This window comes from Pseudomonas sp. AN3A02 (genome assembly GCF_011765255.1).
Classification (GTDB): Bacteria; Pseudomonadota; Gammaproteobacteria; order Pseudomonadales; family Pseudomonadaceae; genus Aquipseudomonas.
The window spans coordinates 114,932-171,681 of sequence record NZ_JAARNI010000005.1; the positions used below are offsets into that span (position 1 = coordinate 114,932).

General features: G+C 59.0%; 55 protein-coding genes and 1 tRNA gene (1 of these 56 cut by a window edge). 16 read left to right on the forward strand and 40 right to left on the reverse strand.

From position 1 onward, the window contains the following. Nucleotides 1-53 precede the first annotated feature (53 nt). The 3 genes from HBJ59_RS19880 to treP form a co-directional block, all read right to left on the reverse strand. Nucleotides 54-1,274 (reverse strand): carbohydrate porin, encoded by a 1,221-nt coding sequence (locus tag HBJ59_RS19880; protein WP_167664519.1) that lies wholly within the window; start codon nt 1,272-1,274, stop codon nt 54-56. Between the two features lie 70 nt (nt 1,275-1,344). Continuing rightward, nucleotides 1,345-2,991, reverse strand: a complete 1,647-nt coding sequence (gene treC / locus HBJ59_RS19885) for an alpha,alpha-phosphotrehalase (RefSeq protein ID WP_167664520.1) — start codon at nt 2,989-2,991, stop codon at nt 1,345-1,347. 118 nt (nt 2,992-3,109) lie between these two features. After that, a complete protein-coding gene (gene treP, locus HBJ59_RS19890; RefSeq protein WP_076017531.1) occupies nt 3,110-4,552 on the reverse strand; it encodes a PTS system trehalose-specific EIIBC component in 1,443 nt (480 codons plus the stop codon). Nucleotides 4,553-4,788: 236 nt separating this feature from the next. Here treP and treR point away from each other — a divergent pair, with 236 nt between their 5' ends. After that, nucleotides 4,789-5,493, forward strand: coding sequence for a trehalose operon repressor (treR, locus tag HBJ59_RS19895; protein ID WP_003209636.1), 705 nt, complete (start codon nt 4,789-4,791; stop codon nt 5,491-5,493). A 43-nt stretch (nt 5,494-5,536) separates the two neighbouring features. Here treR and HBJ59_RS19900 read toward each other — a convergent pair whose 3' ends face one another. Beyond that, nucleotides 5,537-6,772, reverse strand: coding sequence for a type II toxin-antitoxin system HipA family toxin (locus tag HBJ59_RS19900; protein ID WP_167664521.1), 1,236 nt, complete (start codon nt 6,770-6,772; stop codon nt 5,537-5,539). Then, nucleotides 6,765-7,010: a helix-turn-helix transcriptional regulator gene (locus HBJ59_RS19905; protein WP_167664522.1), complete on the reverse strand. Its 246-nt coding sequence runs from the start codon at nt 7,008-7,010 to the stop codon at nt 6,765-6,767. The genes HBJ59_RS19900 and HBJ59_RS19905 overlap by 8 nt, the downstream gene beginning before the upstream one ends. A gap of 715 nt (nt 7,011-7,725) precedes the next feature. On the opposite strand from HBJ59_RS19905, the gene HBJ59_RS19910 reads away from it, so the two are divergent. Continuing rightward, nucleotides 7,726-9,438, forward strand: a complete 1,713-nt coding sequence (locus tag HBJ59_RS19910) for a TerD family protein (protein ID WP_256670853.1) — start codon at nt 7,726-7,728, stop codon at nt 9,436-9,438. A gap of 162 nt (nt 9,439-9,600) precedes the next feature. Here HBJ59_RS19910 and guaA read toward each other — a convergent pair whose 3' ends face one another. The 4 genes from guaA to HBJ59_RS19930 all read right to left on the reverse strand — a co-directional run bounded on the left by guaA (nt 9,601) and on the right by HBJ59_RS19930 (nt 14,458). Next, on the reverse strand, nt 9,601-11,178 hold the full coding sequence (gene guaA, locus HBJ59_RS19915; RefSeq protein ID WP_167664524.1) for a glutamine-hydrolyzing GMP synthase: 1,578 nt from the start codon (nt 11,176-11,178) through the stop codon (nt 9,601-9,603). Between the two features lie 82 nt (nt 11,179-11,260). Further along, a complete protein-coding gene (gene guaB / locus HBJ59_RS19920) occupies nt 11,261-12,730 on the reverse strand; it encodes an IMP dehydrogenase (protein WP_167664525.1) in 1,470 nt (489 codons plus the stop codon). Nucleotides 12,731-12,980: 250 nt separating this feature from the next. Beyond that, entirely contained in the window at nt 12,981-13,529 is a 549-nt protein-coding gene (locus HBJ59_RS19925; protein ID WP_003209647.1) for a hypothetical protein, read from the reverse strand. Nucleotides 13,530-13,690: 161 nt separating this feature from the next. Beyond that, nucleotides 13,691-14,458, reverse strand: coding sequence for a sulfite exporter TauE/SafE family protein (locus tag HBJ59_RS19930; protein WP_076017534.1), 768 nt, complete (start codon nt 14,456-14,458; stop codon nt 13,691-13,693). 99 nt (nt 14,459-14,557) lie between these two features. Between HBJ59_RS19930 and HBJ59_RS19935 the strand changes: the two genes are divergently transcribed. From HBJ59_RS19935 to leuA, 4 genes are all read left to right on the forward strand, one after another. Then, nucleotides 14,558-15,448, forward strand: a complete 891-nt coding sequence (locus HBJ59_RS19935) for a LysR family transcriptional regulator (RefSeq protein ID WP_167664526.1) — start codon at nt 14,558-14,560, stop codon at nt 15,446-15,448. A 10-nt stretch (nt 15,449-15,458) separates the two neighbouring features. Further along, nucleotides 15,459-16,838 (forward strand): exodeoxyribonuclease VII large subunit, encoded by a 1,380-nt coding sequence (xseA, locus tag HBJ59_RS19940; protein ID WP_167664527.1) that lies wholly within the window; start codon nt 15,459-15,461, stop codon nt 16,836-16,838. Between the two features lie 3 nt (nt 16,839-16,841). After that, nucleotides 16,842-17,663 (forward strand): peptidoglycan DD-metalloendopeptidase family protein, encoded by an 822-nt coding sequence (locus HBJ59_RS19945; RefSeq protein ID WP_076017537.1) that lies wholly within the window; start codon nt 16,842-16,844, stop codon nt 17,661-17,663. Between the two features lie 320 nt (nt 17,664-17,983). Beyond that, entirely contained in the window at nt 17,984-19,663 is a 1,680-nt protein-coding gene (leuA, locus tag HBJ59_RS19950; protein WP_076017538.1) for a 2-isopropylmalate synthase, read from the forward strand. A gap of 193 nt (nt 19,664-19,856) precedes the next feature. On the opposite strand, the gene HBJ59_RS19955 is transcribed toward leuA, so the two are convergent. The 21 genes from HBJ59_RS19955 to trmJ all read right to left on the reverse strand — a co-directional run bounded on the left by HBJ59_RS19955 (nt 19,857) and on the right by trmJ (nt 38,732). Beyond that, nucleotides 19,857-20,648 carry an amidohydrolase gene (locus tag HBJ59_RS19955; protein WP_167664528.1) on the reverse strand — a complete coding sequence of 264 codons (792 nt, stop codon included), beginning with the start codon at nt 20,646-20,648 and terminating at the stop codon, nt 19,857-19,859. After that, on the reverse strand, nt 20,636-21,784 hold the full coding sequence (locus tag HBJ59_RS19960; RefSeq protein WP_167664529.1) for a pyridoxal phosphate-dependent aminotransferase: 1,149 nt from the start codon (nt 21,782-21,784) through the stop codon (nt 20,636-20,638). The genes HBJ59_RS19955 and HBJ59_RS19960 overlap by 13 nt, the downstream gene beginning before the upstream one ends. Nucleotides 21,785-21,892: 108 nt before the next feature. Next, nucleotides 21,893-23,362 carry a ribosome biogenesis GTPase Der gene (gene der, locus HBJ59_RS19965; RefSeq protein WP_076017541.1) on the reverse strand — a complete coding sequence of 490 codons (1,470 nt, stop codon included), beginning with the start codon at nt 23,360-23,362 and terminating at the stop codon, nt 21,893-21,895. Between the two features lie 205 nt (nt 23,363-23,567). Beyond that, nucleotides 23,568-24,719: an outer membrane protein assembly factor BamB gene (gene bamB, locus HBJ59_RS19970; protein ID WP_167664530.1), complete on the reverse strand. Its 1,152-nt coding sequence runs from the start codon at nt 24,717-24,719 to the stop codon at nt 23,568-23,570. Continuing rightward, on the reverse strand, nt 24,712-25,353 hold the full coding sequence (locus HBJ59_RS19975; RefSeq protein WP_010176862.1) for a tetratricopeptide repeat protein: 642 nt from the start codon (nt 25,351-25,353) through the stop codon (nt 24,712-24,714). Before HBJ59_RS19975 ends, bamB begins: the two co-directional genes overlap by 8 nt. Before the next feature lie 40 nt (nt 25,354-25,393). Further along, a complete protein-coding gene (hisS, locus tag HBJ59_RS19980; RefSeq protein WP_076017543.1) occupies nt 25,394-26,683 on the reverse strand; it encodes a histidine--tRNA ligase in 1,290 nt (429 codons plus the stop codon). 21 nt (nt 26,684-26,704) lie between these two features. Further along, complete coding sequence (ispG, locus tag HBJ59_RS19985) at nt 26,705-27,814, reverse strand: flavodoxin-dependent (E)-4-hydroxy-3-methylbut-2-enyl-diphosphate synthase (RefSeq protein WP_017478664.1); 1,110 nt, start codon at nt 27,812-27,814, stop codon at nt 26,705-26,707. A 4-nt stretch (nt 27,815-27,818) separates the two neighbouring features. Next, on the reverse strand, nt 27,819-28,802 hold the full coding sequence (locus tag HBJ59_RS19990; protein WP_167664531.1) for a RodZ family helix-turn-helix domain-containing protein: 984 nt from the start codon (nt 28,800-28,802) through the stop codon (nt 27,819-27,821). Further along, nucleotides 28,802-29,560, reverse strand: coding sequence for a type IV pilus biogenesis/stability protein PilW (pilW, locus tag HBJ59_RS19995; protein WP_076017545.1), 759 nt, complete (start codon nt 29,558-29,560; stop codon nt 28,802-28,804). The genes HBJ59_RS19990 and pilW overlap by 1 nt, the downstream gene beginning before the upstream one ends. Nucleotides 29,561-29,572: 12 nt before the next feature. Further along, entirely contained in the window at nt 29,573-30,721 is a 1,149-nt protein-coding gene (gene rlmN / locus HBJ59_RS20000; RefSeq protein ID WP_003209670.1) for a 23S rRNA (adenine(2503)-C(2))-methyltransferase RlmN, read from the reverse strand. A gap of 30 nt (nt 30,722-30,751) precedes the next feature. Further along, nucleotides 30,752-31,177, reverse strand: coding sequence for a nucleoside-diphosphate kinase (ndk, locus tag HBJ59_RS20005; protein ID WP_003175956.1), 426 nt, complete (start codon nt 31,175-31,177; stop codon nt 30,752-30,754). A gap of 91 nt (nt 31,178-31,268) precedes the next feature. Continuing rightward, on the reverse strand, nt 31,269-31,469 hold the full coding sequence (iscX, locus tag HBJ59_RS20010) for a Fe-S cluster assembly protein IscX (RefSeq protein WP_076017546.1): 201 nt from the start codon (nt 31,467-31,469) through the stop codon (nt 31,269-31,271). A gap of 14 nt (nt 31,470-31,483) precedes the next feature. Beyond that, nucleotides 31,484-31,825, reverse strand: coding sequence for an ISC system 2Fe-2S type ferredoxin (gene fdx, locus HBJ59_RS20015; protein ID WP_167664532.1), 342 nt, complete (start codon nt 31,823-31,825; stop codon nt 31,484-31,486). 3 nt (nt 31,826-31,828) lie between these two features. After that, a complete protein-coding gene (hscA, locus tag HBJ59_RS20020; protein WP_167664533.1) occupies nt 31,829-33,691 on the reverse strand; it encodes a Fe-S protein assembly chaperone HscA in 1,863 nt (620 codons plus the stop codon). Between the two features lie 51 nt (nt 33,692-33,742). Continuing rightward, nucleotides 33,743-34,264 (reverse strand): co-chaperone HscB, encoded by a 522-nt coding sequence (hscB, locus tag HBJ59_RS20025; protein WP_008438289.1) that lies wholly within the window; start codon nt 34,262-34,264, stop codon nt 33,743-33,745. An 8-nt stretch (nt 34,265-34,272) separates the two neighbouring features. Continuing rightward, nucleotides 34,273-34,596 (reverse strand): iron-sulfur cluster assembly protein IscA, encoded by a 324-nt coding sequence (gene iscA / locus HBJ59_RS20030; protein WP_003209680.1) that lies wholly within the window; start codon nt 34,594-34,596, stop codon nt 34,273-34,275. Nucleotides 34,597-34,624: 28 nt separating this feature from the next. After that, nucleotides 34,625-35,011 carry a Fe-S cluster assembly scaffold IscU gene (gene iscU, locus HBJ59_RS20035; protein ID WP_003209682.1) on the reverse strand — a complete coding sequence of 129 codons (387 nt, stop codon included), beginning with the start codon at nt 35,009-35,011 and terminating at the stop codon, nt 34,625-34,627. Nucleotides 35,012-35,113: 102 nt separating this feature from the next. Then, nucleotides 35,114-36,328, reverse strand: coding sequence for an IscS subfamily cysteine desulfurase (locus tag HBJ59_RS20040; RefSeq protein WP_076017549.1), 1,215 nt, complete (start codon nt 36,326-36,328; stop codon nt 35,114-35,116). Nucleotides 36,329-36,378: 50 nt separating this feature from the next. Next, nucleotides 36,379-36,870, reverse strand: a complete 492-nt coding sequence (iscR, locus tag HBJ59_RS20045; RefSeq protein WP_003210305.1) for a Fe-S cluster assembly transcriptional regulator IscR — start codon at nt 36,868-36,870, stop codon at nt 36,379-36,381. Nucleotides 36,871-37,173: 303 nt separating this feature from the next. Further along, nucleotides 37,174-37,959, reverse strand: coding sequence for a serine O-acetyltransferase (gene cysE / locus HBJ59_RS20050; RefSeq protein WP_167664534.1), 786 nt, complete (start codon nt 37,957-37,959; stop codon nt 37,174-37,176). 2 nt (nt 37,960-37,961) lie between these two features. After that, a complete protein-coding gene (gene trmJ / locus HBJ59_RS20055; RefSeq protein WP_003210307.1) occupies nt 37,962-38,732 on the reverse strand; it encodes a tRNA (cytosine(32)/uridine(32)-2'-O)-methyltransferase TrmJ in 771 nt (256 codons plus the stop codon). A 145-nt stretch (nt 38,733-38,877) separates the two neighbouring features. On the opposite strand from trmJ, the gene suhB reads away from it, so the two are divergent. Further along, the gene (suhB, locus tag HBJ59_RS20060; protein ID WP_003175971.1) at nt 38,878-39,693 is read left to right on the forward strand and encodes an inositol-phosphate phosphatase; all 816 of its coding nucleotides are present in this window, start codon (nt 38,878-38,880) and stop codon (nt 39,691-39,693) included. 51 nt (nt 39,694-39,744) lie between these two features. Here the strand turns inward: suhB and HBJ59_RS20065 are convergent, their stop codons facing one another. The 6 genes from HBJ59_RS20065 to queA all read right to left on the reverse strand — a co-directional run bounded on the left by HBJ59_RS20065 (nt 39,745) and on the right by queA (nt 45,824). Then, entirely contained in the window at nt 39,745-40,293 is a 549-nt protein-coding gene (locus HBJ59_RS20065; RefSeq protein ID WP_003210309.1) for a glycine zipper 2TM domain-containing protein, read from the reverse strand. 123 nt (nt 40,294-40,416) lie between these two features. Then, a complete protein-coding gene (gene secF, locus HBJ59_RS20070; RefSeq protein ID WP_003210311.1) occupies nt 40,417-41,331 on the reverse strand; it encodes a protein translocase subunit SecF in 915 nt (304 codons plus the stop codon). A 9-nt stretch (nt 41,332-41,340) separates the two neighbouring features. Continuing rightward, nucleotides 41,341-43,209 carry a protein translocase subunit SecD gene (secD, locus tag HBJ59_RS20075; RefSeq protein ID WP_076017552.1) on the reverse strand — a complete coding sequence of 623 codons (1,869 nt, stop codon included), beginning with the start codon at nt 43,207-43,209 and terminating at the stop codon, nt 41,341-41,343. Between the two features lie 62 nt (nt 43,210-43,271). Then, on the reverse strand, nt 43,272-43,610 hold the full coding sequence (gene yajC / locus HBJ59_RS20080) for a preprotein translocase subunit YajC (protein ID WP_076017553.1): 339 nt from the start codon (nt 43,608-43,610) through the stop codon (nt 43,272-43,274). A 43-nt stretch (nt 43,611-43,653) separates the two neighbouring features. Then, nucleotides 43,654-44,769, reverse strand: a complete 1,116-nt coding sequence (gene tgt / locus HBJ59_RS20085) for a tRNA guanosine(34) transglycosylase Tgt (RefSeq protein WP_167664671.1) — start codon at nt 44,767-44,769, stop codon at nt 43,654-43,656. A gap of 5 nt (nt 44,770-44,774) precedes the next feature. After that, nucleotides 44,775-45,824: a tRNA preQ1(34) S-adenosylmethionine ribosyltransferase-isomerase QueA gene (gene queA, locus HBJ59_RS20090; protein WP_167664535.1), complete on the reverse strand. Its 1,050-nt coding sequence runs from the start codon at nt 45,822-45,824 to the stop codon at nt 44,775-44,777. Nucleotides 45,825-45,932: 108 nt separating this feature from the next. Here queA and HBJ59_RS20095 point away from each other — a divergent pair. Then, nucleotides 45,933-46,017 (forward strand) — tRNA-Leu (locus HBJ59_RS20095). Nucleotides 46,018-46,111: 94 nt separating this feature from the next. Then, entirely contained in the window at nt 46,112-46,441 is a 330-nt protein-coding gene (locus HBJ59_RS20100) for a hypothetical protein (RefSeq protein WP_167664536.1), read from the forward strand. Between the two features lie 8 nt (nt 46,442-46,449). Here the strand turns inward: HBJ59_RS20100 and HBJ59_RS20105 are convergent, their stop codons facing one another. After that, the gene (locus tag HBJ59_RS20105) at nt 46,450-47,085 is read right to left on the reverse strand and encodes a LysE family translocator (RefSeq protein WP_167664537.1); all 636 of its coding nucleotides are present in this window, start codon (nt 47,083-47,085) and stop codon (nt 46,450-46,452) included. A 157-nt stretch (nt 47,086-47,242) separates the two neighbouring features. Between HBJ59_RS20105 and HBJ59_RS20110 the strand changes: the two genes are divergently transcribed. Beyond that, nucleotides 47,243-47,611, forward strand: a complete 369-nt coding sequence (locus HBJ59_RS20110) for a PH domain-containing protein (protein WP_003210321.1) — start codon at nt 47,243-47,245, stop codon at nt 47,609-47,611. A 105-nt stretch (nt 47,612-47,716) separates the two neighbouring features. On the opposite strand, the gene HBJ59_RS20115 is transcribed toward HBJ59_RS20110, so the two are convergent. Beyond that, entirely contained in the window at nt 47,717-49,471 is a 1,755-nt protein-coding gene (locus tag HBJ59_RS20115) for a hypothetical protein (RefSeq protein ID WP_167664538.1), read from the reverse strand. A 255-nt stretch (nt 49,472-49,726) separates the two neighbouring features. Here HBJ59_RS20115 and HBJ59_RS20120 point away from each other — a divergent pair, with 255 nt between their 5' ends. The 3 genes from HBJ59_RS20120 to HBJ59_RS20130 are packed head-to-tail and all read left to right on the forward strand — an operon-like array spanning nt 49,727 to nt 51,748. Next, nucleotides 49,727-50,863 (forward strand): colicin E3/pyocin S6 family cytotoxin, encoded by a 1,137-nt coding sequence (locus tag HBJ59_RS20120; RefSeq protein ID WP_167664539.1) that lies wholly within the window; start codon nt 49,727-49,729, stop codon nt 50,861-50,863. After that, nucleotides 50,860-51,084: a hypothetical protein gene (locus HBJ59_RS20125; RefSeq protein ID WP_167664540.1), complete on the forward strand. Its 225-nt coding sequence runs from the start codon at nt 50,860-50,862 to the stop codon at nt 51,082-51,084. Before HBJ59_RS20120 ends, HBJ59_RS20125 begins: the two co-directional genes overlap by 4 nt. 40 nt (nt 51,085-51,124) lie before the next feature. After that, nucleotides 51,125-51,748 carry a DUF3916 domain-containing protein gene (locus tag HBJ59_RS20130; RefSeq protein ID WP_167664541.1) on the forward strand — a complete coding sequence of 208 codons (624 nt, stop codon included), beginning with the start codon at nt 51,125-51,127 and terminating at the stop codon, nt 51,746-51,748. 38 nt (nt 51,749-51,786) lie between these two features. Here the strand turns inward: HBJ59_RS20130 and HBJ59_RS20135 are convergent, their stop codons facing one another. Both HBJ59_RS20135 and HBJ59_RS20140 read right to left on the reverse strand, forming a co-directional pair. After that, the gene (locus tag HBJ59_RS20135) at nt 51,787-53,160 is read right to left on the reverse strand and encodes a sensor histidine kinase (RefSeq protein WP_167664542.1); all 1,374 of its coding nucleotides are present in this window, start codon (nt 53,158-53,160) and stop codon (nt 51,787-51,789) included. Next, the gene (locus HBJ59_RS20140) at nt 53,157-53,819 is read right to left on the reverse strand and encodes a response regulator (RefSeq protein ID WP_167664543.1); all 663 of its coding nucleotides are present in this window, start codon (nt 53,817-53,819) and stop codon (nt 53,157-53,159) included. The genes HBJ59_RS20135 and HBJ59_RS20140 overlap by 4 nt, the downstream gene beginning before the upstream one ends. A gap of 180 nt (nt 53,820-53,999) precedes the next feature. Here HBJ59_RS20140 and HBJ59_RS20145 point away from each other — a divergent pair, with 180 nt between their 5' ends. The 3 genes in view from HBJ59_RS20145 to HBJ59_RS20155 are tightly spaced (each overlapping or abutting the next) and all read left to right on the forward strand, a layout consistent with a single transcriptional unit that may run on beyond the window. After that, nucleotides 54,000-55,268 (forward strand): exo-alpha-sialidase, encoded by a 1,269-nt coding sequence (locus HBJ59_RS20145; RefSeq protein ID WP_076017734.1) that lies wholly within the window; start codon nt 54,000-54,002, stop codon nt 55,266-55,268. After that, nucleotides 55,268-55,867: a hypothetical protein gene (locus HBJ59_RS20150; RefSeq protein WP_076017562.1), complete on the forward strand. Its 600-nt coding sequence runs from the start codon at nt 55,268-55,270 to the stop codon at nt 55,865-55,867. Before HBJ59_RS20145 ends, HBJ59_RS20150 begins: the two co-directional genes overlap by 1 nt. Next, nucleotides 55,867-56,750, forward strand: the beginning of a protein-coding gene (locus HBJ59_RS20155) for an LTA synthase family protein (RefSeq protein ID WP_167664544.1). The gene runs 1,135 nt beyond the window's last position; only the first 884 of its 2,019 coding nucleotides appear in the window; its start codon is at nt 55,867-55,869; its stop codon lies beyond the right edge, outside the window. Before HBJ59_RS20150 ends, HBJ59_RS20155 begins: the two co-directional genes overlap by 1 nt.

Below are 56,750 nucleotides of genomic sequence, written 5' to 3' on the forward strand. Positions count from 1 at the left end.
ACGCGTTATCGTTGACGACCTTCGCGAGCAAGCTCGCTCCTACAGAGAATCTGCTACTTCCACCAATATTCGACTTGCACACCAACGTTGGAACCATGCCGCGCCGTGCCGTAGCTGCCGGTGTCGGACAACGCCGAACCTGCCGCCAGTTCATTGGCCGCACGCTTGGCCGCTTCGTTCCAGGTCGCGTAGGTGTAGTACAACCGCACTTCCGGCCGCGCCCAGAAATCCGGGCCTTTGGGCGACCAGGTCGGGGCGAAGGTAAATTTGCTCAGCTTGCGCGTGCCTCCAGTAGCCTCGACCTGATCATGACCGAGTTCGGTGACCAGCTTGAACTGTTCGGAGATCGCATAGGCCGGGCGCACGCCCAGCGACATCCAGGTCTGGTCCTGGCTGCCCGGGCGAATATCCTTCTGGTAAACGGCCTCGATCTGCCCGCCAAACCGCGGGGTCACTTGCCAGTCGAAGAACTCCACCGCACGGTAGCTCTTGCTGCTTTTATCGAGGAACGTATCGCCGGTGTAGCCGAGGCCGGTGCCGGGACCTTCGCCGTACTGCAAAGCGAACTTGTTGCGCCCGCCAAGGAAGGGTTTCTGCACATGTTGGGCAGTGATGGCCCAGCCGCTGTTGGTGTCGCGGCCACCGGCCTTTTCGATGTAGCTCAAGCCCAGTTCCAGCTCGCCGCCCGGGTTGGTCTTGAAGCCGGCCACGTTGAAGTCGTGACGGGTGGCGTATTCCTTCTGGTACAGGTTGTCCTTGCGGGACAGTGCATAGCTGTACTTCAGGTCGCCGATTTTCACGTCCTCGATACCGCCGCCTGTGGCGCTCTGGTTCCAGTAGTAAAAGTCGGAGATATGGATGTCATTTCGTTTGTAGTAGCGCCGGCCGGCCCACAGCGAACCGCCGTTGAGGCTGGGGATGTTCGACCACTGCGCATACATCTGCGGCATGCGTGCCGAGCCGTTGTCTTCACCCTGGAACTTCAGCGCCCGGTCGTACTTGTTGTACAGCGAGGCCATGGCATCGACGCTGAACACCGAGCCGTCGTCGAGGGTCAGCAGGTCCTGGCGTAACTCGAGTTCGGCGTACTGCTCGCACTCGTTGCCCAGGCGGTATTTGGATTGTGCACCCGGCAACTGGAAGCACTGCTGCTTGCCACTGCCGGTTGAAGTCCCCGCCCCGCTACGCAAGTAGCCGGCAAATTCCAACGCCTGAGCTGCCATCGGCAAGGTCAGGCAGGATGCAACGAGGCCCAGCTTTATTGTTGTTTTCATGAAGCACTCCGATATTTTTATTATGTTTTTTAAAGCACCCCGGCTCTCCCACGCCGGGGTAAAGCGGGTCTCAGTCCTTGAGGTGCAGCACAAACGATTCATACGGGCGTAGCGAGACCTGGCTCGAACGCTGTGGGCAGTCGTTGTAGTTACTGATCAGCAGGCGTTGCTCACTCGCCGCCGTCAGCAAGCCATCGGGCAATTCGATCTGGCACGGCGTGCCATAGAAATTGTTGAGTACCAGCAGGCGTTCGCCGTGGCCTTCGCGCAGGTACGCCCAGACTTGGGTGTGCTGCGGCAGCAGTTGGCGATAAACGCCTTCCTGAATCAGCGGCTCGTGCCGACGCAGTTCGATCAGCGCGCGGTAGTGATGCAGTACCGATTGCGGATCATCCAGCTGGCTTTGCACGTTGATCTGCGCCGCGTTGGCCGGGATACCGATCCACGGTTCGCCACGGCTGAAGCCGGCGTTTTGCTCGGCATTCCATTGCATCGGTGTGCGGCCGTTGTCGCGGGATTTCTGCATGATCGCCGCCATGCTCGACGCCTCGGATTCACCCGCCTCGCGCTTGAGCCGGTAGATGTTCAGGGTCTCGACATCTCGGTATTGGTCGATGGTGTCGAAGCCCGGATTGGTCATCCCCAGCTCTTCGCCCTGGTACACAAAAGGCGTGCCCTGGAGGAAGTGCAATGCAGTGGCGAGCATCTTCGCCGAGACCACGCGGTGTTCGCCGTCATCACCAAAACGCGAGACCACTCGCGGCTGGTCGTGGTTACACCAGAACAGCGCATTCCAGCCGCCACCGGCCTGCATGCCGAGCTGCCAGTCGGACAGAATCTGCTTGAGTTGCAGGAAGTCGAAGTCGGCCGCGACCCACTTTTGCAGGTTCGGATAATCGACTTTCAGGTGGTGAAAGTTGAAGGTCATCGACAGCTCTTTGTACTGCGGATTCGAATAACGAATGCAGTGCTCAAGGCTGGTGGACGACATCTCGCCGACGTTGATCAGGTCATGCCCTTCGAACACTTCGCGGTGCATTTCCTGCAGGTATTCGTGGACGTTCGGGCCGTCGGTGTAGAAGCGTCGACCGTCGCTGTTGTCTTCCGGGAAATCTGCCGGCTTGGAGATCAGGTTGATCACGTCCAGGCGGAAACCGCCGACGCCCTTGTCGCGCCAGAAGCGCATCAACTTGAAGACTTCGGCGCGCACCTTCGGGTTGTCCCAATTCAGGTCGGCCTGGGTGTGGTCGAACAGGTGCAGGAAGTACTGGCCGGTTTGCGCCTCGTATTCCCAGGCCGAGCCGCCGAACTTGGATTCCCAGTTGTTCGGCTGGTCGCGCCAGATGTAGAAGTCGCGGTACGGGTTGTCGAGACTGCTGCGGGCCTGCTGGAACCACTCGTGTTCGATGGAGGTGTGGTTGACCACGATGTCGAGCATCAGCGTGATCCCGCGCTTGGCGGCTTCGCTGATCAGCAGGTCGCAATCGGCCATGGTCCCGTAGCTCGGGTCGATGGCGTAGTAGTCGCTGATGTCGTAGCCGTTGTCGCGCTGGGGCGAGCGCAGGAACGGGGTGATCCACAGGCAGTCGACGCCCAGCCATTTCAGGTAATCGAGCTTGTCCACGATGCCCAGCAGGTCACCGGTGGCGTCACCCGCGTGGCTATGGAAGCTTTTTGGGTAGATCTGGTAGATCACCGAGTGTTGCCAGTTTTGCATGGTGGGTTCCTTCAATAAGTTATGTACTGGCCTTGAGAGCCTCATCGCGGGCAAGCCCGGCTCCCACAGGGGAACGCATTCAAAATGTGGGAGCGGGCTTGCTCGCGAAAGCGGTAGATCAGGCGACGCGGTAGCCAGGGCGCACGATCTTCATGCTCAGCACACAGGTCAAAACAAACGGCACGACAATCGCGACGGCCATGCCGATGACAAAACTTGGGATGTATTGCGGGATGATGGAGATGAACCCGGGCAAGCCACCCACGCCAATGGCCGAGGCCTGGACCTTGTTCAGCGAGAGGAAAATACTGCCCAGCGCCGAGCCGGTCAGGGCGGCGTAGAACGGAAACTTGAAGCGCAGGTTGACCCCGAACATCGCCGGCTCCGTGATACCGAAGTAGGCGGAAATCGCCGAGGTGGAGGCCATGCTTTTGTCCCGCGCATTGCGGCTCATGTAGAACACGCCGAGCGCCGCGCTGCCCTGGGCCAGGTTGGACATGACGATCATCGGCCAGATAAAGGTGCCGCCCTGGGTGGAGATCAGTTGCAGGTCCACGGCGAGGAACATGTGGTGCATGCCGGTGATCACCAGCGGTGCGTACAGCAGGCCGAAAATGGCGCCGCCGACCATGGGCGCCAGGTCAAACAGAGTGACCACGCCTTCGGTGATCAGGATGCCGAGGTGACGGGTCACCGGGCCGATGATCGCCAGCGCCAGCACACCGGTGACAACGATGGTAGTGATCGGTACCACCAGCAATTGGATGGCATTCGGCACCCGTGCCCGCAGCCATTTTTCAATCACGCTCATCACGTAGGCGGCCAGCAGGATCGGCAAGATTTGCCCCTGATAACCGACCTTCTCGATTTTGAACCAGCCGAAAATATCGAAGTACGGCAGGCTCGCGCCATCAAGGCCGGCGACCGCCTTGCCGTAGTTCCAGGCATTGAGCAAATCGGGGTGCACCAGCATCAGGCCGAGGACGATGCCGAGGATTTCACTGCCACCAAAACGCTTGGCCGCCGACCAGCCCACCAGCGCCGGCAGGAACACGAACGAGGTGTTGGCCATCAGGTTGATCAGGCTCCACAGGCCATCCAGGTTCGGATAGGCATCGAGCAGGGTCTTGTCCGCGATGAACATGCCCTTGGCGCCCATCAGGTTGTTCACCCCCATGAGCAAGCCGGCAATGATCAGTGCCGGCAAAATCGGCATGAACACGTCGGAGAACACCCGCACCAGGCGCTGCATCGGGTTTATCTTGTCGGCGCTTTTCTGTTTCACGTCCGCGATGGTCGACGCGGCGAGGCCCGTTTGCTCACGCAGGGCGGCGTAGACCTTTTCCACTTCGCCGGGGCCGATCACGATCTGGAACAGGCCGCCGGTGAAGAACGAACCCTTGACCAGGTCTACCTGGTTCAGAGCGCCGCTGTTCGCCAGGCTCGGGTCCTTGAGGGCCAGGCGCAGGCGGGTCACGCAGTGGGCAGCTTGCTCAAGGTTGTCGCTGCCACCGAGGTTCTTGAGAATCTCGCGGGCAATATTCGGATAGTCGTGGCTCATGCTTGGTATCCACTTTGGTTTTTTTTATTGGGGCGGTCATAGGCAGCACGCCGAAGCCAAAAGTACTCGTCTGTACGAGTTAAAGCAATAACTCGTATGTACGAGTTTGAAAATGATTAATTTTCTGTTTTTTAAGTCAGAAATTTCCGAGTTCTACAATGGGTTGCATGGACAAACCCCATCGCTGCCACTAAGGTTCCTGCCTTGAACGCCAACGCGGCACAGAGCCCTCCCCCATGAGCAAATACAACCAGATCTATACCGATCTGCTTGCCAGCATCACCACCGAACGCCTGCAACGCGGCACGCGCCTGCCCTCCGAAACCGAACTGATGGACGCCTACCAGGCCAGCCGTGGCACGGTGCGCCGGGCGATCGAGCAATTGCAGGAGCGCGGGTTCGCGCAAAAGATCCATGGCAAGGGCACATTCGTACTGTCGCCCAACCCCATCGAATTCCAGCTCGGCGGCATCGTCAGCTTTCGAGAGACCCATGCCGCCCTCGGCGATGACGTCAGCACCGAAGTTGTGGAGTTCAGCCAATTCCCCCTGGAAGGGCCACTGATGCAACACATAGAGGCCGAAGCCGGCAGCCTGATAACCCGGGTCAAACGAGTACGGCGGATCGACGGCAAGCGGGTGATTCTCGACATCAATCACTTCGTCGCCGACCTGATTCCGGGGCTGGACCGGGAGATTGCCGAGCAGTCGATCTATGCGTTTATCGAGCAGACGCTGCAGCTGCAAATCAGCTATGCGCAGCGCACCATCGAAGCGCTGCCGCGGGGGAAGGACGATCAGACACACCTGGACCTCGAAGGTCAGAGCCATGTGATCGTGGTGAGCAACCAGACGTTTTTGCAGGATGGAAGGCAGTTCGAGTACACCGAGTCGCGGCATACGCTGGATAAGTTTTACTTTTCGGATATTGCGCGGCGGTAAACAAAGTAACGAGGTGGCAAGTCTTCAAAGAATCCCGGCAAAATCACTCCGGCACAATGCTCCTGGCCAGCCCGGCAGCCCATGCAGCGGTCATCTTTTCCCCCACCTTGTCGAACGCTGGGTGGGCGCTTCGATACTCGGAAAGCTCCTCCATAGCGCGACTCATTCCCTTATGCACTCTGGCTAGCAATTCGTTGCAGCGAACCTCTGTCAAACCGCATGAGCTACGCCCGAACTGAACCAGCATCTTGCGCTTTGGCCAGGCTTTCGAGCCACCGAGCAACAGCCCCATGATGTCGTTGCCGTTGTACACAGTGGTGGTCACCAGGTCGTAAGCCGGGGCGAGCCACACGTCAGCATCTTCCGCACAGTTTTCATAAAGCAGACCGAAGTTCTTCAGGTGCCCGTCACCATTCTGGATACCAGCAGAGAGCGCCACCATCATGAAGAAATCTTCCAGCGTCCTGGTTATGCGGCTTGGCGTGACAAAAGACCGGATCAGCTTCGCGCATCCCTGATAGCTGCCGTCGTACTTCTTCGCGGTTCCCCAACCCGATAGAACGCACATGTCCTCAAATCCGAGGTAGGCGCTTTCACCGATGTCGAACCGCTTCACCACCAGGAGCGTTCCCTGCTGGCTGAGATGGAATTCAGGTACTTCAAGACCACAATGGAGTGCAGCCCGCATGCAGAAAAACTCATTGGCTGCCAGTTGCGGAAAGTCTGAGTCGTTGAACGCCTTAACCAGATGCGTGGCGCCTCGATGAGTGAAACGCTCAACGTCGGGGGCCATATCGCCTGCGTCGCGCACCAGCACTTTCGGTTGAACGCCCGACACCCCCGAGTAGGCTGCGTAGGTTTTGAGAAGGTCATCAAACAGCTCTTGTGCCCCGTCATAGACCAACAGTTCGGAGAGCTTGACCTCAGGCAACGACTCGCCACCCGCTTCATGGGCAACACTGATACGGCCAAGTTGATGTGGACCGACAATGCCCAGTAAAGCGAAGTCATCAAAGCCGCGCACCGACTTGCTGAAACGTCGCACAAGCTCGTCCTTGAGATGCCCTTCGGGGATGTTCATCTCGAACAACGGGTGGATTCCATACTCCCAGTTGTAGCTTTCCAGGCGCACCGGCATGGTCAAGGAAACGGCGTTCTCATCGGGTATTCCCTCGTTATACGAGAAGACCGAATCGCGCTGATTTTCTTGACGTCGCCCCAACGTTCCGGCAGGTACACCGCCAGCGCCGATATACAGCCGGTCACTTTGACTAGTCATGGACGTTTCCTGATTTCAGTTCATCGAGAGTCTTGCGCCGACGCATGGGGATGGCGGTCAGCTCGTACCCCAAGCCTTCAAGGATGGCTGCGACCTTGCGAATCCCGACTTCAGGGACGGTGTTGTTCTCAATCCCAGAAATGGTTGCGCGACTCATGCCGTGCCGTTGTGCGAGCTGGCTTTGTGAAAGGCCGGCGGCTTTGCGGAGAGTCTTGATCAGCATTCCTAAATCGCCCACTTATCTGCATCCTATACAATGCATAACCAGATAAAACTGCACATATGAACCGTATACGATGCAAACCCTCCTGAATAGTCCTTTATTTGGGTAAACGACCAAGTGCGGCTCTCGCTTAACCGCCCCTATTATTCTGGCGAAGCAGCTTGTTACCGTTGAGAAACGCAGCGACCTGACAAACAGATAAAAGCTTTCGTAGAATGCGTTCGTGGCTATGGAACACCTTCCTTCTAACCTCTGATGACCTAGGGGTTCCGCTCTCCACACCGCGCCTGCTTCTTGCAGGCGTTTTTACATCAGTTGTAGAACGATGCTGCAACTCGTCCACGACGGCGGCCAAGGGAGAAAATCAAGCATGAATCAGGAGTTGTTCCTGCGTCGCCGTAGCAAAGTTCACGTTCCGATCGGCACTGGCGGTGCCACGCGCGCTCAGGTCGCGTCGGCTGTGCGGGAAGTCACGGCGTTCCGATGCGTACTATCAGAGCCTCTGATTGAACAAATCGGCATGTTGTCACCGACAGAACTCAAGTATTGGCTACGCGAAATTGTCGGAGTCCTTCGGCGGGAAACTGGGGCTCATGTACACCACAGGCCATTTTATCCAGACTTTCCAGAGCAGGTTCTTACGGCATCAGAGGCGGAGTTGTACCTTAACGCCGTCATACACTATTTCACTCTTTGGCGTTTACCCCCGACTGAACACCATCGACCTGCAATGCTTGAAGGAAACGTCATATCCCGCGTTATCGAATCGGGAAGCGTCTCTGAGTTCGAGTCACTGCTCGAACCGCTGGTTTCATCGCGCACCTCGCTCTCCGAAGAGGAAACTGCCGATGTCGTCTGGTTTATCCGAGAGTACAAAAGCGATGTGTTCCGACTGCTGCCTGAGGCCGTACCGTTCCGGGAGATCCGTGCACAGGTTGGAGGCGCACTTATCCTGCATGTAGCTGGCGATGCAAGGGTGGACGCATTCCTGGAGCGAAACGTCGAGACGGCGACTGACGTGTTGCGACTCGCGGTCGCGCTGAATGGAGGAGACGTATCACTGACGACAGCTTCGACACGTTTTACAGCGATGAAGCGCTCGATGCGCCGTCTGCTGTTACGCATGCTCGACCACATACCCAACGCTACAGAAGACGTGATGCGACATGCTGAGAGATGGAAACGCCTGGCTGAAGTACTGCATCCTGGCGACTACGCCGATAAGTACCCACGAGCGCTAGCCTCCATCACGGCAGCACGCCGCAACGAAGCGCCAGCCTCATTTGGATCTCGTGTCGAAACATTGCTTGCTCAGCGCCACATCGCCACGCTTACGCCCATACTACAGAGCCATCCTGGTGAGTTCGCACGACGTCTGGACGCGACCCTGCGGCTCGCGACGGAACCAGAGTCGGTTCTCGACGCGTTCGAGGCGGTTGCAATAAAAGTGTCCTCACCTGTCCTGCTGCAGTTGCTGGCCCAGTTACGTGCGCCGCGCCCCCTCCCCCTGCGAGCATTCACACCGAAAGGTTCATTTGCCAAAATCTATGGCATTAAGGACCGACGCGAACCTCTCGCTCCCGACGTGTTGGCTCGTGCAGCCAGAATCTGCGAGGACGCTCTCATAACGCGTTTTGCGTCGCTACCGCCACTAGGCCGCTGTTTCATCGATCCAGCATTGCGCGAATACAGGGTGCCGCTGGCGCAGCGTGCCTCATCGAAGTCGCTACGTACGCTGGTGCGAGGCAGTCGGTTGCCTATGCCTGACACACGTTTCATTCGCCTGTTCCTGTGGTGGAAGAACGGCCGTGCACGCACGGACATCGACTTGTCCGCAGCATTTTTCGATGCCAACTTCGTGTTCAAACAGACGGTCGCGTACTACAACTTGAAGGGCTTCGGCGGCTACCACAGTGGCGATATCGTCGACGCGCCCGAAGGAGCTTCGGAATTCATTGACCTCGACCTCAATGTCCTCGTCGAGAAGGGTATCCGCTATGTCGTCACGTCTATCAACTCATTCACCGAACAGCCGTACTGCGATCTTCCAGAATGTTTCGCTGGCTGGATGGCCCGCACCGACGCGGCGTCTGGTGAAGTATTCGAGCCACGCTCCGTGTTCGACCGTATCGATATCGCATCCGACACAGTGATCTGTCTGCCATTCGTGATGGACTTGCAGGAACGACGCATGATTTGGGCCGATCTAGGGCTCACTTCAGCTCCACGGTGGAACAACGCCCAGAACAACCTCAGTGGGGTATCGTTGATGCTGCGAGCGTTGGTACATACACCAAGGCCGGATTTGGAGACTCTGTTCGATTTACATGTTCGAGCACGGGGCGTACGAGTAGCCTCACCGCAGCAGGCACAGGCGGTGTTTGCGCCTGATCAAGGGATAACACCGTTCGATACGGATTTGATTCGATCACGATTTCTCTAATACCTCCGCCAGCCCAGCCGTACATTGAAAACGACGGCTCTTGCTTCGGAGCTTTCTACCCAAAAACAAAAATGCCAGTCAGCATAACTGACTGGCATTGGCTAACACCCCTAACTGCGCTACGAATCTAGCGCTGCACACTGTTCAGTGCCGGGCGCCCTGTTACTCCCACTCAATCGTCGCCGGCGGCTTGCTCGACACGTCATACGTAACGCGCGAAATACCTTCGATCTCATTGATGATACGACCGCTGACAGTCTCCAGCAGTTCGTACGGCAGGTGTGCCCAACGGGCGGTCATGAAGTCGATGGTTTCCACCGCACGCAGGGCAACAACCCATGCATAACGACGGCCATCACCGACCACGCCAACCGATTTCACCGGCTGGAACACCACGAATGCCTGGCTGACCTTGTGGTACCAGTCGGCCTTGCGCAGTTCTTCGATGAAGATGTGGTCGGCGCGACGCAGCAGGTCGGCGTATTCCTTCTTCACTTCACCCAGGATCCGCACGCCCAGGCCCGGGCCCGGGAAGGGGTGGCGGTAGACCATGTCGTATGGCAGGCCCAGCTCCAGACCCAGACGACGGACTTCGTCCTTGAACAGTTCGCGCAGTGGTTCTACCAGCTTGAGGTTCATTTCCTCAGGCAGGCCGCCCACGTTGTGGTGGGACTTGATCACGTGGGCCTTGCCGCTCTTGGCGCCAGCCGACTCGATCACGTCCGGGTAGATGGTGCCTTGGGCGAGGTACTTGATGTTGTCCAGGCTGTTGGACTGGGCATCGAATACGTCGATGAAGGTGCGACCGATGATCTTGCGCTTCTTCTCCGGGTCGGACTCGCCGGCCAGGTTGTTGAGGAACTGATCTTCAGCGTTGGCACGGATCACCTTGACGCCCATGTTCTCGGCGAACATGGCCATCACTTGCTCACCTTCGTGCAGGCGCAGCAGGCCGTTGTCGACGAAGACGCAGGTCAGTTGGTCGCCGATGGCCTTGTGCAGCAGGGCTGCAACCACGGAGGAGTCAACGCCGCCGGACAGGCCCAGCAGGACGTTGTCGGTGCCGACCTGGGCACGGATGTTGGCGATGGCGTCTTCAGCGATTTTCGACGGGGTCCACAGCGCTTCACAGCCGCAAATGTCGAGGATGAAGCGCGACAGGATGCGGCCGCCTTGCTTGGTGTGGGTCACTTCCGGGTGGAACTGCACGCCGTAGTAGCCGCGCTCGTCGTTGAACATACCGGCGATCGGGCAGCTCGGGGTGCTGGCCAGGATGTGGAAGTCTTGCGGCATCTTGGTGACCTTGTCACCGTGGCTCATCCACACGTCGAGGCCGAACAGGCCGTCGGCGTCGATGTGGTCTTCGATGCCGTCCAGCAGGCGGCTCTTGCCGACCACGTCGACACGGGCGTAACCGAATTCACGCAGCTCGGAACCTTCAACCTTGCCGCCCAGTTGCTCGGCCATGGTCTGCATGCCATAGCAGATACCGAAGACCGGCACGCCCAGGTCAAACACCGCCTGCGGGCAACGCGGGCTGTTGGCTTCGTGCACGGACTCGGGGCCGCCGGCGAGAATGACGCCTTTTGGAGCGAATTCGCGAATCGCTTCGTCGTCCATGTCGAACGGATGCAGTTCGCAGTACACGCCGATTTCACGCACGCGGCGGGCGATCAGCTGGGTGTACTGGGAACCGAAGTCGAGGATCAGGATGCGGTGGGCGTGAATGTCGAGGGCCATGAGATCAGTCTCGTCTAATGAATCAGAAACAACTCGGGGCTGAATAAGACAGCCCCGGTTACTTAACTATTTGCTGGAAGCATCAACCTACGCGGTAGTTTGGCGCTTCCTTGGTGATCTGTACGTCGTGGACGTGGGACTCGGCCATACCGGCACCGGTGATCCGCACGAACTCAGGCTTGGTGCGCATTTCTTCGATGTCGGCGCTGCCGGTGTAGCCCATCGAGGAACGCAGGCCGCCCATCAGTTGATGGATGATGGCGCTCAGGGTGCCCTTGTACGGAACACGCCCTTCAATGCCTTCCGGTACCAGCTTCTCGGCGCCCGCGGAGGAGTCCTGGAAGTAACGGTCGGAAGAGCCTTGAGCCTGGGACATGGCGCCCAGGGAACCCATGCCACGGTAAGCCTTGTACGAACGACCCTGGAACAGTTCGATCTCGCCTGGTGCTTCTTCAGTACCGGCGAACATCGAGCCCATCATCACGCAGGAAGCACCCGCTACGATGGCCTTGGACAGGTCACCGGAGAAACGGATGCCGCCGTCGGCGATCAACGGTACGCCGGTGCCTTCAAGGGCAGCGGCGACGTTGGCGATGGCGCTGATTTGCGGCACGCCTACACCGGCCACGATACGGGTGGTGCAGATCGAACCAGGGCCGATACCGACCTTGACTGCATCAGCACCGGCTTCGGCCAGGGCCTTGGCGGCAGCGCCGGTGGCAATGTTGCCGCCGATCACTTGCACTTCAGGGAAGTTTTGTTTGACCCAGCGAACGCGGTCGATCACGCCTTTGGAGTGACCGTGGGCAGTGTCGACCACCACCACGTCAACACCGGCAGCCACCAGGGCCGCTACACGGTCACCGGTGTCTTTACCGGTACCGACCGCAGCGCCTACGCGCAGACGACCTTGGTCATCCTTGCTGGCCAGCGGGTAAGCCTTGGCTTTTTCGATGTCGTTGACGGTCATCATGCCCTTGAGGGCGAATTTGTCGTCGACGATCAGTACGCGTTCAATGCGGTGCTTGTGCAACAGCTCACGAGCGTCGTCCTTGTCCGCGCCTTCCATGACAGTGACCAGGCGCTCTTTAGGCGTCATCACTTCGCGGACGGTGATTTCAAGACGGTTCTCGAAACGCACGTCACGGGAAGTGACGATGCCGACCAGGTCGCCATCGTGCAGTACCGGAACGCCGGAGATGTTGTGCAGGCGGGTCAGGTCGAACAGGTCACGAACGGTGGCATCGGCCTCGATGGTGATCGGGTCCTTGACCACACCGGCTTCGTAACGCTTGACCTTGCGAACTTCGGCAGCTTGCTGCTCGATGGTCATGTTCTTGTGGATGATGCCGATGCCGCCTTCCTGAGCCATGGCAATTGCCAAACGGGCTTCGGTGACGGTGTCCATGGCAGCGGAAACCAGAGGAATATTCAGCTCGATGCCACGGGTTAGGCGGGTCTTGAGACTGACTTCGTTAGGAAGCACCTCGGAATAACCGGGCACTAGGAGAATGTCGTCGAATGTCAGAGCTTCTTGGCTGATACGCAGCATCGCGGGGGCTCCCGAGCGGGAAAATGGAAGCGCGCCATTATAGTCAGACACCCCCTCGGGTTCAATGTAAAACTCTGACAAACTTGGTAATACTGATAGATGGATGATTTTTTCAACACTGATCGTTCCCACGCTCTGCGTGGGAATGCCGCTTTGGGCGCTCCGCGTCCTGCAGGCGCTGCATGCCAGGGCGACGCGGAGCGTCACGGGAAGCGTTCCCACGCGGGAGCGTGGGAACGATCACATCGGATTAAAGTTCGACTTTGACCCAACTCATCTTCTGGTCCAGCCAGTCGGCAAATTCGTCGATAAAACTCTGCTTGAACCCCGCCTCCGCCCAGTTATTGAAGATAAATCCCAGGTTGGAAAAGCCGCACTCCTGCAGGAACAGGAAGCCATTGATGTCGTCTTCATGCCCACACAGCGGGCAGGTGAAGTTATCGGTGTGGCCGGGCATCCAGTCTTCCAGGCTTTCGAACAGTGCTTCGCCGACTTCCTTGAGGCATTCGGGGCAGCCGGCTTCTTCGAGAAAGCCCTTGGCAGGGGTGTAGATGCAGCGCTTGTAGATGATCTCCAGGCCGTTGATCGGCTCGTTGAACGGCAGTGCGTCGGGATGCAGCACCACGGCGCGGGCACCGTCGGCCAGGGCGTAGCCCATGCGGTTGCCGGTGCGCCCGCAGGTGGTGAGTTCTTCCTTGACGATGTTCTTGCGCACCAGCCAGCGCACAATCGCCCGGGCGCGGGGTTCGTGGACGGGCAAGGTGGAGATCTTGGGGACAAGGATGCTTTGGGAGTTCATGGTGCCTGGGTGTCCTGCGGTGTGGCTTCTGACGCCTTCGCGAGCAAGCCCGCTCCCACATTCGACCGCGTTCCTACAGGATAAATGCAGTCGAATGTGGGAGCGGGCTTGCTCGCGAAGAGGCCCTAAAGCCCGGCAGCTTAATCCCTGACACCCACAGGTCAAGTACTCAAGTAACGGGCAATCAGTGCAATGCCGCTGGCCAGCACCAGCCAGGTCACCAACCGCACGAACGCCTCGCGGGACATGCGCAGGGTCAGCCTCCGGCCCGCCCACAGCCCTAGCGCCATGGCCGGCAACAGGCACACCGCCAACATCAACAAGGGTAGCTCGGCATACACGCCCGCGATCAAAAACAGGCTCAGGCGCACCACCGTGCTGCAACTGATCAAGGCACTCTGGGTCGCCCGCGCGCCATCCTTGGGTAAACGGCTGTTGAGGTAGATCGCATACAGAAAACCGCCACTGCCGAACAATGCCCCGAACAACCCACCGACAACTCCCATGGGAATCGCCCAACCGGCCGCCAGTTGCGTGGGTTTGGCCTTCACCGCCAGGCTGTAGATCGCATAGGCGCTGATAAACAGCCCCATCAGCAGCAACAATAAATCGGAGTGCAGGTTAAGCAGGAAGATCACCCCCAGGGTGCAGCCAATCGCCATGCACGGCAGCAGCCTCAGTAACTCGGGCTTCACCACATCCCGCCGCGATTGCAGGAGGTTGCCAAAGGCCGCGACAAAATCCAGCAGCACCAGCAACGGGATGATCTTCGACAGCGGCATGAACAGAATCAGGATCGGCCCCGCCACCAGCGCAGTACCAAAACCGGCGATACCAAATACGATATAGGCCAGGGCAATCGCCACGCCGATCACCAGCCAGTCAACACCGCCAAACGACCAATGACTCAACAGTTCGACCGGGCTCATGACGTATTCCTTATTGGAGATGGCCATCACTTTAGCCATTGGCGAGGGTTGCGACTAATATCTTCAAAGCTCGCCACCCATCTCGAAAAGGCATGACTTGTGATTTCTACCCGGCAGTTGCGTTACTTCGTCGAAATCGCCGAGAGCGGCAGCTTCAGCGCGGCGGCCGAGCGGCTGTTTGTAGCGCAATCGGCCCTCAGCCGGCAGATCAAGGAGCTGGAAAACCTGCTGCAAACGCCCTTGTTCGAACGCACCGCACGCCAGCCACGGCTAACGGCTGCGGGCGAGGTGTTTTACCCACGGGCACGCAACCTGCTGGGCGAACTGCTCAAAGCCAGTGAAATGGCGACGCAAGTGGGCAATGGCCAACTCGGCACGCTGCGGATGAGCCATTCGAGCACGGTGCCGATGAGTGGCCGCCTGCTGCGCGGCATCGGTGCCTGGCTGGAGCAATGCCCGGGCGTGTCGATGGACATCGTCAAACTGTCCTCCGAAGCCCAGCTGGAGGAAATCGCCGACGGTCGGCTGGAGGTCGGGCTGTTGCGCTTGCCGGTGCTGCGCCAGCGCGAAGGCGTGCGCATCGTGCCTTTATATAGCGAGCGGCTGTTGCTGGCCGTTCCGCCGAACCACCGGTTGGCCGGGCACACATCCGGTATCGATTTGGCGCAACTGAAGAACGAAGCGTTTATCTCGATCCCTCACCCCCAGCGCGGTGGGCTGAGTTACCTGTCAGCCGAGTTGTGCATGCGTGCAGGATTTTTCCCCAAGGCCGCCCGGGTGATGTCGCGCAAGACCACGCAATTGCAGCTGATCCAGGCCGGATTCGGGATTGCCCTGCTGCCGGAGTCGATGCAGGACATTGCGCCGGCCAACATTCAGTTTCTGCCCCTGGCCGATCCCGATTGCCAAAGCACTGTCGCCCTCGCCTGCCAGCAAACGCCGAGCGCGCTGGTGGAGCAGTTCTGTCAAACCCTGCACGAATGCCTATAAACTGCCGCCCATGATTAAAGATCCCTTTGCCCGTCTGGGCCTGGACCGCGAAGTCCTGACTGTCAGCCAGCTCAACGGCCGCGCGCGGGTGTTGCTGGAAGACGTGTTCACCAATATCTGGGTCGAAGGCGAGATCTCCAACCTTGCCCGCCCGGCCTCCGGCCACGTGTATTTCACCCTCAAGGACAGCGGCGCCCAAGTGCGTTGTGCGCTGTTCCGGCAGAATGCCGCACGGGTGCGCCAGGCGTTGAAAGACGGCCTGGCGGTGAAGGTACGGGGCAAGGTCTCGCTGTTTGAGGGCCGTGGCGACTATCAGCTGATTCTCGACACGGTGGAGCCGGCCGGTGACGGCGCACTGCGCCTGGCCTTCGACGCGCTGAAGGAAAAACTCAGCGCCGAAGGCCTGTTCAGTGCCGGGCGCAAGGTGCCGCTGCCCGCACACCCACGACGCATCGGGATTATCAGCTCGCCCACCGGCGCGGTGATTCGCGACATCATCAGCGTGTTCCGCCGCCGGGCGCCCAACGTGGAACTGACGCTGATCCCGACAGCCGTGCAAGGTCGTGAAGCCGTGGCGCAGATCGTCCGCGCACTGAAGCTGGCCGATGCACGCGGCTTCGACGCGCTGATCCTGGCCCGTGGCGGCGGCTCGCTGGAAGACCTCTGGTGCTTCAACGAAGAAGCCGTGGCGCGTGCCGTGGACGCCTGCGTGACGCCCATCGTCAGCGCCGTTGGCCATGAGACCGATGTGTCGATCAGCGACTTTGTCGCCGACGTACGCGCCCCTACCCCTTCCGCCGCTGCCGAACTATTAGCGCCGGATTCCAGCCACCTGACTCGCCAGGTAGAGAATTTGCACCGCCGCCTGGTGATGCTGATGCGCAACCGCCTGACCCACGACCGCCTGCGCCTGGAAGGCATGGCCCGTCGCCTGCGTCACCCGGGCGAACGTCTGCGCCAGCAAGCCCAGCGCCTCGACGACCTGGACATGCGCCTGCGCCGAGCCTTCGAACACAGCCTCAACACCCGTCGCGAACGGCTGATCCGCCTCGAAACCCGCCTCGCCGGCCAGCACCCTGGGCGTCAATTGGCGCTGCTGCGCCAACGCCTGGACAGCCTCGCCGAACGCCTGCCCCGCGCCATGCGCGAAGGCCTCAAGGCCCGTCGCCTGCAACTGCAAAGCCAGGTGCAAACGCTGCACGTGGTCAGCCCGCTGGCTACTCTCGGACGCGGCTACAGCATCCTGCTCGACGAGCGCGGCCAGGCAATACGCAACGCCGCGCAAACCCACACCGGCCAGCGCCTGACCGCGCGCCTCGGTGAAGGCCAATTGCAAGTGCGGGTGGAAGACAACCACCTGACGCCCGTCACCCTCTCGTTACTGGATTGATTGATGCCACGCTTTTTAAGTTTGTTGATGCTGTTGTGCCTGACCTTCAATGCCCATGCCGATAGCTACATCACTCGCTTGCTGAACAAGCCGGTACCCGGTGGCGTCGCAGTGGTCGACCTCGGCACTTCGGCGACGGCGCCCAAAGCCACCTACCTGAACCGGCCAGTGCTGGTGGTGAAGGAACAGAACAACTGGCTGGCGATTGTCGGTATCCCGCTGACGGTCAAACCCGGCACCCAACGAATCACCAGCGGTGCGCAGAACCTGCCGTTTGTCGTGGGGTTCAAGAAATACCCCGAGCAGCACATCACCCTGAAGAACAAAAGCCAGGTGAACCCGGACCCGGCGCAGCTCAAACGCATCGAGGGCGAGCTGGCGGTCCAGCTCAAGGCCTATCGCAGCTTCAGCCCGAACACGCCGAGCAACCTGCTGCTGGACAAGCCGGTGAACGGGCCGCTGTCGAGCAAGTTCGGCGTACGACGTTTCTTCAATGGCGAGGAGCGTAATCCGCATTCGGGCCTGGACTTTGCCGTGGGCGCCGGAACGCCGATCAAGACCCCGGCGGCGGGCAAGGTGATTCTGACCGGTAACTACTTCTTCAACGGCAACACCGTGTTTGTCGACCATGGCCAGGGCTTTATCAGCATGTTCTGCCATATGTCGAAGATAGATGTGAGCGTTGGCCAGCAACTGGCCCGTGGTGCGGTAGTGGGCAAGGTCGGTTCCACCGGCCGGGCGACCGGGCCGCATATGCATTGGAACATCAGCCTGAACGACGCACGGGTGGATCCGGCGATCTTTATCGGCGCGTTTCAGCCCTGACGTTCAATTGCGCACCCGGCAACGGGTGCGCAAACAAAACAACCCTGCGCGCAATTATCAACCATAAAATCTCGTTTTCTTAGCCGATAGAAGAACTTCTCTCAATTTTTTTCGACTGCTTGCCATCTTTCACCCCGGCGGTTAGGGTTGGACCTATGAAAACCTCTCACACCCTCATTCAGCTCCGCCAGCACCGCAGCCTGTGCCTCGTCAGCGCACGACTGCCAGGCTGAATCGATCTGCCTCGTCTTCTGCTTTATTCCCAATAACAGTTTTACGGCAGGCCGCCTCTTCTCGGCCCCTAAACAAAGGATTTCCCGATGAGCATGCTCAAAGACCCGTCTTCGAAGTACCGCGCGTTCCCGACCATTGATATCCCGGACCGCACCTGGCCGTCGAAGACCATTACCGCCGCGCCGATCTGGTGCAGTTCCGACTTGCGCGACGGCAACCAGTCGCTGATCGAGCCGATGGACGCGGTGAAAAAGCTGCGCTTCTGGAAGACCTTGGTCGCCGTCGGTGTGAAGGAAATCGAAGCCTCCTTCCCGGCCGCGTCGCAAACCGACTTCGACTTCGTGCGTACCCTGATCGAAGACAATCACATCCCCGAGGACACCACCATCCAGGTGCTGACCCAGGGCCGTGAAGACTTGATCGCACGCACCTTCGAGTCCCTGCGCGGGGCGAAGAAAGCCATCGTTCACTTGTACAACGCCACCTCGCCGTCGTTCCGCCGCATTGTGTTCAACCAGGACAAGGACGGCATCAAGGCCATCGCGGTCAACGCGGCCAAGCTGTTCGTCAAATACGCAGCCCAGCAACCGGAAACCCAGTGGACCTTCGAGTACTCGCCAGAGACCTTCAGCGCCACTGAGCTTGAGTTCGCCAAGGAAGTCTGTGACGCGGTGATCGAAGTCTGGAACCCGACCCCTGAGCACAAGGTGATTCTCAACCTGCCAGCTACTGTTGAATGCGCCACCCCGAACATCTATGCCGACCAGATCGAGTGGTTCGGTCGCCATATCAACCGTCGTGACAGCGTGATCATCAGCCTGCACACCCACAACGACCGTGGCACTGGCGTGGCCGCTACCGAATTGGGCCTGATGGCCGGCGCCGACCGTGTCGAAGGCTGCCTGTTCGGCAACGGCGAGCGTACCGGTAACGTCGACCTGGTGACCGTGGCGTTGAACATGTACACCCAGGGCCTCGACCCTCAGTTGGACTTCTCCGACATCGACGGCATCCGCAAAGTCGTCGAAGAGTGCAACCAGATCCCGGTGCACCCGCGTCACCCGTACGTCGGCGACTTGGTTCACACCGCGTTCTCAGGCTCCCACCAGGACGCGATCCGCAAGGGCTTCACCCAGCAGAAAGACGATACCCTGTGGGAAGTGCCGTACTTGCCGATCGACCCGGCGGACATCGGCCGCAGCTACGAGGCAGTGATTCGCGTCAACAGCCAGTCGGGCAAAGGCGGCATCGCCTACCTGCTGGAGCAGGAATACGGCATCAGCTTGCCGCGCCGCATGCAGATCGAGTTCAGCCAGGTGGTACAGGCCGAAACCGACCGCGTGGGCCTGGAGATGACCGCCTCGCAGATCTACAGCTTGTTGCAGCGTGAATACCTGCAGGCCAACATTCCTTACGCGCTGGTCAGCCATCGCTTGCAGGAAGAGAACGGCAACAGCTCGGTGGAAGTTGAAGTCTCCGGCAAAGGCCAGGGCGAAACCAACCTGCGCTGGCATGGCAAAGGCAACGGCGCCCTGGAAGCGCTGGTGGCCGGCCTGCCGATTGGTGTTGAGATCATGGACTACAACGAACACGCGATTGGAGCCGGCACCAATGCCAAGGCCGCTGCTTACATTGAGCTGCGAGTGAACGGTGAGCGTCCGGTGCACGGCGTGGGCATTGATGAGAACATCACCACGGCGAGCTTCAAGGCGGTGTTCAGTGCGCTGAACCGCTCGTTGAGCCAGCTGGAAGCGAAAGCGGCGTAAACACTGACCGCAAAATGCAAAAGGCCCCGGGATGAGAATCCAGGGGCTTTTTTATTAGAGTTTGTGGTGATTTTCAGGGCCTCTTCGCGAGCAAGCCCGCTCCCACATTTTGACCGCGTTCTTTCAGGTGGCGCAGGTCGAATGTGGGAGCGGGCTTGCTCGCGAAGGCAATCTATAAGGCGACGAAAATCCTTCAGGTGAACTCGAAGCTGTCCGCATCCAGGTTCGCCGGGAAGCGTGTGCGGTAATCCGCCAATTCCGCTGCGTCCAGGCACACTTGGAACACCCCGTCCGCCTCCCCTGCGCTCAGCAGGCTTTCTCCCTGGAAGTCCACGACCTGGCTGTCGCCGGTGTAGGCAAAACCCTTCCCGTCCGTGCCAACCCGATTTACTGCCGCCACGTAGCACAGGTTTTCAATTGCCCGTGCCGGCAACAAGCGGTTCCAGTGCTGGCGCCGAGCACCCGGCCAGTTCGCGGTGTACAGCAGCAGGTCCGTGTCCTGGGCGTCACGGCTCCACACCGGGAAGCGCAGGTCGTAGCAAATCAACGGACGAATCCGCCAGCCCTTGAGTTCGAACTGCACCTGGCGCTCGCCGGGGGTGTAGTGATCGTGCTCACCGGCCATGCGGAACAGGTGACGCTTATCGTAGTGCAGCACCTCGCCATCCGGGCGCGCCCACAGCAGGCGATTGCGGTGGCTGCCGTCGGCGGCCTGGATGATCACGCTGCCGGTGATTACCGCGTTGTACTTCTTCGCCTGGGCCTGCAGCCATTGATGAGTGGGGCCGTTTTCGGGCTCGGCGAGGGTTTCCGATTCCATCGAGAAACCGGTGGTGAACATCTCCGGCAACACGATCAGGTCGGCGCCCTCAGCCTGGTCCAGCAGCAGTTCGAAATGCTCCAGGTTGGCCTGGCGGTCGTGCCAGGCCAGGGTGGTTTGCACCAGGGCAATGTTCAGGTTTGGCAGTGCACTTAGATCACGCATAGTTTCTCGGCTGCTTGGCGCAGCGTCTCCTCGCGTTTGGCAAAGCACAGTCGCACCAGGCGCTGGCCCTGCGGTGGGTTCTGGTAGAACACCGAGACCGGAATGGTCGCCACGCCATGTTCGCGGGTCATCCATAGCGACATGGCGACGTCATCCAGGTCCGGGCGAATCTGTGAGTAATCCACCAGTTGGAAGTAAGTACCGGCCACCCGGGTAAAGCTGAAACGCGACGGTTCCAGCAGGTCGCAGAACAGGTCGCGCTTGGCTTGATAGAAAGCCGGCAATTGCTCTACGTGTTCCGGGTGTTCGGCCATGAAGTCTGCCAAAGCGTACTGCAACGGGGTCACGCCGCAAAAGTTGACATATTGATGCACCTTGCGCAGCTCGGCACTGAGGGCCGGTGGCGCGACCACATAGCCGGTTTTCCAGCCGGTGACGTGGTAGGTCTTGCCGAAGGAGCTGACCACGAAGGCGCGCTGGTACAGCTCTTCGTGGGCCAGCACGCTGACGTGGGGCACCCCGTCGAATACCAGGTGCTCGTAGACCTCGTCGCTGACCAGGTAGATGTCGCGGTCGCGGATCAACTCGGCCAACTGGTCCAGCTCGGCGCGGCTGATCAGGGCACCCGTAGGGTTGTGCGGGCTGTTAAGGATGATCATGCGGGTGCGCGGGGACAGCGCCGCCTTGATCTGTTCGAAGTCGAGGGAGAAGTCATTCAGGCCCAGTTGCACATGTATGCAGCGACCGCCCGCCAGCTCAACCGAGGGCTCATAGCTGTCGTAGGCCGGATCGAACACGATCACTTCATCACCGCTGCGGATCACCGCCTGGATCGCGCAGAAGATCGCCTCAGTGGCGCCAGGGGTGATGGTCACTTCGCTGTCGGCATTCACCGTGGCGCCATAGCTGCGGGCGATCTTGGCCGCCACTTGCTGACGCAGCACCGGCAGGCCGGTCATGGGCGCGTATTGGTTATGGCCAAGGGCAATGTGCTTGCCCACCGCATCGAGCAAACCCTGAGGCCCATTGAAGTCGGGAAAGCCTTGGGACAGGTTGAGCGCACCGGTTTCGGCGGCGAGTTGCGACATGGTGGTGAAGATGGTGGTGCCGACATTCGGCAGCTTACTGGTGATCATCGGTGCGCCCCTTGCGGTGAGCCCCAAGTTTTAAGCTGCATGCCGCGAAGGGTCAACCGCCAGGCACAAAAAAGGGCTCTTAAAGAGCCCTTTTTCAACCGATCAGGATCAGCGCTTGTCGCGGCGCTTTTTGTCGGCTTTCTTGTGGTGCGTCATCATCCGGCGCTTTTTGTTGACCTGGCGGTCGGTGAGGCTGTTCTTGTTACCTTCGTACGGGTTCTCGCCACCCTTGAACTCGATACGGATCGGCGTACCGACCAGTTTCAAGACACGGCGATAGGTGTTTTCCAGGTAACGCACGTAGGACTTCGGCACCTTCTCCAGCTGGTTACCGTGAATCACGATAATCGGCGGGTTGGCACCACCCAAGTGAGCGTAACGCAGCTTGATCCGACGGTTGTTGACCATCGGCGGCGCGTGCTCGCTGACCGCATCTTCCAGAATCTGGGTCAGGCGGTTGGTCGGCCAGCGGGTGACCGCGGACTTGAACGAGTTCTGCACCGAAGCGTAGAGGTTGCCCACGCCGGTACCGTGCAGTGCCGAGATAAAGTGGATATCGGCAAACTCGACGAAGAACAGGCGACGCTGCAGCTCGATCTTGACGAAATCGCGCTCGCTCGGCGTCATGCCGTCCCACTTGTTGATAGCGATCACCAAGGCGCGACCGGCTTCCAGGGCAAAGCCCAGCAAGTTCAGGTCGTGGTCTACCACGCCTTCGCGGGCGTCCATGACGAAGATCACCACGTTGGCGTCTTTGATGGCCTGCAGGGTTTTCACCACGGAGAACTTTTCAACTTCCTCGTGGATCTTGCCGCGCTTGCGCACACCGGCGGTGTCGATCAGCGTGTACTTCTCGTCGTTACGCTCGAACGGGATGTAGATACTGTCGCGGGTGGTGCCGGGCTCGTCGTAGACGATTACCCGATCTTCACCGAGCATGCGGTTGACCAGCGTCGACTTGCCGACGTTCGGACGGCCGATGATCGCGATCTTGATACCGTCTTTTTCGCTTGGGCCAGGAATGCGCTTGGCTTCCTCGCCTTCGGCAACGATCTCTTCTTCGCCCTCTTCTTCCTCGTCGTCATCCTTGGGAAAGGTGCTGAGGGCGATTTCCAGCATCTGGGTGATGCCGCGACCATGGGCACCGGCAACCGGGATCGCATCACCCAGGCCCATCGGGCTGAATTCGGCACGGGCCGCCTCAGGATCGATGTTGTCGATCTTGTTGGCGACCAGATAGGAACGCTTGTTGCGCTTGCGCAGGTGCTCGCCAATCATCTGGTCAGCAGCGGTGTAGCCCGCGCGGGCGTCCACCAGGAACAACACGACGTCGGCTTCTTCAATGGCCAGCAGCGACTGCTCGGCCATCTTTTCGTCCATGCCATGCTCGTCACCGGAGATACCACCGGTGTCGACAATAATGTAGGAGCGCCCTTGCCACTTTGCCTCACCGTATTGGCGATCACGGGTCAGACCGGACAAGTCGCCGACGATAGCGTCGCGAGTCCTGGTCAGGCGGTTGAACAAGGTGGACTTGCCGACGTTAGGTCGGCCCACCAGGGCGATTACGGGAACCATGCGGCTCTCCACTTCGTTATTTCAGAAAATACAAAAGCCGCTGCAAGGCAGCGGCTGGTGCTCGACTGCAGGAGCGAGCTTGCTCGCGAAAAACGCAAAGGCACCGCGTTTATCCAGACTGCTCGCGTTATCGTTGACGATTTTCGCGAGCAAGCTTGCTCCTACAGGTGAAGCTGCCTGAGGGTTAGCCCCCCAAGCATAGTTCTTACTTGATGGTCAGCGCTTCCAGTTTGCCGCTGTTGCCATACACGTAAAGCATGTTACCCACTACCAGCGGACGAGCACGCAGGCCGTCGCTGTCGATACGCTCGCGACCGACGAAGCGACCGTCCACCTGGCTGAGCAGGTGCAGGTAGCCTTCAAAGTCGCCTACCGCTACGTAGCTGGAGAACACTTCTGGTGCCGACAACTGACGGCGAGCCAGGGAGTCGTTGCTCCACAATGCAGTGGTGGAACGCTCGTCGACACTTTCAACCGTGCCAGACGCCAGGCTTACGTAGACGCTGCCAAACCCTTGGGCGACACCGGCGTAGCTGGAAGCATCACGCTGCCAGTTGATCCGGCCGCTCTGCACGTCCAGCGCCGCAACACGGCCCTGGTAAGTGGCGACGTAAAGGGTTTCACCCGACAGCAGCAAGCCACCGTCGATGTCCACTACGCGGTCCAGTTCCGAACGACCCTGAGGAATAGCAACCCGGGTTTCCCAGGCCGGTACGCCGTTCTGGGTGTCCAGGGCGACCACTTTACCGGTCGACAGGCCTGCCAGTGCGAGGTTGCTGGTCACAACCGGACCGCTGGTACCGCGCAAGGTCAGGACCGCCGGCGTGCTGTCGTACAACCAGCGCTGGTTACCGGTGGCGGCGTCGAGGCCGATCACACGGTCATCCTGGGTTTGCACGACAACGATGTCACCGTTGGTAGCCGGTGGCGAGAGCACTTCACTGGTCACGCGAGCGCGCCATTTCTCTTCACCGGTGCTCTCGTCCAGCGCCACCACATCGCCTTTCAGCGTGCCGAGCAGCACCATGCCGGAACCCACGCCTACGGCGCCGGACACAGGCAGTTCGAGATCTTTCTTCCATTTGACGTCGCCGTTCATGCGATCCATGGAGACCACAACGCCGGTGGAGTCAGCAGCGAAGATGGTGTCACCGTCGATAGCCGGAACCATCAGGTTGTAGAGATCGCCCTGACCGTCACCAATGGAGCGGCTCCATTGCTTTTGCAGGACCACTTCTTCCTTGAAGCTGGTCAGCTCGGCCGGAGGCAGTTCTTTTTTGCTGTTGCTGCTGCAACCCGCGGCCAAAACGGCCAGAGCCAGCAATGCTGCATGTTTCCAACGGATCACGTCACGCATCCCCTTTGGCCAAGTCGTCGAGCTTGATTTGTAAGCCACCGACCGCCGCTTCATCAGACAGCGCCGCCTTGGCTTTTTGGTACGCAGCATTGGCTTCGTCGGTACGACCCAATTGGACCAGCAGGTCGCCCTTGAGCTCTTCACGAGTAGCCAGGAATGCCTTGTCAGCATCGCCGTCGAGCAGTTTCAGTGCGTCGTCGGCCTTGTTCTGTGCCGCGAGTACCTGAGCCAGACGCTGACGTGCGATTTCACCCAGTGTCGGGTTGGCCGGCTTGTCGGTGATGGCTTTCAGCTCGGAGGCTGCGTCATCCAGCTTGCCGTTGTCGACCGCAACTTTTGCGACGAACAGGCTGCCGTATTGCGCGTATGTGCTACCGCCAAATTCGCTCTTCAGCTTGCCGGCCAGGTCTGCCACTTGGGCGAGGTCAGGCTTGCCGTTGGGCGTCAGCGTGGTTTCCAGCAATTGCTGATAGATAATCGAGGCGCCTTGCGACTGGTTAGCCTGATACTTGTGCCAGGCTTGCCAGCCGAACACCACTACTAAAGCCAGCAAACCGCCAGTGACCAGGGGCTTGCCGTTGCGCTGCCACCAGTCTTTGAACTCGGCCAGCTGGTCATCATCAGTACTCGACACCCCAATACTCCTTAATCGCTAAATCGGCTGTTTGACAGCTTCAACCCTGCACGATGCAGGTGGCCAGGTGCGCTGCAAGCGCATCAAAGGCAATGCTTTGTTGTTCACCCTGACCACGCAGGGGTTTGAAACTTACCACTTGCTGGGCCAATTCATCATCACCCAGGATCAGTGCATACAACGCACCGCTTTTGTCGGCTTTCTTGAACTGGCTTTTGAAGCTGCCGGCGCCGGCATTGACTTGCAGGCGCAGGTTCGGCAGTTGGTCGCGCAGCTTCTCGCTCAGGGCCAGGGCAGCCAGTTCGGCCGCCTCGCCGAAGGCACAGAAGTACACGTCCACCTGACGGGAGATTTCTTCGGGGACCTGCTCCAGGGTTTCCAGCAGCAGGATCAGCCGCTCGATGCCCATGGCGAAACCAACACCAGTGGTCGGCTTGCCGCCCATCTGCTCGACCAGGCCGTCGTAACGGCCACCGGCACACACGGTGCCCTGGGCGCCGAGCTTGTCAGTGACCCATTCGAACACGGTCTTGCTGTAGTAATCGAGGCCACGCACCAGTTTCGGATTGATGACGTATGGAATACCGGCTGCATCCAGACGAGCCTTGAGGCCCTCGAAGTGGATGCGGGACTCGTCGTCCAAGTAGTCGGCCATTTTCGGCGCGTCCACGAGTACGGCCTGGGTCTCGGCGTTCTTGGTGTCCAGTACCCGCAGCGGGTTGGTTTTCAGGCGACGCTGACTGTCTTCGTCCAGCTTGTCCAGGTGGCCCGACAGGAATTCCACCAGGGCTTCGCGGTAGCGGCCCCGGGATTCGCTGGTGCCCAGGCTGTTGAGCTCAAGCTTGACCGCGTCGCGAATACCCAGCATGCCCCACAGCCGCCAGGTCAGCACGATCAGCTCGGCGTCGATGTCCGGACCGTCGAGGTTGAACACTTCGAGGCCAATCTGGTGGAACTGGCGGTAACGGCCTTTCTGCGGACGCTCGTGGCGGAACATCGGGCCGATGTACCAGAGCTTCTGCGGCTGGCCACCGCCGGTAAGGCCATGCTCGAGCACTGCACGCACGCATGCGGCAGTGCCTTCCGGACGCAGGGTCAGGGAGTCGCCGTTGCGGTCTTCGAAGGTGTACATCTCTTTTTCGACGATGTCGGTCACTTCACCGATGGAGCGCTTGAACAGCTCGGTGAACTCGACGATCGGCATGCGGATCTGCTTGTAACCGTAGTTATCCAGCAGGCGCGCGACAGTGCCCTCGAAGTAGCGCCACAGGGGCGTCTGCTCAGGCAGGATGTCGTTCATGCCACGAATGGCTTGCAGAGACTTGCTCACATCTAATCCTTAAATTCGTTCTTAGCCGCGCGCGATCAGCGCTGCGTCAGCCGCGACTTTTTCGGCCGCTTTCTGGCGGATCAGCCGTTCCAGCTCATCCACCAGATTGTCATTCGTCAGTTTCTGCGACGGCTTGCCGTCGATGTAAATCAGGTTTGGCGTACCGCCGGTCAGGCCCACATGGGCTTCTTTAGCCTCACCCGGCCCGTTGACCACGCAACCAATCACTGCAACATCCAGCGGCACCAGCAGATCTTCGAGGCGTACTTCCAGTTCGTTCATGGTTTTCACCACGTCGAAGTTCTGCCGCGAGCAGCTCGGGCAGGCAATGAAGTTGATGCCACGGGAACGCAAATGCAGGGATTTGAGAATGTCGTAACCGACTTTCACTTCCTCTACCGGGTCTGCCGCGAGGGAGATGCGAATAGTATCGCCAATCCCGTCGGCCAGCAGCATACCGAGACCCACCGCAGATTTCACTGTGCCTGAGCGTAAACCGCCGGCTTCGGTGATACCCAAGTGCAATGGCTGGACAATTTCCTTGGCCAGCAGGCGGTACGCTTCTACCGCCATGAACACGTCGGAAGCCTTTACGCTGACCTTGAAGTCCTGGAAATTCAGGCGCTCAAGGTGTTCAACGTGGCGCAACGCGGACTCCACCAGGGCAGCCGGAGTCGGCTCGCCGTATTTCTTTTGCAGGTCTTTTTCCAGGGAACCGGCGTTGACGCCGATGCGGATTGGAATCCCGCGATCACGGGCGGCATCCACCACGGCACGAACCCGGTCTTCACGACCGATGTTGCCCGGGTTGATCCGCAGGCAATCGACGCCCAGTTCGGCCACGCGCAAAGCGATCTTGTAGTCGAAGTGGATATCGGCGACCAGCGGCACCTTGACCAGTTGCTTAATGCGGCCAAAGGCTTCGGCAGCGTCCATGTCCGGTACGGAAACCCGCACGATGTCGACGCCCGCCGCTTCCAGGCGATTGATCTGGGCGACAGTGGCCGCCACATCATTGGTGTCGCTGTTGGTCATGCTCTGTACTGCGATGGGGGCATCGCCACCCACCGGCACCGAGCCGACCCAGATCTTGCGCGATACGCGACGTTTGATTGGAGATTCGCCGTGCATGACTTTATTGTCCCAACTTCAGGCGAGCAGTCTCGCCACTGGTGAACGGCGCCACGTCCACAGGCTGGCCGTTGTAGGCCACTTGCGCGCCACGGGCATAGCCCAGACGCAGCGTCAAAGGAGGCTTGCCGCCCTGGTCAAGTGTATCTCCCTTACGCTTCAGACCACTGAACAGCACCTTGCCGTTGCCATCGGAGACTTGCGTCCAGCAGTCAGCGACGTAGGTAATTTGTACTCGGCCATCACCGGCGATCAGCGCCGGGGTGGTTGGCGCGGAAACCGCCGGGGCAGCCGGAGCGGTTGGCGCCGGAGCCTGCGCCGGTACCACCGGGGTGTGCGCTGGAGCGGTTGGCGTGGCGGCAACGGCAGGAGCCGGGGCCACCGGAGTCACTGCCGGGGCAGTACCCGCTTCCGGAGCAGGCTGCTCGGCGTCAGGCTCTGCCTCAGGTGCCGCCTGGCCCTCGGCCACGGCCTGGTCTTCCGGTTCGTCCAATGGATGAATCTGGGTGGTGCCGTCGGCGCTTTCGACTTCGACGTGCTCCATGGCGTTGCTGGACAGGTCCTTGCCGCGTTGGGAGGTCTGGTCCTGCCACCATACAAAACCACCGCCGATCACGGCGATCAGCAGCAACAGGCTGACAATTCGCAAAATGGTGTGGGAAACACGCACAGGCTCTTCAATGCGGCCCAGGCCATGGACATTGCTGCCCTGGGAATCGGTACCGGTGATCTGGTCGAATTGCTGGACCAATGCGGCCTGGTCAATACCGAGCAACTTGGCGTAGGCGCGGATATAGCCGCGGGCGAAGGTATGCCCTGGCAGCTTGTCGAACGCGCCAGCTTCAAGGTTGCCCAATGAAGTCGTGGTCAAATTGAGCTTGAGGGCCACTTCTGCAAGCGACCAACCATTGCTTTCGCGGGCCTGACGCAAGGTCTCGCCTGGGTTTCCACGATTAGCTGCTACAACTTCCGGGTGCGCCGCTTTCATCATTGCTCCGACAGGTATTGCTGATATTCCGGCGTACCGGGATAGAGTCGTTCGAGTTGCTGGCCAAAACGTGCGGCCTTGTCGCGTTCTTCATGAACCGTCGCCAGGCGCACACCGAGCAATAGACTACGTGCATTTTGCCCGCTCAGCAGGCTAAAACGCTCGTAATAGTCACGTGCCGGCACATAATGCCTGTCTTCGAAGGACAACTCAGCCATTTCGAGCAAGGCTCGTGGCTGGCGCTGGTTCAGGTGCAGGGCTTTTTCCAGTTGCTGGCGGGCGGTGTCGCGCTGGCCGAGAAGCATTGAGGTCACCCCAAGGTTCTCGAAAACCCGCGAGCGCTCAGGATAAAGGGTATCGGCCGCAGCCTGCTGGAAATATTCGGACGCCTGGTCATAACGTTTCTGCGCAAACAAAAAACTGCCGTAGTTATTCAGCAGTCTTGGGTCGCCAGGACGTGAGGCCAGGGCCTTGTGGAAATATTGATCGGCCAATTCAGGCTCGGCCTGGGCCTGGAACACCAAGGCCAACGCAGCATTGGCGTCGGCGTCGCTGCCATCCAGCTCGAGGGCCTTCTTCAGCGGCACCTTGGCCCGTTCGGCCATTCCTTGCTGCAAGTACCCCAAGCCCAACTGCACATAGGCAGCACGCGCCTCGTCACGGCCCTTGCCGGTTTGCAGCGGGCTGTCATGGCCCGATGAAACACAGCCAGCCGCGAGGCTGGCAACAAGCAAAAGCAGCGCAAGGCGCAAGGGCATAGAGATCCTCTCTCAGGTTCGAGTCGCGGCGCTTTGCGGCATATCGTCGGCGGCACTCAGTTCACGCACGGCAATATAACGTTCGCTGCGACGGGTGCGATCCAGCACCTGTCCTACCAATTGGCCACATGCCGCATCGATGTCTTCGCCGCGGGTAGTGCGTACGGTGACATTGAAGCCTGCATGGTGCAGTTGATCCTGGAAACGGCGGATGGCGTTGTTGCTCGGTCGCTCGTAGCCAGAATGGGGAAACGGGTTAAACGGAATCAGGTTGATCTTGCACGGTACATTCTTGAGCAACTCGATCATCTCGACCGCGTGCTCGACCTTGTCGTTGATGTCCTTGAGCATGGTGTACTCGATGGTCAACACACGTTTCTCACCCAAGGTCGCCATGTAGCGCTGGCAAGATTCGAGCAGCATCTTAAGCGGATACTTCTTGTTGATCGGCACCAATTGGTTACGCAATGCGTCATTCGGTGCGTGCAGCGACAACGCCAGGGAGACGTCGATGTGCTTGGCCAGCTCATCGATCATCGGTACCACGCCGGAGGTCGACAGGGTCACACGGCGCTTGGAAATGCCGTAGCCCAGGTCGTCCATCATCAAATGCATGGCCGCAACAACGTTGTCGAAGTTCAGCAGCGGCTCGCCCATGCCCATCATCACCACGTTGGTGATGGCACGGTCGGCGGTTGCCGGGATGCTGCCGAACGATTTATTGGCAATCCACACCTGGCCGATGACTTCGGCGGCGGTGAGGTTGCTGTTGAAACCTTGCTTGCCGGTGGAGCAGAAACTGCAGTCCAGGGCACAGCCTGCCTGGGACGAAACGCACAGAGTGCCGCGCTTGCCCTGGGGAATGTACACGGTCTCGACGCAGCTGCCGGACGCCACGCGCACCACCCATTTACGGGTGCCGTCGGTGGAAATGTCTTCGCTGACCACTTCGGGGCCGCGAACTTCGGCAATGGCCTTGAGCTTGTCGCGCAGGGCCTTGCTGACGTTCGTCATGGCGTCGAAATCATCGACGCCAAGATGGTGAATCCACTTCATTACCTGAGCGGCACGAAAACGCTTCTCCCCGATTGAGTCGAAGAATTTTTCCATTTCCTGTTGAGTCAGACCCAGCAGGTTGGTTTTTGCAGTCAATGTAGTCATGGATTCACCTTCGCTCTTTTAAGCCAATGCTTAGCGAGCGGTTACTTCAGTAGCAGCGAAAAAGTACGAGATTTCGCGGGCAGCAGCGGCTTCGGAGTCCGAACCGTGAACGGCGTTGGCGTCGATCGATTCAGCGAAGTCAGCACGGATGGTGCCGGCAGCAGCTTCTTTAGGGTTGGTAGCGCCCATCAGCTCACGGTTCAGAGCGATAGCGTTTTCGCCTTCCAGAACCTGAACAACAACAGGGCCGGAGATCATGAAGGCAACCAGGTCGCCGAAGAAACCACGAGCGCTGTGCTCAGCGTAGAAGCCTTCAGCTTCAGCTTTGGACAGTTGCTTGAGTTTCGAAGCTACAACCTTCAGGCCGGCTTTTTCGAAACGAGTGGTGATCTCGCCGATGACGTTTTTTGCAACAGCGTCAGGCTTGATGATGGAGAAAGTACGTTGAACAGCCATGGTGTAACTCCAGAAACGGTAATTTGCGAAAAATTAAACCCGCGAATTATACGCGGGTTCTTGGGTATTGCCTAACTGCGTAAGGGAGGCTTCAGTCCTGCTCTTCTTTCCAGGCAGTCTGAATAGCTTCAAGCACCTTTTCACCGCCGCGTTCCCGGTCATCTTCGAACCCTGGCAAGGCCATGACCATGTCACGCAAAGCTACAAAGTTCAGCGAATAAGGGTTCACGTCCGGGTGACCATCGGCCAGCAGGATAGCGATTTCTTGTACATCAACCCATTTAAGACTCATGACACTTCCTTGAATCAGTGCGGCGCTTCAGCGGCATGGTTGAGCGAATATTTCGGAATCTCGACGGTGAGGTCTTCTGTTCCCACTTTTGCCTGACAGCTCAAGCGCGACGTCGGCTCAAGGCCCCACGCCCTATCAAGATAGTCCTCTTCCAGCTCATCAGCCTCTTCCAGGCTGTTGAAACCTTCACGAATCACACAGTGACAGGTGGTACAGGCGTTAACGCCGCCGCAGGCGCTTTCGATCTCGATGTGGTGGTCGTGAGCGACTTCGAGAATGGACTTGCCGGTCTCAGCCTCCACAACCATACCGTCCGGGCAATGCTCGGCGTGTGGCAGAAAAATGATCTGCGGCATCAGTTAATCCTCAAGTTCATTCAAGTTGCGGCCCGCCAGGGCGGCTTTTACCGTCTGGTCCATGCGACGGGCGGCAAAGGCATCGGTCACTTGCGACAGGCGCTTGGTCTGTTGCTCGATGGCGTAACCATCGGTGCCTTTCATCAATTCAGCCAGTTCCTGCATTTGCAGGTCGATAACCATGCGCTCTTCGGCATCCAGCAGACGCTCGCCGTCAGCTTCAAGGGCGCCCTGCACGGCTTCGAGCAGGCGCTGGGCGTCGACTTGCTGCTCACGCAGCACGCGGGCGACTTTGTCGTCACCGGCGTACTGGAACGAATCCTTGAGCATCTTGGCGATTTCGCCGTCGGTCAGGCCGTAGGACGGCTTGACCTGGATGCTGGCTTCAACGCCGGAGGCCAATTCGCGAGCGGCAACGCTGAGCAAGCCGTCGGCGTCGACCTGGAAGGTCACGCGAATCTTCGCTGCACCGGCCACCATCGCCGGAATGCCGCGCAATTCGAAGCGCGCCAGGGAACGGCAGTCGCTGATCAGCTCACGCTCGCCCTGCAGCACATGAATCATCATGGCCGTCTGGCCATCTTTGTACGTGGTGAAGTCCTGAGCGCGGGCAACGGGAATGGTGGTGTTGCGTGGAATCACCTTCTCCATCAAGCCGCCCATGGTTTCCAGCCCCAGGGACAACGGGATCACGTCGAGCAGAAGCAGTTCGCCACCATCGCGCTTGTTACCAGCGAGGGTGTCAGCCTGGATCGCAGCACCAATGGCCACCACTTGATCCGGGTCGATTTCAGTCAGCGGCTGGCGGCCAAAGGCTTCGGCAACGGCTTCGCGGACACGTGGCACGCGGGTCGAACCACCCACCATCACCACGGCGGCGACGTCTTCCAGCTCAATACCGGAGTCACGCACCGCGCGACGGCAGGCTTTCAGGCTGCGGGCGACCATCGGTTCGATCAACGAATCGAACGCTTCGCGGGTCAGTTGGGCCGACCAGCTACCGTAGGAAACTTCAACCGACGCAGCGTCAGTGAGTGCTTCCTTGGCGGCACAGGCGGTTTGCAGCAGATTACGTTGTGCGCCCGGATCCAGGTCGGCAGACAAGCCCGCACTGGTGATGATCCAGCCAGCAATGGCGTGATCGAAGTCATCGCCGCCCAGGGCCGTGTCGCCACCGGTAGCCAGCACTTCGAAGACACCGCCGGTCAGGCGCAGAATCGAAATATCAAAGGTACCGCCGCCCAGGTCGTAAATAGCCACCAGGCCTTCGGCGTGCTGGTCCAGGCCGTAAGCCACAGCCGCTGCAGTCGGCTCGTTGAGCAGGCGCAACACGTTCAGGCCGGCAAGTTTCGCCGCATCCTTGGTGGCTTGGCGCTGAGCATCATCGAAATACGCAGGAACAGTAATCACCGCCCCCACCAGTTCGCCGCCCAAGGTGGTTTCCGCACGCTGGCGTAGCACCTTAAGGATATCGGCCGACACTTCCACCGGGCTTTTCGGGCCCTGGATGGTGTCGATGAACGGCATATGGGATTCGCCGCCGACAAAGCGGTACGGCAGCTGGTCGCCCAGTTGCTTGACGTCGGAAAGACCACGACCCATCAAGCGCTTGACCGACAGCACGGTGTTCAGCGGGTCGGCAGACGCCGCCAGCTTGGCCGACTCGCCCACTTCGGTACGGTCAGCGTGATAGCGCACGGCAGACGGCAGGATGACTTGGCCATCCGCGTCGGGCAGCGGCTCGGAAAGACCGCTGCGCAATGCAGCGACCAGCGAATTGGTAGTGCCCAAGTCAATCCCGACCGCCAGGCGACGCTGGTGCGGTTGAGGACTTTGACCGGGTTCGGCGATCTGCAGTAGGGCCATGGTAATCAGGACTTATCTGTATATCAGGCGTGCAACCTGGGCGGCACTGGGTTAATCGTCGAGGCGCTCTTCTAACTGGCGCACTTCGTAGGTGAGCTTGTCGAGGAACTGCATGCGCCGCATCAGGCGTTCGGCCTGTTCACGTTGCGCTGCATCATCCCAACAGGCTGCGAAGCTTTCGTTGAGTTCATCCTGGGCCACTTTCAGACGGCGCTTGAACACTGCGACTCCGGCCAGATCAGCCTCGTCCTGCAGTTCTTCAAGCTCCTCGCGCCATTGCATCTGCTGCATCAGGAAATCAGGGTCCTGGACCGTGACTTCAAGCGGCAGCTCGCGACCGCCCATGGCGAGCAGGTAGCGCGCGCGTTTGGGAGGGTTCTTGAGCGTCTGATAAGCTTCGTTGAGGCTGGCTGATTGCTCCAGCGCCAAGCGTTGCTCACGCTCGGAAGCGTCAGCAAAACGGTCCGGATGCACTCCACGCGCCAGTTCACGGTAGCGCGTGGCAAGCTGTTCAAGGTCCAGTCGAAAACTCGGCTGCAGCTCGAACAAAGCGAAATGACAAGGAGTACCCACGATCAGCCTCAGATGTTGAAGCTTTCGCCGCAGCCACATTCACCGCGTACGTTGGGGTTGTTGAACTTGAAGCCTTCGTTCAACCCTTCCTTGACGAAATCGAGTTCGGTGCCGTCCAGGTAAGTCAGGCTTTTCGGGTCGATAATCACTTTTTCGCCGTGACTCTCGAACACCTGATCTTCCTCGACCACCTCGTCGACAAACTCCAGCACGTAGGCAAGGCCGGAACAGCCCGTGGTGCGAACACCCAGACGAATCCCCTCACCTTTACCGCGCCCATTCAGGGAGCGGCGAATGTGCTGCGCAGCCGCTTCTGTCATGCTGATAGCCATCGTGACTCCTTACTCGTCGCCAAATTGCTTAGATCAAGCCTTTCTTCTGCTTGTAGTCGCGAACAGCCGCCTTGATAGCGTCTTCTGCGAGTACCGAGCAGTGGATTTTCACTGGCGGCAAGGCCAGTTCTTCGGCCAGCTGGGTGTTGCTGATAGTCACAGCCTCATCCAGAGTCTTGCCTTTCATCCATTCGGTCGCCAGGGAGCTGGAGGCGATGGCCGAACCGCAACCGTATGTCTTGAACTTGGCGTCTTCGATAACGCCAGCTTCGTTGACCTTGATCTGCAGGCGCATAACGTCGCCGCACGCCGGAGCGCCGACCATGCCGGTGCCGACATCAGGGTCTTCCGCGTTCATCTTGCCGACGTTGCGCGGGTTTTCGTAGTGGTCGATGACCTTTTCGCTGTAAGCCATGGTACTGAATCCTCACTCATCAGGGCCGCTCTGGAACCCTGTAAACACGCCTGCGTTTTCCGCCACGTCTTTACAGAGCCTTTTGGGTGGCGGCTTCTATAGTTAGTGTGCCGCCCACTCGATCTTGGAAATATCGACACCGTCTTTGTACATGTCCCACAGAGGCGACAAGGTACGCAGCTTGGTGACGGCCTCGCAGACTTTCTGCGCGGCGTAGTCGACTTCTTCTTCGGTGGTGAAACGGCCGAACGTAAATCGGATCGAGCTGTGAGCCAGTTCGTCGTTGCGGCCAAGGGCGCGCAGGACGTAGGACGGCTCAAGGGAAGCCGAGGTGCAGGCCGAACCGGACGAAACCGCCAGGTCCTTGAGCGCCATGATCAGCGACTCGCCTTCGACGTAGTTGAAGCTCAAATTCAGGTTGTGCGGTACACGGGCGGTCATGCTGCCGTTGACATACAGCTCTTCAAGGTGCTCGACCTGCTTGTAGAAGCGATCGCTCAGGGCCTTGATGCGCACGTTTTCAGCAGCCATGTCTTCCTTGGCCACACGGAACGCTTCGCCGATGCCGACGATCTGGTGGGTCGCCAGGGTGCCGGAACGCATGCCGCGCTCGTGACCGCCGCCGTGCATGGTGGCTTCGATACGCACGCGAGGCTTGCGGCTTACGTACAGCGCGCCAATGCCTTTAGGGCCGTAGGTCTTGTGGGCAGAGAACGACATCAGGTCGACTTTCAGTTTCGACAGGTCGATATCGACCTTGCCGGTGGACTGAGCAGCGTCGACGTGCAGCAACACGCCCTTGGAGCGGGTCAGCTCGCCGATGGCGGCGATGTCGTTGATGGTGCCGATTTCGTTGTTCACGTGGATCACGGAAACCAGGATGGTGTCTTCACGCATCGCAGCTTCGATCATCGCAGGGGTCACGATACCGTCGGTGGTTGGCTCGAGGTAGGTGATCTCGAAACCTTCACGCTCCAGTTGGCGCATGGTGTCGAGGACAGCCTTGTGCTCAATCTTGGTGGTGATCAGGTGTTTGCCCTTGGTCGCGTAGAAATGCGCCGCACCCTTGATTGCCAGGTTATCGGACTCGGTGGCACCGGAGGTCCAGACGATTTCACGTGGGTCGGCATTCACCAGGTCAGCGACCTGGCGACGAGCGTTTTCCACGGCTTCTTCAGCTTTCCAGCCAAAAACGTGGGAGCGGGACGCCGGGTTACCGAAGTTTCCGTCAACCAGCAGGCATTCGCTCATCTTTTGCGCGACACGCGGATCAACCGGGGTGGTCGCTGAGTAATCAAGGTAAATCGGCAATTTCATGGACTTTCTCCTAAATCAGGCTGGCTGGCGTGCCGTTAGCTCTTCGGCTGTCACTCGACGGCGGACGCTTCAATCTTGTCCAGACGCGGCGCCTTGGTGTTGCAACGGCGCTGGTCCTGACGCTGGGCTACTTCTTGCACCTCACGGCGAGTCACAAGATCAGCCAAGCTGATACCACTCAAAAACTCATGGATCTGCAGGCTCAGGTCACACCACAAGTGGTGTGTAAGGCAGGTGTCGCCGGCATGGCAATCACCCAGGCCCTGGCATTTGGTGGCATCGACGGATTCATTCACCGCGTCGATCACTTGGGCTACCTGAATGCCCTGCATGTCGCGGGACAGTTGATAGCCGCCGCCTGGACCACGAACGCTGGAAACCAGATTGCTGCGGCGCAACTTGGCAAACAACTGCTCGAGGTAGGACAGGGAAATGCCTTGGCGCTCGGAGATATCGGCCAGGGACACCGGCCCATTTTGCGCGTGCAAGGCCAGATCAAGCATGGCGGTTACCGCGTATCGGCCTTTTGTAGTCAGTCTCATGGACAAGTACCAAGGTGTTTCAGAATGGGAGCAAGTATGCGATTCCCGAGTATTTAAGTCAACTATAAGACCTAGTACTTTAGTCAGGATTACCCGTAAAAAGGGCGCGCGAATCATAGCAGGGCGGGACGGGATGGACCAGCGGGAACAGGGCCAAGCCGGGAATACGGGACTAATGGAGGTCAAAATGTGGGAGCGGGCTTGCTCGCGAATGCGGTGGATCAGTCAATATATTCGGCGACTGACACGCAGCTTTCGCGAGCAAGCCCGCTCCCACATGGGTTTTGCAGTGATTGCGAGACTTCAGCCCGCCTTGGTGGCTGCACCTTCGTCCTTGATCTCGGCAAAGTCTTCGGTGCGCAGCTCAGGCAACTCCTTGGCGCAGTAGTTGCTGCCAAGATCTTTCAAGGCGCCACACATGCCGTCCAGCTTACCGTCCACTGCTTGCAGGTGGTCGAGCAATTGGCCAATGGCGCGCGCCACCGGGTCGGGCATGTCTTCACTGACGCCATAGGCATCGAAGCCGATTTTCTCGGCCATGGCCTTGCGCTTGGCTTCCTGTTCATCACCGACTTCCGGCTTGACGATGATCCGCCCCGGAATACCGACAACCGTTGCGCCAGGCGGTACGGCCTTGGTCACCACGGCGTTGGAGCCGACCTTGGCGCCCGCACCGACGGTAAACGGGCCGAGCACTTTGGCGCCCGCCCCCACTACAACGCCATCTTCCAGCGTAGGGTGGCGCTTGCCTTTGTTCCAGGTGGTGCCGCCCAGGGTCACGCCCTGATACAAGGTCACGTCATCACCAATCTCGGCGGTCTCGCCAATAACGATGCCCATGCCGTGATCAATAAAGAAGCGACGACCGACCTTGGCGCCCGGATGGATCTCGATCCCGGTCAGCCAGCGGCCAAAGTTGGAGACCAGCCGCGCCAGCCACTTCCAACCCATATGCCACAAGGCGCCGGACAGGCGGTGGATCCAGATCGCGTGCATGCCCGGGTAGCAGGTCAGCACTTCAAAGGCGTTGCGCGCCGCCGGGTCACGGTGGAAAACACTCTGGATATCTTCTCGCAAACGCTCGAACATTTTTAATCCTTCCGCTTAAGAAGCTCGCCACGGGCCGCTTTCTGGGTTTCCGTGAGGATGCCACGCAATATATTCATTTCCGCCCGGCTGACCGAGCTGCGTCCGTACAACCGACGCAGGCGCGCCATCAAGTGCCGTGGTTTTTCCGGGTCGAGGAATTCGATGGCCACCAGGGTTTGCTCCAGGTGCTCATAGAACCGCTCCAGCTCGTCCATGGTGGCCAACTCGCCACTCTTGGTCGATGCAACCTCGTCCTTTTCAACCTTGCTTGGCTGACCTTCAGCGGCCAGCCAGGCCATGCGCACCTCATAACTCAACACCTGCACCGCCGCCCCGAGGTTCAGCGAACTGAACTCAGGGTCTGATGGGATGTGCACGTGATAATGACATCGCTGCAGCTCCTCATTGGTCAGGCCGGAATCTTCACGGCCGAACACCAAGGCGATTTCAGCGCCGCCAGCGGCCTCTTCCACGACTTTGGTCCCGCATTCGCGAGGATCCAGCAGCGGCCAGGGGATGCGACGGTCGCGAGCACTGGTGCCGAGCACCAGGTTGCAGCCGACCAGGGCGTCTTCCAAAGTGGCGACGACCTGGGCTTTTTCGAGGATGTCATTAGCACCGGACGCGCGGGCATCGGCCTCGTGGTGCGGAAACACACGCGGCTCGACCAGCACCAGGCGCGTCAGCCCCATGTTCTTCATGGCTCGCGCCACGCCGCCGATATTGCCGGGATGACTGGTATTGACGAGGACGACACGGATGTTTTGCAGCAAGGGAGGCGCTCTCGGACACGGGAAAGGGGAGCAAATCTTACAGAACAGCCCAAGGTTATGCCATGAAAGGTAACGTCGTCCTTCACCTGAAGAAAGTTTCTGCTAGAATGCTCGGCTTTCTTTAACAACCTTAGGTGACACATCCATGCAGCCCATGCTGAATATCGCGCTGCGCGCCGCCCGCAGCGCCAGTGAATTGATCTTCCGCTCCATCGAGCGCCTGGATACCATCAAGGTCGACGAAAAAGACGCCAAGGATTACGTATCCGAGGTGGATCGCGCCGCCGAGCAGAAAATCATCGACGCGCTGCGCAAGGCCTACCCTACCCACGGCATCCTCGGTGAAGAAACCGGCCTGCACAAAGGTAGCGGCGAAGGCGAAGACTACCTGTGGATCATCGACCCACTGGATGGCACCACCAACTTCCTGCGCGGCATCCCGCACTTTGCCGTGAGCATTGCCTGCAAATACCGTGGCCGCCTGGAGCACGCTGTTGTTCTGGACCCGGTTCGCCAAGAAGAATTCACCGCCAGCCGTGGCCGTGGCGCCCAACTGAACGGTCGTCGCCTGCGCGTCAGCGGTCGCACCAGCCTGGACGGCGCCCTGCTGGGCACCGGCTTTCCGTTCCGTGATGACCAGATGGACAACCTGGAAAACTACCTGGGCATGTTCCGCGCCCTGGTTGGCCAGACCGCCGGCATCCGTCGCGCCGGTGCAGCCAGCCTGGACCTGGCTTATGTCGCTGCCGGTCGTTTTGACGCGTTCTGGGAGTCGGGCCTGTCCGAGTGGGACATGGCTGCAGGCGCACTGCTGATTCAAGAAGCGGGCGGCCTGGTGAGCGACTTCACCGGCGGTCACGACTTCCTGGAGAAGGGACACGTAGTTGCCGGCAACACCAAATGCTTCAAGGCAGTACTGACGGCGATCCAGCCGCACCTGCCGGCTTCGCTGAAGCGCTAAGCGAGCGGGCACAAAAAAGCACCCCTCGGGGTGCTTTTTTTATACCTGAAATTACTGCTGCGGCTGGTTCTGACCGATAACCAGGCGCCCTTCCTTGTCGACCGGGATCTGGTTGCCTGGATCACGATCCATGCGCACGGAGCCTTCCTTGCCGTCCAGGGTGTAGCGCACGTCGTACCCGACAACCTTGTCGCTGATGTCGTTAACGGTGTTACAACGGGTTTGCGTAGTGGTGTAGGTATCGCGGTTCTGCATGCCTTCCTGAACCTTGTTACCGGCATAACCGCCACCGACCGCACCGGCCACCGTGGCCAGCTTCTTGCCATTACCGCCACCGACCTGATTACCCAACAGGCCGCCCGCCAGCGCACCGACCACCGTACCGACGATCTGATGCTGATCCTGCACAGGCTTTTGCCGGGTTACGGCAACGTCCTTGCAGACTTCACGCGGGGTTTTAATCTGGGTTTTCACCGGCTGCACTGCCAGCACTTGCGCATACTCAGGGCCGCTTTTTACCAGGCTGTAGGTGGCAACAGCACCCCCGGCAGTCACACCGACAGCACCCAATACCGCACCAACCAGTAACGACTTGTTCACGTGAACCTCCTGACCATCACAAACGGACCGATCGATCCGCGCTATACCCAGCCTTGGAGCAAAAAAAAAGGCGCGAGTTCAATACTCGCGCCTTTTTTGTAACAGCAGATCAACAATCACCCATCAAGGGCGGTCGTCGACTTCCTTACCGGTGCTGGCAGGAGGGATCAGGTCTTCGCTGTTGAGGTTCAGCCAGATCAGTACCACGTTGGCGATGTAGATCGACGAGTAGGTACCCGCCAGTACGCCGATGAACAGCGACAGCGAGAAGCCCCACAGGTTGTCACCACCGAACACCATCAATGCCGCAATCGCCAGCAAGGTGGAGATCGAAGTTGCCATGGTGCGCAGCAGGGTCTGAGTAGTGGAGATGTTGATGTTCTCGATCAACGTCGCCTTGCGCAGTACCCGGAAGTTCTCACGAACCCGGTCGAATACCACGATGGTGTCGTTGAGGGAGTAACCAATGATCGCCAGCACCGCCGCCAATACAGTCAGATCGAAGGTGATCTGGAAGTAGGCCAGGATACCCACGGTCACGATCACGTCGTGGATCAGCGACACAATGGCGCCGACACCGAACTTCCACTGAAAGCGGAAAGCCAGATAGATCATGATGCCGACCAGCGCCATCAGCATGCCGAGGCCGCCCTGGTCGCGCAGCTCTTCACCTACTTGCGGGCCTACGAACTCGACGCGCTTGACCGACGCAGGGTTATCACCACCGACCTTCTGCAAGGCCTCGGCTACCTGGTGACCCAGTTGCGGGTCTTCGCCCGGCATACGCACCAGCAGGTCAGTGGTTGCACCAAAGCTCTGCACGATGGCTTCGTGATAGCCGGCCTTGACCAGCTCGTTGCGCACCAGGCTAACGTCGGCCGGCTTCTCGTAGGTCAGCTCGATGAGCGTACCGCCGGTGAAGTCCAGACCGTAGTTCAGGCCCTTATGGAACCAGCTGAACAACGCCAGAACGGTAAGGAGCATGGTGAAGCCGAACGCAACGTTGCGAACGCCCATGAAGTTGATTGTACGTAACATGGCAGCCCCTTAAATCCACAACTTCTTGAAGTCACGTCCGCCAAAGATCAGGTTGACCATTGCGCGGGTCACCATGATGGCCGTGAACATCGAGGTAAAGATACCGAGGGACATGGTCACCGCAAAACCTTTGACCGGGCCGGTGCCCATGGCAAAGAGAATCCCGCCGACCAACAGAGTGGTCAGGTTGGAGTCGAGAATCGCGGTAAATGCCCGGCCGAAGCCTTCGTTGATTGCCCGCTGTACGGTCATGCCCGCAGCGATCTCTTCACGAATACGCGAGAAGATCAGTACGTTGGCGTCTACCGCCATACCCATGGTGAGTACGATACCGGCGATACCTGGCAGGGTCAGCGTTGCACCCAACAGCGACATCAGGGCCAACAGCATCACCATGTTGCCCGCCAGTGCGACGGTAGCGATGATGCCGAAGAAGCGGTAGATGGCGATGATGAACAAGGAGACGAACAGCATGCCCCACAGTGCAGCGTCGATACCCTTGGTGATGTTGTCAGCACCCAGGCTCGGGCCGATGGTACGTTCTTCAGCGAAGTACATCGGGGCCGCCAGGCCACCGGCACGCAGCAGCAGCGCCAGTTCAGACGACTCACCCTGGCCGTTCAGGCCAGTGATGCGGAACTGAGCACCCAGTGGCGACTGGATGGTCGCCAGGCTGATGATCTTCTTCTCTTCTTTAAAGGTTTGTACCGGTACGTCTTTCTCTACGCCGTCGACCACTTGCTTGGTGTAGGTGGTGACAGGACGCTGTTCGATGAAGATCACCGCCATGCTGCGACCGACGTTGCTGCGGGTTGCGCGGCTCATCAGTTCGCCGCCATGACCATCCAGACGGATGTTCACTTCTGGCGTGCCGTGCTCGCCAAAACCAGCCTTGGCGTCGGTTACCTGGTCACCGGTGATGATCAAGCCACGCTCGATCAGCGCAGGTGGGCGACCGCCTTCACGGAATTCGAATTCCTCGGCAGTGGCGCGGGTGGCACCCGGCTCAGCCGCCAGGCGGAATTCAAGGTTGGCTGTTTTACCCAGGATACGCTTGGCTTCAGCAGTGTCCTGCACGCCCGGCAGCTCAACCACGATGCGGTTGGCACCCTGGCGCTGAACGATCGGCTCGGCCACACCCAGCTCGTTGACGCGGTTACGTACCGTGGTCAAGTTCTGCTTGATGGAGTATTCACGGATTTCCGCCAGCTTGGCCGGGGTCATCGCCAGACGCAGTACCGCCTGACCATTGAGGTCGGCCGGAACAATGTCGAAATCGTTGAAGTTCTTGCGGATCAGTGCACGGGCCTGTTCGCGGGTTGCTTCGTCAGCAAAGCCCAGCTGGATGGCGCCGTTGAGCTGCGGCAGGCTGCGATAACGCAGGCGCTCTTTACGCAGCAGGCTCTTCACATCGCCTTCGTAGACTTTCAGGCGAGCGTCGAGGGCCTTGTCCATGTCCACTTCCAGCAGGAAGTGCACACCACCGGACAAGTCCAGACCCAGCTTCATCGGGTGTGCGCCAATCGCGCGCAGCCATTTTGGCGTGGTCTGTGCCAGGTTCAGCGCGACGACGTAGTCATCACCCATGACCTTGCGCACAACGTCTTTGGCCGGCAATTGGTCTTCTTGCTTGGTCAGGCGCAACAAACCGCCCTTACCGTCAGCTGCCAAGGTTGCCGCTTTAACCTGGATGCCCGCGTCGGTGAGCGCTTTGCTCGTGCGGTCCAGATCAGCCTGATTGACCTGCAACGCAGTGCTGGCACCCGTGATCTGGATCGCCGGGTCATCAGGATAGAGATTGGGAGCGGAATAAATAAAACCGATCGCCAGCACCGCCAGGATCAGTACGTATTTCCACAGAGGGTATTTGTTCAGCATCACGCCGCCCGCTTATAACGCGGGGCGCCTTGCGCGCCCCGTCGATTGGTAAAGGTTGGAACTTAGATCGCTTTCAGCGTGCCTTTTGGCAGCGTGGCGGCGATGGCGCCCTTCTGGAACTTCATTTCTACGGTGTCGGAGACTTCCAGGACCACGAAAGCGTCGGACACTTTAGTGATCTTGCCGGCGATGCCGCCAGTGGTCACGACTTCGTCGCCTTTCTGCAAGCTGCCCAGCAGGTTCTTCTGCTCTTTGGCGCGCTTGGCCTGTGGACGCCAGATCATCAGGTAGAAGATGACCAGGAAGCCGACCAGGAAAATCCACTCAAAACCACCGCCCAATGGGCCGGCAGCGGCCGGTGCAGCGGCATCAGCCATGGCATTAGAGATAAAAAAGCTCATTTAGCACTCCAGTTGCAAATAGTGAATCTTAGGGTCGGAAAACTCAGTCCAAGGGCGGCACAGGCAGCCCGCGCTTGGCATAGAAGGCATCGACGAAGGCGGCCAATGTACCCTGTTGAATAGCCTCGCGCAAACCAGCCATCAGGACTTGGTAGTGACGCAAATTGTGGATGGTATTCAACATGCTACCCAGCATTTCCCCACACTTGTCCAGATGGTGCAGATAAGCGCGCGAGAAGTTCTGGCAGGTGTAGCAGTCACAGGTAGGATCCAGCGGCGATTCATCATGGCGATGGAACGCGTTACGGATCTTCAGCACGCCTGTATCGATGAACAGATGCCCATTGCGGGCATTACGGGTTGGCATCACGCAATCGAACATGTCCACACCGCGGCGCACACCCTCTACGAGATCTTCCGGTTTGCCAACGCCCATAAGGTAACGAGGTTTGTCAGCCGGCATCAGGCCCGGCAGGTAGTCCAGCACCTTGATCATCTCGTGCTTGGGCTCGCCCACCGACAGACCGCCGATGGCCAGGCCGTCGAAACCGATCTTGTCCAGGCCTTCCAGCGAGCGCTTGCGCAAGCTTTCATGCATGCCGCCCTGCACGATACCGAACAGTGCAGCGGTGTTATCGCCATGGGCATTCTTCGAGCGCTGGGCCCAACGCAGCGACAGCTCCATCGACACCCGCGCCACATCTTCATCGGCCGGATACGGCGTGCATTCGTCAAAAATCATCACGATGTCGGAGCCCAGGTCACGCTGGACCTGCATCGACTCTTCCGGGCCCATGAACACCTTGGCGCCGTCCACCGGGGAGGCGAAGGTCACGCCCTCCTCCTTGATCTTGCGCATCGCGCCCAGGCTGAACACCTGGAAGCCACCCGAGTCAGTGAGGATCGGGCCTTGCCACTTCATGAAGTCATGCAGGTCGCCATGCTTCTTGATCACTTCCGTGCCCGGGCGCAGCCACAAGTGGAAGGTGTTGCCCAGGATGATCTCTGCGCCGGTGGCGACGATGTCCCGTGGCAGCATGCCTTTTACCGTGCCGTAGGTACCGACCGGCATAAAGGCCGGGGTCTCGACGGTACCGCGAGGGAAAGTCAAACGGCCGCGGCGAGCTTTACCATCCGTGGCCAGCAATTCAAACGACATACGACTCATGATTGTTCCTCTGGGCCGCGCGGCGCCGGATTACGGGTGATAAACATCGCATCACCGTAGCTGAAAAAACGGTATCCGTTATCGATGGCGGCTTGATAAGCGGCCATGGTTTCGGGATAACCGGCAAATGCCGACACCAGCATCAACAGCGTGGATTCCGGCAAATGGAAATTGGTTACCAGGGCATCGACCACATGAAACGGGCGGCCCGGGTAGATAAAGATATCGGTGTCGCCACTGAACGGCTTGAGCACGCCATCGCGCGCCGCACTTTCCAGCGACCGCACGCTGGTGGTACCGACCGCCACCACACGCCCGCCGCGCGCCTTGCACGCAGTGACCGCGTCCACGACCGCCTGACTGACTTCCAGCCATTCGCTGTGCATGTGATGGTCTTCAATGTTATCCACACGCACCGGCTGAAACGTGCCGGCCCCCACGTGCAGGGTCACAAAGGCCGACTCGATGCCCTTGGCGGCAATCGCTTCCAGCAGCGGCTGATCGAAATGCAGCCCAGCCGTCGGTGCGGCCACCGCGCCAAGACGCTCGGAATACACCGTCTGATAGCGCTCGCGGTCCGAGTCTTCATCCGGACGGTCTATATAAGGAGGCAGCGGCATGTGGCCTACACGCTCCAGCAGCGGCAACACTTCCTCGGCAAAACCCAGCTCGAACAACGCATCGTGACGGGCCAGCATTTCAGCTTCACCTCCGCCATCGATAAGGATCTTCGAACCCGGTTTCGGCGACTTGCTGGAGCGCACATGGGCCAGCACGCGATGGCTGTCCAGCACCCGCTCCACCAGAATTTCCAGCTTGCCGCCGGACGCTTTCTGGCCAAACAGCCGTGCCGGAATCACCCGGGTATTGTTGAAAACCATCAAGTCGCCCGGGCGTAAATGCTCAAGCAAATCAGTGAATTGACGGTGTGCGAGGGCACCGCTGACCCCGTCCAGGGTCAGCAGTCGACTGGCGCGACGCTCGGCCAAAGGGTGGCGAGCGATCAGCGAATCAGGGAGCTCAAAAGTAAAGTCAGCAACGCGCATGATGGGGTTCGTCTAGCAGGGCCGGGAAGTCTAGCGGAAATAGTGAAAATTGACCATGAAACGTGATTGACCAACGGTAATCTCATCTCTATACTTCGCCGCCATTGAGCCCTGATGGCGGAATTGGTAGACGCGGCGGATTCAAAATCCGTTTTCGAAAGGAGTGGGAGTTCGAGTCTCCCTCGGGGCACCATCTTAAAAAAAGACCTTGAAATTCAAGGTCTTTTTTTTCGCCTGCAGGAAAGTGATGATGGGCGGGCGAACGCGAGAGAAGAGGAACCTTGACCATGGAACTGACGCTGGAAGCTGTTGCGCTTTTTGCGCTCAAGTTGGTGCACGAGACCGAAGGAGCGAGCCCGATTCTGCGGGATGACCTGGTCATGGACGGCTATGAGCGGGAAGTGTTTGGCTTGCTGGTGCGCAAGGGCGATATCAAGGCCATCCAGCAAAAAATCGACGAGTGCCTGCTATTGGCGCTCGAATCCCTGGGCGGTGCAAACACCGTGATGGGCCGCGAGCTGCAACGGCTCGCGGTGGGTGTGCGCCAAGCGACGACACTCGAAGCACTCAATGCTCCGCTCAACGCACTCAAGGATTACCTGAAAGCCATCCTGTAACGCGCGAGTCAGCGTCGCCCTTCGACCGCCATGCGCACCGCCAGGCCCATCAGCACCGAGCCCATCAACCAGCGTTGCACGGTTTGCCAGACGGGTTTGCGGATGAAAAAACCCGCAATCGAGCCCGCCATAACGGCGATCAGCGCGTTGACGCTCACGCTGATCATGATCTGCGTAAAGCCCAATATCAGGGATTGCGAGAGCACACTGGCGTGGCCGTCAGGGTCGATAAACTGAGGCAGCAACGACAAGTACATCACCGCGACTTTGGGATTCAGCAGGTTGGTGACAAAGCCCATCATGAACAGCTTGCGCGGGCTGTCTTTGGGCAGGTCGCGCACCTGAAAGGGCGAACGGCCACCCGGCTTGACCGCCTGCCAGGCGAGGTACACCAGGTACAACGCCCCGCCGAGTCGCAGCGCGTCGTAGGCATAGGGAACCGCCATCACCAACGCCGTGATGCCCAATGCCGCGCAGAACATATAGACGACAAAACCCAGCGCAACACCGCCCAGGGAAATCAGCCCGGCTACTCGCCCCTGGCAGATCGACCGCGAAATGAGGTAAATCATGTTCGGGCCGGGCGTCAGTACCATGCCGAGCGAAATCAGGCCGTAGGCGAGCAGACTGGACATCTCGGGCATGGTGTAACTCCTTGGCGACGTAAAACTTTGTAATGGCCTGCGGGTTGTTGGCGCCATGGTAGGGCGATAAAAGGAAGGCCGTTAGATACAGATCCGCGAGCAAAACGTCATACACCGGCGCGTACGTTTACCGCACCGCTCACCCAAGGAAAGGCAAATGATCGACTTCAACAACAAAGGCTTCTTCAAACTCAAACAAAACAACGAATACGCCGAACGCGTTTCGTCCCTGCTGCTGGATGATGAGCAGGTCATCGATTCCTACAAGGCCATGCGCGATGGGGTGGTGTTCACCACCAAGCGCATCATCGCGGTGAACGTGCAAGGGATTACCGGCAGCAAGAAGGATTTCACCTCCCTGCCGTACAAAAACATCGTCGCGTATTCAGTGGAAACGTCCGGGACGTTTGATCTGGATTCGGAGCTGGAGATTTACTTTTCGGCGGTGGGGAAAGTGAAGTTTGAGTTCACGGGTAAGACGTCGATTGTTGAGATATCGAGGGTGATTTCAAGGCATGTGCTCTGAGCTAATACCCTGCTCAGGACTACCTGAAAAAACCATTGAAGGAGCCAGCCTTGCCCGTGATTGGACGTAAACAATCACGCCTGCTCAGGGGCAAACCACTGGACCTCATAACAGTTTGCAGATCACGTCCAGCTCATCGAAAACAAAGCGCGTATTAGCCCTGCAATAGACATCATAGTGCTCGGTCATCTGCCTTCCGCTCTGCGACTCGTTGAAGTAAGCGTCTACCATCTCCTGAGGCCGGTGCATCCGTGGCTTGCTCAACACTCGCTCTTCGGTAATGTGTTGATCTTTTCGAACCTGCACCCGCCCATCACGGAGAATATTCCGAAGCAGGTTCCACTCATAAAAGAAAATACCATCCAGCTCATAAAAGTTCAGGAAGGGGATATTGTGCAACAACACGAAGTGACTATTACCCGCATGAGCACCGGCCAAGCCATGCCGGCTCAGTTTCTGGCGAATACTTTCGTCGGAAATAGTGTCCCTGAGCACGGCCAACTGTCTGACGAATCCGGTACGAAAATTAGCATTTAGAAATAGCTGGCACTGCTCCGAAAGATAGGTTGGAATTTCCGACAATTGATATTTAACCTGAATAAAGTAATAAATATCATCCTCGACGTCCCGAACTATCAAATCAATATCATACCCCTTGATTTTCGCATTATTGCCCGGCTTGAACTCCCCAAACACTTCCAGGCGCGGGTCATTAAGTTTTTTAATGTAATTTAAAACGTAGTCTTTTTCGAAGCCGGCTCCGAGCAATTGGCCAAAGTCCGCCTCTTTTCCGTTGACGGTTGCCGTACCCAGCAAATACCTGACGAACTTTCTCAACCCATACTTAAAGTTTAGCGCTCCCCGCACATACATGCCGCCCTTGTATTCTATGAAACTGCTGGCGGAGTCCAACGTTGGTGCGCGTCCGGCCAAGGCACTGTTGATCATATCCACCGTGGCAGGACTGACAATAGTCCTCAGGTAAGCTTCGTCGGTTGTACGTTCGCCCGACATCACACGCAGCTCCAGGTGAACGGCAAAATCGACTATTTCTCGCAAGTAATGATACTTGGGATGCCGGGTCATGGCGGCGGACAAGTACTCCGAATGTATAGACAGGCACTTATCGATAGTCTGATCCACCAAAAGCCCACGCAAAGCCGGATTCAAACGGCCATGTTTCTGCAACAGCTCCGCCATGTCATACAGTGTGCGTGTGTCACTGATTTTAGAATTAGCCTCAGTAACCTCCGCCAGCCAATATCCCTTGATCCGTCGCTGTAGTTTAGCAGTAGGTACAATATGGAGAGTACGGCCAACCAACCTGGCTGTCAGAAGTCCATGTCCCATAAGAAAATAGATTTCACTCAGGTAATAACACAACCACAAGTTAGCATTCTTCAGGATGGATAAGTTATGTACGGCTCGCAGCTGCAGGTTTTCGGCAATCCTGTTGCACGTATATTCAAGCGCCGCCCATGTGTAGGCCTTACTAAAATCAGCGTACGTATCACTTCCCGGCGCTGATGACGCACCATGACCTGCAGACGCCACCTCAATCCTGAAATAGCTGCCCAGTTGATCTGTGAACCGGTGCACCGTATTAGGGTTGAGCGGTGTGTTGTCTTCGAAGAGATACTGCGGCAGCGATTGTCGAGCCTGTTCCAGGTTTGCCTTAAGTTTCTCCCAGAGTATTGCCTGAACCTGTTCGGGACAAATCAGCCGACGCAGTGCGGGTATTTTGTAAAGCATTCGACTGCGCCAGGTGAGACGTTTGCCAACTGGCGGGAGGGCAGTCGTGTTCGCCATAGGGTTATGCAAAAAGGCGAGTAGTTGCGGGTCTACATCTTCATAAATCATCAACTGGCGTCCTGTCCAATTTCCACTGAGGGCAGGCACTCGCCTTATCCCTATCGTTTATGGCGCACGACCGTAGCATATCGACACACCGGTTTTTCGACGCCTGCACACGAACTGGAAGCTTCCTACACCTGATTAGGAGGTGAGCACCCGTTCAGAAAGTGAGTTTTCCCACGCACACCATCGAACAACGGGAATTTCAGGTTCGCCTCCGCTCTCATAGGCTCGCTTCCTTGCACAGGGAAGTGAGCAGCCATGACAGAGCGCGCGTATCCAATTACCGAAGAGGAGCAGCTGAAGCGGCGAATTCTGACTCCGCAGCCTAAGCAGATTCCGTATTCACCGTTTATTGATTTGTATGAAGCGCCTCCCCCGCCATCGCCTGAACCCGCGAGGATTCCAGGCCATGTATTCGCCAAGTCGTGCCAGTTGCCCGACGGGATCATCAGCCACAACAACCCCACCGGGTGTGTGCCGCTTGAGCTGATCAAGGACTACGGCCACTTCACGCTGTTAGGCGGACGGGAGGTGGATAGCCATGGCGGTGTGTCCCTCAGGAAGATCAGTGGCAGTGCCCTGCCCGCTGGGCTTGGCCAGCTTGTATTGCGCACAGCGGTAATGGAATCCGCGGCTGCGGCGGTCGGCGCCGCAGCCGGGAGTTTGCTTGCAGGGCTGGTGGCGCTGGCATGGCCATCGGAGCTTGGCGACAGTGCGCTCTATAGCGAAGATCAGCTTCGTCACCTGCAAAAAGCCCGCTCGCGGATGCGGTTGCATATCGAGCAACGCTCCGACGGGACGCTGAAGGGGTATGGGTTTTATACCGGTAAAAATGCCGACTGGCAGATGATCGATGTGGTGCAGTTTCAGAGTCGTGACAGTCAGCTCGTGGCGGATCTTGGCGAGGGCGTGGAGCTGATTTGGACGCCGGCCATTGATCCTGGCGACACCCTTGGCATACCGGCATTGGAGGCTGCACCGCAAGCACCAGTGATGTGGATTTATCCGCCGACTGAGGCAGCCAAACAGATTTTGGTGAACCCGATTTATCCGCCGGAGTATCGGGATTTTATTCTGGTGTTTCCGGTGGAGTCGGGGGTTCGGCCGCTGTATGTGGTTGTTAGCGTTCGGCCGGGTGATCATATGTACCACCCAAAACCAAAATTCCTGCCCGCTTTTCCTAATACTGTTCGTGCTAAAGCCAAGACGCCAATAAAGGGTGGCGGAGGACTTAGGCCTCGATGGAAAGAGGCCAATAGCTACATTTATGAATGGGACTTCGAACGAGGAAAGGTCGAAAAATATAACCACCGAGGGAAACACTTGGGCGAATTCGACCCGATAACAGGCGAACAAACCAAAGACGCAGACGACACGCGAAGGATAGAGCCATGAGGCACTTGATATATGTGGTACCCACTGGAAGCGACGAAATCTCGGCTGAAATCCCCCTCAACGTGAAAGCTGAAGATTTGCGACCCATCATGGGCTGGCAAACAGAGAGTGACGGCCTCTACGACTATCTGCTTACAGCGAAACAGATCAAAGACATTGAAGACCTCACTTCACAGGTTTTTCCAAAAAAAGCGTCGCTCTACCTCGCCTGTGACGAGTGAAACCAATCTCAACATTACAAACAAAAAAGGGTCATAGCTCATGCGTCGTCTTGCACTGTCAGACAAAAAACTCCGTAACATCCCCAGGCGCCTGCGCGCAATCAGCCGATGGGCAGACAGTTTCGAAGGCTGGTTTTTAGAAGACTTCCCGGTGAGGCGAGGATTTGAAAACTTCAAAATCCCCGTCATAGAAACCTTGATCGAAGGCAAGCAAACAACCCCGGCGATCAAGGCACACTGCGCTCAGCAATTGATCAACGCCGCCGCTCACTTGATTCAAGCCCGGCCCGATGACACACCTGAATGCTGGGTGGTAGCAGCCATTCTGGCGCCCGACATGTTCTCAAGCGAAGTCTGCGTCTACACCGACAAAAGCCGCTACCTCGGCGCTACCCTTCCCTTCGACTACGACTACTTTCGCCAAACCCGAATAACGGGCAGAAGCCTTGCAAACGAATGGGGGTTGATCATCCCCCCAGGCCTACACGAGGTGGGTTTTCACTTCATCCACGAAAATGAGGACGGAGAACAGTTTGAGTCAGAGCATTGGTATTTCGGCGAGGTCAGTTCATCGGATGAAGATCCGGGCGGCGATCGCTGGAAGTACAAGACTTTCAAAGCATTCCAGGCAGAGCATCCGCACTTATTCAGCACGGCAACATAGTCTTGCCGTAACAGCCGTGCTTCTAACGACGGCCTTTTTCAATCTGCCCCCTCGCTAAAACTCAACCGCGCACACAACCCACCCACCTCGCGGTTGTACAACTCCAACCGCCCCCCAATCTTCCCCACGATCATCTGCACAATCGCCAGCCCCAACCCCGCTCCATTCGCATTCCCGCGACTATAAAACCGCTCGAACAACCGCCCAATCTCCCCTTCATCAATCCCAGGCCCCGCATCCTCCACACACAGCTGCACCCCTCCCGAATCCGTCCCCCGCACCAACACCCGCACCTCGCTCCCCGCCGGCGAGAAATTCAGCGCATTGGTCACCAGGTTCTGCAAAGCAATCGCCAACGCTACCGGATCCGTTTCAATCCAGCATTCCTCATCCCCTTCCAACACCAGTTCAACGCCCTTCTCCATCGCCAGGGGCGTCAGTTCCGCAAGTTCTTCGCGTACCAACTCCGTCAGAGGCACACGAACGCGAACGGTGTTGTTCAACTGCGGCTCGATCCGCGCCATGGTCAGCAACTGACTGCCGACCCGAGTCGCGCGGTCCACGCCACTCACCAGGAAATCCAGCGCTTCCTGACGCTGTTCCAATGTCCCGGCGCTCTGGGCGTTTTGTGCATGGATGCGCAATATCGCCAACGGCGTGCGCAGCTCGTGGGCCGCATCCGCAATAAACCGTCGCTCGCGCTCCAGCAACTCATCCACCTGCACCAGCAGGCGGTTCAGCGCGGTTTGCATTGGTTCCAGGTCCGCCGGCAACGGTTCAAGTTGCAGCGGGCGCAATGTCTCGCTATCCCGCCCGCGTATTGCCTGGGCCATGGCGCGCAGGGGTTTGAGGCCCCAGCCGATGGTCAGCCAGATCAACACCGCCAGCAGCGGGACGCCAATCAGGATCGGCCAGAGGGTGTGGCGAATGATGCGCTGGATCACGTCCTGGCGAATGTCGTCGCGCTCGCCCACCCAGATCAGCAGGCCTTGTTGCATGTCGGCGAGCATGAACGCGCACCAGTCGTTGCCGTTCTCCATCAGGTCGTGAGCCCCGAGGGTGGTGGGCGGTGTGTTGAGGATCGGCGCGTCGGTGGAGCGCACCAGCAGTTGGCCATCGGTGCGCCATACCTGGAAGGTCAGGCGAGTTTCATAAGGGTGCGCAGCGCCGTCTTCGCCGACGCGGCTCATGGCCTGGTCGAAAGCCTGGTAGAGGCGGTCCAAGTCGGCATCGCCGGGGTCGCGCTGGCGCAATACGCCTTGCAATAAACGGGCACTTTGGGCGAGTTGGGCGTCGTAGACTTCTTCGATTTCGTGGTGGCTGTCCCGCAGGACGAGCCAGCTGATCAGGCCATCGCCCAACAGGATCAACACCAGTACCGGGATGAGGATGCGCGCGCGGACCGAGTTCATGCCTTGAGTTCCACCACGTAGCCAACGCCGCGCACGGTGCGGATCAGTTCGGTGGAGAGTTTTTTGCGCAGGTTGTGGATAAGGACTTCGAGGGTGTTGCTTTCGACGCGGTCCTGCCAGCCATAAAGCGCGCGGGACAGCCGTTCGCGGGTGACGACTTTGCCGGGGCGCACCATCAGTTGATGCAGCAGTTGGTATTCCATCGGCGTGACCACAATGTCCTGGCCCTGGTAGCTGACCTGCTGGGTCGCCGGGTCCAGGCTGACGCCCGCATGCTCCAGCAACGGCTGCGCGCGGCCCTGGCTGCGGCGCAACAGGGCGCGGACGCGTGCCTTGAACTCTTCGACGTCGAAGGGTTTGACCAGGTAGTCGTCGGCGCCGGCATCCAGGCCGGCGATACGTTCGGTGGTGTCGTCGCGGGCGGTGAGGATCATCACCGGCAGGTCAAATTGCTCGGCGCGCAGGGTTTGCAGCAGTGTGAGGCCGTCAAGGCGCGGCAGGCCGAGGTCGAGCAATAGCAGATCGAAGCTTTCGCTGCGCAACGCGTGCAGGGCACTGACGCCGTCTTGCAGCCAGTCCAGGGTGTAGCCTTCGGCGCTAAGGGCCACGCGGATACCTTGGGCGAGGGCACGATCATCTTCTACCAGCAGCAGGCGCATGAGAGATTCTCTGTAGAAACCGGCCGCATCATGCAGGGTTCTGCCGACGTCTATTCCCGGAAAGATGTTACGGGTCGTTGCCAACTAAGCTTTCGCTAAGGTTGGTTTTGCACAGTGAAACCTCCTATGCCTGTTGAGAGTGTTTCTGTGCGCAACAAGCCTTTTTCCGACACGTTTTCGATACGCGCGCCTTTAACGATCTGCAGTCTGCTACTGGTGTTTCTAGCTGCCTGGACCAGTCACCCGCCCCACGTGCTGGCGCCGTTTGCCCAAGCGGGCAAGGACACGTCCCCCGCGGCGGCCGCCCCACAATACAGCAGCCGCTTCGTCTCCTCGCAGCTCAATGACTTTGTGCACTCCTCCTCGGTCACTGCCCTGCCCGGCGGCGACCTGATGGCCGTGTGGTTTGCCGGTTCCCGCGAAGGTGCCGCCGATGTGCAGGTACGCACCGCGCGCTTTGACGCGAAAAGCGCCGAATGGGGCCCGGAGCAAGTACTCGCCACCCGCGAAAGCACCCGCGACGGCACCCACCGCTACATCCGTAAGTTGGGCAACCCGGTGATCGCCCTGGCGCCGGACAATCGCCTGTGGATGTTCTACGTCTCGGTGTCGGTAGGCGGCTGGGCCACCAGCGCGATCAATGTGATGGTCTCGGACGACCTCGGCACAAACTGGTCGGCACCTCGCCAACTGATCACCTCGCCTTTCTTCAACATCAGCACCCTGGTGCGCGCCGCACCGGTGTTCCATGCCGACGGCTCCATCGGCCTGCCGGTGTACCACGAGTTCATGGGCAAATTCGCCGAGTACCTGTACTTGAGCGCCGACGGTGCGGTGATCGATAAATTCCGTATCAGCCGTGGGAAAAACTCGCTGCAACCGACCATCGTCCCGCAGGACGGCCAGCGCGCCATCGCCATGTTGCGTTACGCCGGCGAAACTCATCACCGGGTCCTCGCCAGCCGTACCGAAGACGCCGGCCAAACCTGGAGCGAGCCTTATCCGCTGGAGCCCTCCAATCCCAACTCCTCGCTGGCGGCAGTCAGCACCGAAGGCGACGGTTTGCTGGTGGCCCTCAACGACCTGCAGGACGGCCGCTTCAAGCTCAGCCTGTACGGCACCGATGCCAATCTCAACCATTGGCGCACGGTGGTGGAACTGGACCAATCCCCCGACCCATTGGGGCAGCCGTTCTCCCCCGCGGCCTACAAGGAAATCATCGGCGAAGGCTTCCGCGAATCCAGCGGTGCCCGGCGCCTGCCGCTGGAGCAACGCTTCCTCAGCAGCCTGGATTACCGGGTGTGCAAACCCCGTGGCTGCGATTTCGAATACGAGTACCCGTACTTCAGCCGCAGCCCGGACGGCATGTACCACCTGGTGTACTCGTGGAATAACACCTTTATCAAACATGTCAGCTTCAACGAAGCCTGGCTGTCGGAGCGCCTGTGATGTTTTCTATATGGCAAGCGCATTTGAGTTTTGTGTTGTTGGGTTTTGTACTGCTCAGCCTGTTGCGCGTGACCGCGCCCTGGCGGCCGTGGTTGCTGCCGGTGTTGGTGGTGGTAAGTTTTATCCCGGTCAACGAACTGCCGCTGGCGGCGTATGTGCGCAGCTTCACCGACGACCTGGCCATCAGCACCCTGGTGTTGTTGGCGTGGGTCAGCCTGTGCCGTTTGGGCGTGGTGCAGCCGCTCCAGCGCCCGCAGAAGGTCCAGTTGTTGCTGCTGTTTGGCGCACTCAGCCTGGCGCTGTACCCCGCGACGATGGGCCTGACCTACTTCGATCCGTACCGCTGGGGTTTCAATCCCCGGCCGATGATTGTGCTGATCGGCATGGCCGCGCTGTTGATGCTCTGGCTGCGTAATACCTTGGCCGTGTGGATGCTCGCGGCGGGCACTTTGGCTTTTGCGCTGCGGCTCAAGGCCTCGGAAAACTACTGGGACTATCTGATCGACCCACTGCTGACGGGCTACTGCCTGGTGGCCGGGTTGTGGATGCTGGCGCTGGCTGCCTGGCGCCCTCTTTTAAAACTGCACAGAGGTCAATGATGGGATGGTTGTACTCGCGCCGCCTGCGCTACGGCGTGGGCGCGATCGGTTTGGTATTTGCGTTGCTGGCCGCACTGCGGCTGGTGTTTGTACTGGCGTTTTCCGGAGTCGATCTCCGGGAAGATGCACTGCTGGAAACCCTCGGCATCGGCCTGCGTTTCGACCTGCGCCTGGCGGTGCTGATCCTGTTACCGCTGGCACTGCTTGCCTGGCTACCGCGCTGGAACCTGCTGACTGTGCCGGCATTGCGCTGGCTGGCACGGGGTTATCTGCTGCTGGCACTGGGCATCGTCGGGCTGGTGTACATCATCGACTTCGGCCACTACGCCTACCTCGGCGTGCGCATCAACGCCACGGTGCTGCGTTATCTGGAAGACGCGCAGATTTCCCAACAGATGGTGTGGGAAACCTACCCGGTGCTGTGGATAACCTTGAGTTGGCTTACCGCAGTTGGCCTGTGGACCTATGCACTGGTTCGCCTTGAACGCATCACCCTGGATGACGAACGCAAACCCATCGGCAAGCTGACCATTGCATCCGTGGCCACCGTTGGCGTGATTGCGGTGTTGCTGGCCCTGCTCGGCCGCGTCGCCAACCTCAATCTCGAAAACCCGGTGCCCCTGCGCTGGAGCGACGCGTTCTTTTCCGGCAATAACCAGATCGCCGCCGTGGGCCTCAACCCGGTGCTGTTTTTGTACGACACCCTCAAGGTTGGCCAGTCGCAATTCGATGAGGCGCGGGTGCGCGAGCATTATCCGCAAGTTGCCGATTACCTGGGTGTCAGCCAACCCGATCCCGAGCAATTGAGCTTCGCCCGCGAACAAGCCGTGCAGCCTTATCGGCTCAAGGCTGAGCGCCCGCCGAACGTGATTTTCGTGATGCT

Bases quoted from the DNA above. Each gene is read 5' to 3' on its own strand.
- yajC (WP_076017553.1), bottom strand. From the start codon at position 43,610: ATGAGCTTTTTTATCTCTAATGCCATGGCTGATGCCGCTGCACCGGCC.
- HBJ59_RS19955 (WP_167664528.1), bottom strand. From the start codon at position 20,648: ATGCGTGATCTAAGTGCACTGCCAAACCTGAACATTGCCCTGGTGCAA.
- secF (WP_003210311.1), bottom strand. From the start codon at position 41,331: ATGTTACGTACAATCAACTTCATGGGCGTTCGCAACGTTGCGTTCGGC.
- fdx (WP_167664532.1), bottom strand. From the start codon at position 31,825: ATGCCGCAGATCATTTTTCTGCCACACGCCGAGCATTGCCCGGACGGT.
- HBJ59_RS19910 (WP_256670853.1), top strand. From the start codon at position 7,726: ATGCTTGAAGGAAACGTCATATCCCGCGTTATCGAATCGGGAAGCGTC.
- HBJ59_RS19945 (WP_076017537.1), top strand. From the start codon at position 16,842: ATGCCACGCTTTTTAAGTTTGTTGATGCTGTTGTGCCTGACCTTCAAT.
- hscA (WP_167664533.1), bottom strand. From the start codon at position 33,691: ATGGCCCTACTGCAGATCGCCGAACCCGGTCAAAGTCCTCAACCGCAC.
- HBJ59_RS20040 (WP_076017549.1), bottom strand. From the start codon at position 36,328: ATGAAATTGCCGATTTACCTTGATTACTCAGCGACCACCCCGGTTGAT.
- HBJ59_RS20110 (WP_003210321.1), top strand. From the start codon at position 47,243: ATGATCGACTTCAACAACAAAGGCTTCTTCAAACTCAAACAAAACAAC.
- HBJ59_RS20105 (WP_167664537.1), bottom strand. From the start codon at position 47,085: ATGCCCGAGATGTCCAGTCTGCTCGCCTACGGCCTGATTTCGCTCGGC.
- ndk (WP_003175956.1), bottom strand. From the start codon at position 31,177: ATGGCTGTTCAACGTACTTTCTCCATCATCAAGCCTGACGCTGTTGCA.
- HBJ59_RS20120 (WP_167664539.1), top strand. From the start codon at position 49,727: ATGACAGAGCGCGCGTATCCAATTACCGAAGAGGAGCAGCTGAAGCGG.
- HBJ59_RS19960 (WP_167664529.1), bottom strand. From the start codon at position 21,784: ATGATCACCAGTAAGCTGCCGAATGTCGGCACCACCATCTTCACCACC.
- HBJ59_RS20100 (WP_167664536.1), top strand. From the start codon at position 46,112: ATGGAACTGACGCTGGAAGCTGTTGCGCTTTTTGCGCTCAAGTTGGTG.
- ispG (WP_017478664.1), bottom strand. From the start codon at position 27,814: ATGCACGGCGAATCTCCAATCAAACGTCGCGTATCGCGCAAGATCTGG.
- HBJ59_RS20125 (WP_167664540.1), top strand. From the start codon at position 50,860: ATGAGGCACTTGATATATGTGGTACCCACTGGAAGCGACGAAATCTCG.
- suhB (WP_003175971.1), top strand. From the start codon at position 38,878: ATGCAGCCCATGCTGAATATCGCGCTGCGCGCCGCCCGCAGCGCCAGT.
- iscA (WP_003209680.1), bottom strand. From the start codon at position 34,596: ATGGCTATCAGCATGACAGAAGCGGCTGCGCAGCACATTCGCCGCTCC.
- rlmN (WP_003209670.1), bottom strand. From the start codon at position 30,721: ATGACTACATTGACTGCAAAAACCAACCTGCTGGGTCTGACTCAACAG.
- tgt (WP_167664671.1), bottom strand. From the start codon at position 44,769: ATGTCGTTTGAATTGCTGGCCACGGATGGTAAAGCTCGCCGCGGCCGT.
- HBJ59_RS20130 (WP_167664541.1), top strand. From the start codon at position 51,125: ATGCGTCGTCTTGCACTGTCAGACAAAAAACTCCGTAACATCCCCAGG.
- queA (WP_167664535.1), bottom strand. From the start codon at position 45,824: ATGCGCGTTGCTGACTTTACTTTTGAGCTCCCTGATTCGCTGATCGCT.
- treR (WP_003209636.1), top strand. From the start codon at position 4,789: ATGAGCAAATACAACCAGATCTATACCGATCTGCTTGCCAGCATCACC.
- iscR (WP_003210305.1), bottom strand. From the start codon at position 36,870: ATGAGACTGACTACAAAAGGCCGATACGCGGTAACCGCCATGCTTGAT.
- HBJ59_RS19990 (WP_167664531.1), bottom strand. From the start codon at position 28,802: ATGAAAGCGGCGCACCCGGAAGTTGTAGCAGCTAATCGTGGAAACCCA.
- der (WP_076017541.1), bottom strand. From the start codon at position 23,362: ATGGTTCCCGTAATCGCCCTGGTGGGCCGACCTAACGTCGGCAAGTCC.
- HBJ59_RS19930 (WP_076017534.1), bottom strand. From the start codon at position 14,458: ATGAGCCCGGTCGAACTGTTGAGTCATTGGTCGTTTGGCGGTGTTGAC.
- HBJ59_RS20150 (WP_076017562.1), top strand. From the start codon at position 55,268: ATGTTTTCTATATGGCAAGCGCATTTGAGTTTTGTGTTGTTGGGTTTT.
- HBJ59_RS20140 (WP_167664543.1), bottom strand. From the start codon at position 53,819: ATGCGCCTGCTGCTGGTAGAAGATGATCGTGCCCTCGCCCAAGGTATC.
- HBJ59_RS20135 (WP_167664542.1), bottom strand. From the start codon at position 53,160: ATGAACTCGGTCCGCGCGCGCATCCTCATCCCGGTACTGGTGTTGATC.
- xseA (WP_167664527.1), top strand. From the start codon at position 15,459: ATGATTAAAGATCCCTTTGCCCGTCTGGGCCTGGACCGCGAAGTCCTG.
- bamB (WP_167664530.1), bottom strand. From the start codon at position 24,719: ATGCGTGACGTGATCCGTTGGAAACATGCAGCATTGCTGGCTCTGGCC.
- cysE (WP_167664534.1), bottom strand. From the start codon at position 37,959: ATGTTCGAGCGTTTGCGAGAAGATATCCAGAGTGTTTTCCACCGTGAC.
- iscU (WP_003209682.1), bottom strand. From the start codon at position 35,011: ATGGCTTACAGCGAAAAGGTCATCGACCACTACGAAAACCCGCGCAAC.
- treC (WP_167664520.1), bottom strand. From the start codon at position 2,991: ATGCAAAACTGGCAACACTCGGTGATCTACCAGATCTACCCAAAAAGC.
- pilW (WP_076017545.1), bottom strand. From the start codon at position 29,560: ATGCCCTTGCGCCTTGCGCTGCTTTTGCTTGTTGCCAGCCTCGCGGCT.
- iscX (WP_076017546.1), bottom strand. From the start codon at position 31,469: ATGAGTCTTAAATGGGTTGATGTACAAGAAATCGCTATCCTGCTGGCC.
- guaA (WP_167664524.1), bottom strand. From the start codon at position 11,178: ATGGCCCTCGACATTCACGCCCACCGCATCCTGATCCTCGACTTCGGT.
- HBJ59_RS20115 (WP_167664538.1), bottom strand. From the start codon at position 49,471: ATGATTTATGAAGATGTAGACCCGCAACTACTCGCCTTTTTGCATAAC.
- guaB (WP_167664525.1), bottom strand. From the start codon at position 12,730: ATGCTGCGTATCAGCCAAGAAGCTCTGACATTCGACGACATTCTCCTA.
- HBJ59_RS19925 (WP_003209647.1), bottom strand. From the start codon at position 13,529: ATGAACTCCCAAAGCATCCTTGTCCCCAAGATCTCCACCTTGCCCGTC.
- HBJ59_RS19900 (WP_167664521.1), bottom strand. From the start codon at position 6,772: ATGACTAGTCAAAGTGACCGGCTGTATATCGGCGCTGGCGGTGTACCT.
- treP (WP_076017531.1), bottom strand. From the start codon at position 4,552: ATGAGCCACGACTATCCGAATATTGCCCGCGAGATTCTCAAGAACCTC.
- HBJ59_RS19880 (WP_167664519.1), bottom strand. From the start codon at position 1,274: ATGAAAACAACAATAAAGCTGGGCCTCGTTGCATCCTGCCTGACCTTG.
- secD (WP_076017552.1), bottom strand. From the start codon at position 43,209: ATGCTGAACAAATACCCTCTGTGGAAATACGTACTGATCCTGGCGGTG.
- leuA (WP_076017538.1), top strand. From the start codon at position 17,984: ATGAGCATGCTCAAAGACCCGTCTTCGAAGTACCGCGCGTTCCCGACC.